The 53,625-nt window shown below is 38.1% G+C and carries 48 protein-coding genes and 1 pseudogene; 16 read left to right on the top strand and 33 right to left on the bottom strand.

Annotation, left to right across the window (positions count from 1 at the left end; translation table 11 throughout):
* Positions 1-5: 5 nt before the first annotated feature.
* The 18 genes from RE317_RS17945 to RE317_RS17860 form a co-directional block, all read right to left on the bottom strand.
* The gene (locus tag RE317_RS17945; RefSeq protein ID WP_117873893.1) at positions 6-1,427 is read right to left on the bottom strand and encodes an undecaprenyl-phosphate glucose phosphotransferase; all 1,422 of its coding nucleotides are present in this window, start codon (positions 1,425-1,427) and stop codon (positions 6-8) included.
* Between the two features lie 63 nt (positions 1,428-1,490).
* Positions 1,491-2,297: a YjbH domain-containing protein gene (locus RE317_RS17940; protein ID WP_005848399.1), complete on the bottom strand. Its 807-nt coding sequence runs from the start codon at positions 2,295-2,297 to the stop codon at positions 1,491-1,493.
* 7 nt (positions 2,298-2,304) lie between these two features.
* Positions 2,305-3,045 carry a WecB/TagA/CpsF family glycosyltransferase gene (locus tag RE317_RS17935; RefSeq protein ID WP_008673645.1) on the bottom strand — a complete coding sequence of 247 codons (741 nt, stop codon included), beginning with the start codon at positions 3,043-3,045 and terminating at the stop codon, positions 2,305-2,307.
* 47 nt (positions 3,046-3,092) lie between these two features.
* Positions 3,093-4,274, bottom strand: coding sequence for a glycosyltransferase (locus RE317_RS17930; RefSeq protein WP_227212442.1), 1,182 nt, complete (start codon positions 4,272-4,274; stop codon positions 3,093-3,095).
* A complete protein-coding gene (locus tag RE317_RS17925) occupies positions 4,271-5,035 on the bottom strand; it encodes a glycoside hydrolase family 16 protein (RefSeq protein WP_005848408.1) in 765 nt (254 codons plus the stop codon). The genes RE317_RS17930 and RE317_RS17925 overlap by 4 nt, the downstream gene beginning before the upstream one ends.
* Complete coding sequence (locus RE317_RS17920) at positions 5,032-6,219, bottom strand: Coenzyme F420 hydrogenase/dehydrogenase, beta subunit C-terminal domain (protein ID WP_005848410.1); 1,188 nt, start codon at positions 6,217-6,219, stop codon at positions 5,032-5,034. The genes RE317_RS17925 and RE317_RS17920 overlap by 4 nt, the downstream gene beginning before the upstream one ends.
* Positions 6,216-7,391, bottom strand: a complete 1,176-nt coding sequence (locus RE317_RS17915; RefSeq protein ID WP_005848412.1) for a polysaccharide pyruvyl transferase family protein — start codon at positions 7,389-7,391, stop codon at positions 6,216-6,218. The genes RE317_RS17920 and RE317_RS17915 overlap by 4 nt, the downstream gene beginning before the upstream one ends.
* Entirely contained in the window at positions 7,388-8,431 is a 1,044-nt protein-coding gene (locus tag RE317_RS17910; RefSeq protein WP_016270116.1) for a glycosyltransferase, read from the bottom strand. Before RE317_RS17910 ends, RE317_RS17915 begins: the two co-directional genes overlap by 4 nt.
* 228 nt (positions 8,432-8,659) lie before the next feature.
* On the bottom strand, positions 8,660-9,427 hold the full coding sequence (locus RE317_RS17905) for a glycosyltransferase family 32 protein (RefSeq protein ID WP_005848415.1): 768 nt from the start codon (positions 9,425-9,427) through the stop codon (positions 8,660-8,662).
* A 24-nt stretch (positions 9,428-9,451) separates the two neighbouring features.
* Positions 9,452-10,432 (bottom strand): glycosyltransferase, encoded by a 981-nt coding sequence (locus RE317_RS17900; RefSeq protein ID WP_005848417.1) that lies wholly within the window; start codon positions 10,430-10,432, stop codon positions 9,452-9,454.
* Between the two features lie 17 nt (positions 10,433-10,449).
* On the bottom strand, positions 10,450-11,667 hold the full coding sequence (locus RE317_RS17895; protein ID WP_308821666.1) for a hypothetical protein: 1,218 nt from the start codon (positions 11,665-11,667) through the stop codon (positions 10,450-10,452).
* Positions 11,664-13,199 (bottom strand): MATE family efflux transporter, encoded by a 1,536-nt coding sequence (locus RE317_RS17890; protein WP_005848421.1) that lies wholly within the window; start codon positions 13,197-13,199, stop codon positions 11,664-11,666. The genes RE317_RS17895 and RE317_RS17890 overlap by 4 nt, the downstream gene beginning before the upstream one ends.
* 45 nt (positions 13,200-13,244) lie before the next feature.
* Positions 13,245-14,501 (bottom strand): nucleotide sugar dehydrogenase, encoded by a 1,257-nt coding sequence (locus RE317_RS17885; RefSeq protein WP_008652760.1) that lies wholly within the window; start codon positions 14,499-14,501, stop codon positions 13,245-13,247.
* Between the two features lie 14 nt (positions 14,502-14,515).
* Entirely contained in the window at positions 14,516-16,933 is a 2,418-nt protein-coding gene (locus tag RE317_RS17880) for a polysaccharide biosynthesis tyrosine autokinase (protein ID WP_303266225.1), read from the bottom strand.
* A 37-nt stretch (positions 16,934-16,970) separates the two neighbouring features.
* Positions 16,971-17,771 (bottom strand): polysaccharide biosynthesis/export family protein, encoded by an 801-nt coding sequence (locus RE317_RS17875; protein WP_005840559.1) that lies wholly within the window; start codon positions 17,769-17,771, stop codon positions 16,971-16,973.
* A gap of 25 nt (positions 17,772-17,796) precedes the next feature.
* Positions 17,797-18,231, bottom strand: a complete 435-nt coding sequence (locus tag RE317_RS17870) for a BT0820 family HAD-type phosphatase (RefSeq protein ID WP_005840562.1) — start codon at positions 18,229-18,231, stop codon at positions 17,797-17,799.
* Between the two features lie 17 nt (positions 18,232-18,248).
* The gene (locus RE317_RS17865; protein WP_005840564.1) at positions 18,249-18,899 is read right to left on the bottom strand and encodes a UpxY family transcription antiterminator; all 651 of its coding nucleotides are present in this window, start codon (positions 18,897-18,899) and stop codon (positions 18,249-18,251) included.
* 296 nt (positions 18,900-19,195) lie between these two features.
* Positions 19,196-20,131, bottom strand: a complete 936-nt coding sequence (locus RE317_RS17860) for a site-specific integrase (RefSeq protein ID WP_005842489.1) — start codon at positions 20,129-20,131, stop codon at positions 19,196-19,198.
* A gap of 487 nt (positions 20,132-20,618) precedes the next feature.
* Between RE317_RS17860 and RE317_RS17855 the strand changes: the two genes are divergently transcribed.
* Together RE317_RS17855 and RE317_RS17850 are read left to right on the top strand one after the other, a co-directional pair.
* Complete coding sequence (locus RE317_RS17855; RefSeq protein WP_117873200.1) at positions 20,619-22,160, top strand: RNA-binding domain-containing protein; 1,542 nt, start codon at positions 20,619-20,621, stop codon at positions 22,158-22,160.
* A 16-nt stretch (positions 22,161-22,176) separates the two neighbouring features.
* A pseudogene (locus tag RE317_RS17850) lies at positions 22,177-22,895 on the top strand (hypothetical protein).
* Positions 22,896-23,054: 159 nt separating this feature from the next.
* On the opposite strand, the gene RE317_RS17845 reads toward RE317_RS17850, so the two are convergent.
* Positions 23,055-24,161 (bottom strand): haloacid dehalogenase-like hydrolase, encoded by a 1,107-nt coding sequence (locus tag RE317_RS17845; RefSeq protein ID WP_117873194.1) that lies wholly within the window; start codon positions 24,159-24,161, stop codon positions 23,055-23,057.
* 425 nt (positions 24,162-24,586) lie between these two features.
* On the opposite strand from RE317_RS17845, the gene RE317_RS17840 reads away from it, so the two are divergent.
* From RE317_RS17840 to RE317_RS17800, 9 genes are all read left to right on the top strand, one after another.
* Complete coding sequence (locus tag RE317_RS17840; RefSeq protein WP_022331791.1) at positions 24,587-25,330, top strand: hypothetical protein; 744 nt, start codon at positions 24,587-24,589, stop codon at positions 25,328-25,330.
* Positions 25,331-25,428: 98 nt separating this feature from the next.
* The gene (locus RE317_RS17835) at positions 25,429-25,635 is read left to right on the top strand and encodes a helix-turn-helix transcriptional regulator (protein ID WP_303266224.1); all 207 of its coding nucleotides are present in this window, start codon (positions 25,429-25,431) and stop codon (positions 25,633-25,635) included.
* Between the two features lie 14 nt (positions 25,636-25,649).
* Complete coding sequence (hsdR, locus tag RE317_RS17830) at positions 25,650-27,965, top strand: EcoAI/FtnUII family type I restriction enzme subunit R (RefSeq protein WP_303266223.1); 2,316 nt, start codon at positions 25,650-25,652, stop codon at positions 27,963-27,965.
* Between the two features lie 2 nt (positions 27,966-27,967).
* Positions 27,968-29,476, top strand: coding sequence for a class I SAM-dependent DNA methyltransferase (locus RE317_RS17825; protein ID WP_009038143.1), 1,509 nt, complete (start codon positions 27,968-27,970; stop codon positions 29,474-29,476).
* 15 nt (positions 29,477-29,491) lie between these two features.
* Positions 29,492-30,508 (top strand): hypothetical protein, encoded by a 1,017-nt coding sequence (locus RE317_RS17820; protein WP_007563582.1) that lies wholly within the window; start codon positions 29,492-29,494, stop codon positions 30,506-30,508.
* Entirely contained in the window at positions 30,501-30,980 is a 480-nt protein-coding gene (locus RE317_RS17815; protein ID WP_117878453.1) for a Fic family protein, read from the top strand. Before RE317_RS17820 ends, RE317_RS17815 begins: the two co-directional genes overlap by 8 nt.
* Before the next feature lie 2 nt (positions 30,981-30,982).
* On the top strand, positions 30,983-31,480 hold the full coding sequence (locus RE317_RS17810) for a hypothetical protein (RefSeq protein ID WP_237473918.1): 498 nt from the start codon (positions 30,983-30,985) through the stop codon (positions 31,478-31,480).
* Positions 31,481-31,495: 15 nt separating this feature from the next.
* Entirely contained in the window at positions 31,496-33,067 is a 1,572-nt protein-coding gene (locus RE317_RS17805) for a restriction endonuclease subunit S (protein ID WP_308821665.1), read from the top strand.
* Positions 33,068-33,078: 11 nt separating this feature from the next.
* A complete protein-coding gene (locus RE317_RS17800) occupies positions 33,079-33,609 on the top strand; it encodes a restriction endonuclease subunit S (RefSeq protein WP_250726663.1) in 531 nt (176 codons plus the stop codon).
* Here RE317_RS17800 and RE317_RS17795 read toward each other — a convergent pair.
* A complete protein-coding gene (locus RE317_RS17795; protein WP_308821664.1) occupies positions 33,589-34,740 on the bottom strand; it encodes a restriction endonuclease subunit S in 1,152 nt (383 codons plus the stop codon). The two genes, RE317_RS17800 and RE317_RS17795, sit on opposite strands and share 21 nt — an antisense overlap.
* Positions 34,741-34,971: 231 nt before the next feature.
* Here RE317_RS17795 and RE317_RS17790 point away from each other — a divergent pair, with 231 nt between their 5' ends.
* Complete coding sequence (locus tag RE317_RS17790) at positions 34,972-35,778, top strand: tyrosine-type recombinase/integrase (protein ID WP_250883794.1); 807 nt, start codon at positions 34,972-34,974, stop codon at positions 35,776-35,778.
* A 40-nt stretch (positions 35,779-35,818) separates the two neighbouring features.
* Here RE317_RS17790 and RE317_RS17785 read toward each other — a convergent pair whose 3' ends face one another.
* From RE317_RS17785 to RE317_RS17740, 10 genes are all read right to left on the bottom strand, one after another.
* Entirely contained in the window at positions 35,819-36,397 is a 579-nt protein-coding gene (locus tag RE317_RS17785) for a hypothetical protein (RefSeq protein WP_237473910.1), read from the bottom strand.
* Between the two features lie 26 nt (positions 36,398-36,423).
* Entirely contained in the window at positions 36,424-37,623 is a 1,200-nt protein-coding gene (locus RE317_RS17780) for a relaxase/mobilization nuclease domain-containing protein (protein ID WP_303266220.1), read from the bottom strand.
* A gap of 4 nt (positions 37,624-37,627) precedes the next feature.
* Positions 37,628-38,002 carry a hypothetical protein gene (locus RE317_RS17775; RefSeq protein WP_007563566.1) on the bottom strand — a complete coding sequence of 125 codons (375 nt, stop codon included), beginning with the start codon at positions 38,000-38,002 and terminating at the stop codon, positions 37,628-37,630.
* A 293-nt stretch (positions 38,003-38,295) separates the two neighbouring features.
* Positions 38,296-39,315, bottom strand: coding sequence for a DUF6371 domain-containing protein (locus RE317_RS17770; RefSeq protein WP_303266219.1), 1,020 nt, complete (start codon positions 39,313-39,315; stop codon positions 38,296-38,298).
* 115 nt (positions 39,316-39,430) lie between these two features.
* Positions 39,431-40,804 carry a DUF3987 domain-containing protein gene (locus RE317_RS17765; protein ID WP_303266218.1) on the bottom strand — a complete coding sequence of 458 codons (1,374 nt, stop codon included), beginning with the start codon at positions 40,802-40,804 and terminating at the stop codon, positions 39,431-39,433.
* On the bottom strand, positions 40,804-41,163 hold the full coding sequence (locus RE317_RS17760; RefSeq protein WP_032945184.1) for a helix-turn-helix domain-containing protein: 360 nt from the start codon (positions 41,161-41,163) through the stop codon (positions 40,804-40,806). Before RE317_RS17760 ends, RE317_RS17765 begins: the two co-directional genes overlap by 1 nt.
* Before the next feature lie 287 nt (positions 41,164-41,450).
* The gene (locus tag RE317_RS17755; RefSeq protein ID WP_117713736.1) at positions 41,451-42,707 is read right to left on the bottom strand and encodes a site-specific integrase; all 1,257 of its coding nucleotides are present in this window, start codon (positions 42,705-42,707) and stop codon (positions 41,451-41,453) included.
* On the bottom strand, positions 42,704-43,264 hold the full coding sequence (locus tag RE317_RS17750) for an AlpA family transcriptional regulator (protein ID WP_009038133.1): 561 nt from the start codon (positions 43,262-43,264) through the stop codon (positions 42,704-42,706). The genes RE317_RS17755 and RE317_RS17750 overlap by 4 nt, the downstream gene beginning before the upstream one ends.
* A 216-nt stretch (positions 43,265-43,480) precedes the next feature.
* Positions 43,481-45,391, bottom strand: a complete 1,911-nt coding sequence (dnaK, locus tag RE317_RS17745) for a molecular chaperone DnaK (protein WP_117873191.1) — start codon at positions 45,389-45,391, stop codon at positions 43,481-43,483.
* A 328-nt stretch (positions 45,392-45,719) separates the two neighbouring features.
* On the bottom strand, positions 45,720-46,511 hold the full coding sequence (locus RE317_RS17740) for an META domain-containing protein (RefSeq protein ID WP_005846378.1): 792 nt from the start codon (positions 46,509-46,511) through the stop codon (positions 45,720-45,722).
* Positions 46,512-46,635: 124 nt separating this feature from the next.
* Between RE317_RS17740 and RE317_RS17735 the strand changes: the two genes are divergently transcribed.
* The 4 genes from RE317_RS17735 (at position 46,636) to recA (ending at position 50,736) form a co-directional block, all read left to right on the top strand.
* A complete protein-coding gene (locus RE317_RS17735; RefSeq protein WP_008671130.1) occupies positions 46,636-47,889 on the top strand; it encodes a hypothetical protein in 1,254 nt (417 codons plus the stop codon).
* 83 nt (positions 47,890-47,972) lie between these two features.
* Complete coding sequence (locus RE317_RS17730; RefSeq protein ID WP_005846376.1) at positions 47,973-49,166, top strand: saccharopine dehydrogenase family protein; 1,194 nt, start codon at positions 47,973-47,975, stop codon at positions 49,164-49,166.
* A gap of 67 nt (positions 49,167-49,233) precedes the next feature.
* Positions 49,234-49,680, top strand: coding sequence for a thioredoxin-dependent thiol peroxidase (gene bcp, locus RE317_RS17725; protein ID WP_005846375.1), 447 nt, complete (start codon positions 49,234-49,236; stop codon positions 49,678-49,680).
* A gap of 12 nt (positions 49,681-49,692) precedes the next feature.
* Positions 49,693-50,736, top strand: coding sequence for a recombinase RecA (gene recA / locus RE317_RS17720; protein WP_005846374.1), 1,044 nt, complete (start codon positions 49,693-49,695; stop codon positions 50,734-50,736).
* A gap of 73 nt (positions 50,737-50,809) precedes the next feature.
* On the opposite strand, the gene RE317_RS17715 is transcribed toward recA, so the two are convergent.
* The 3 genes from RE317_RS17715 to RE317_RS17705 form a co-directional block, all read right to left on the bottom strand.
* Positions 50,810-51,406: a DUF4923 family protein gene (locus tag RE317_RS17715; protein WP_008671129.1), complete on the bottom strand. Its 597-nt coding sequence runs from the start codon at positions 51,404-51,406 to the stop codon at positions 50,810-50,812.
* A 205-nt stretch (positions 51,407-51,611) separates the two neighbouring features.
* Positions 51,612-53,327: a RagB/SusD family nutrient uptake outer membrane protein gene (locus tag RE317_RS17710; protein WP_008671127.1), complete on the bottom strand. Its 1,716-nt coding sequence runs from the start codon at positions 53,325-53,327 to the stop codon at positions 51,612-51,614.
* Between the two features lie 13 nt (positions 53,328-53,340).
* Positions 53,341-53,625, bottom strand: a 285-nt coding sequence (locus RE317_RS17705; RefSeq protein ID WP_308821663.1) for a TonB-dependent receptor, incomplete at its 5' end; no start/stop codon positions are given.

The raw sequence follows: 53,625 nt of genomic DNA, 5'->3' as shown, positions 1-53,625 counted from the left end.
TTTTACTAATAGGCATTCTTCTCGCCACGGAAGACATTCGCCACCGTCCTGTACATGATGTAAAGGTCCAGACCGAAGCTCCAGTGCTCCAAATACCAGATATCACCACGGATACGGCCCTCCATGTCTTTTAGTTCCTTCGTTTCCCCACGGAAACCCGTAACCTGGCTCCATCCCGTTATACCCGGTTTCACAAAATGCCGCACCATATATTTATTGATCAGCCTTGAATATTCCTGCGTATGGAGAAGCATGTGAGGACGAGGCCCCACGATACTCATATCCCCCAACAGCACATTGATAAACTGGGGCAGCTCATCTATATTCGTCTTACGCATTATATTGCCCCAGCGCGTCTTGCGGGGATCATGCTCCGTGGCCTGTATCCTGTCGGCATCTGCATTTACTTTCATACTGCGGAACTTGTAACAATAAAACTCCCTGCCGTTCAGCCCGTTCCGTTTCTGGCGGAAGAACAGCGGGCCGGGCATGGTCAATCCGGTCACTATCGCCACCACAATCAGAATAACCGGAAAAAACGTACAAAGGAACACCGATGAGACTACTATGTCAAAGGTTCTTTTCAGCAGGCGGTTCCCCGGCCAACTTAAGGGATCGGGGCGAAGGCCCAGGTAAGGGACGTTCCCCATGATGTTGAACGACATACGGTGGTGGAGATAATTGCGCACATTGGGCACACTGAAGAAATGTACCAGATGGTTCTCGCAGTAATCAATCAGAGAAACGATGACCTCTCTGTCTTTTGAGGGCAGGCAGCAGAACAGGTAATGTACATAATCATGTTTCTCCAGATATTCCTGTACCTGCGCCGGCTGGCCCAAATACGGACATTCTACCGGAAAAGCAGGATTCGCCTGACCGTCAAAATAGCCCACGACCGAATAACCTGTATCTTCACTGCCCGACATCTCATGGTAGATTTCCAGGTTGTTGTCCGTACTTCCTACCAGTACTACAAAACGCGTATGTTTCTTGCTCATACGGTAAAGCCTGATGAGAAGACGAAGAGTGAAACGGAACGAAACAAGACACAGAAACAGGAGGAAAAGGTACTCCAGCATGAACAGGGAGGCTATATCCGCATAGTTTCCTACAGAAAGGACCAGACCGCCCAGGAGGACAAACAGGAACATATTCTCGAACACACGTTTCCATATCTGAAGGGAATGCACTTTCCTCCGGTGAAGCACTACTCCTGAATGGATGGCGCAAAGGGCGTAACATAACATCAGTGTAAGCATGACTTGCAGAACGGTGGTTCCACCAACCTGCAGGCTATCCCACTGCATCTCATTGGACAGCTTGCTGAAAAGCAGGAATAGCAGACCGCAAAGAAAGGTCTCGGTGACAATCACAAAGGTCTCGATCAAGTGGTTGTAGGATGCTAATTTGTCTTTCATAGTCATAGTAGTATGATTTTAAAAATTATGATCATATATGTGGCTATCATTATCAACTCTCATGCCTGTTTACTTCAAACAGATTTTGAAATAAAGTCCCGCACTCAGATATTTACCATCATTCAATTCTGCTATCAGATTAAAACGATCTTTCCAAACAGCATAGTTAAAACCTATATTAATGGTTCGTGCATCATATTCCGCCATCAAATTCAGTCCATTCAATATCTTATTTCCCAAAGAAGTATCAGGCAAACAACACCGAAAATTAACACCTAATGCAGGTCCTTCATAATTCAAGCCAGTAGCCCTGCTATAAATATAAGCCATATGAAGCCCTAATTCCCCCACATTCTGAAAATACAAATGTTTCGTTGCAGCCAGAAAAAAACGATTGAAATAATTATGAGTACCAGCTTCTTGATTAAAATTGATATTACCACCACCATTATTATCAAAACTTCCGGGATCATTGGCTCCCAATACAAGTTGAGGAGTCCATTCTTTCCACCAGCCTTCCTTCCATAAACGGAGCCTTCCTGAAAAATTACGGTCCTGATTACGAAATTTTCCCCAAGTCTGTTCAGGCCAATAATTACCTTTAACTCCCTTTACCAAGGTACAGGTATATGCTACTTCCAGCCAAGGAAAAATAGTCACATTTATATAGTAATTATATGTGTAGGTGTAATTTTTATTATTCCAATAAGTAGAAAGCGGATGCTTATCCAGCACATTACCGCCCAGCATAACAGTTTTGTCCTTCTGCATATCAGCAGTAGGCATATGCAATAGTCCACTAGTACCATATAATGCCTGTCCCTTCAATACAGTACAGAAACATAAACATAGAAAAGCTAAAAAAGAATTATGCATTGCGAAATTATAAGGGTTTGCTATCTTTGTACCATGAAAAGATTAGTTTCTCCCACAAAAAGCGTGCAGGAAAAAGTAAGGCAGCTTGTACATAACGTTTACGGGTATGCTTCTCTTTATACATACGATAGACAAAACGCAGATTCATACGATCTATCCATAGAGGGTAGTATTCAATCTCATTATTAGCAGTTTGGTGAATAAAACCACCACAGGTAAAACCAATACCCTGGAATCCGGCATTACGCACCTTTAGCAAAAAACGTTCTTGCATCAACGCCCCCATTCCTACAATAAGAAAATCAGGATTAACTTGTGTAATATGTTTCGCTTCCGCATCCATTTCTTGTTCCGAAACAAAATACCCATTACGACAACCCATAAACTTCAACTTTGGATACCGTTCCTTAAATATTTCAACAGCTTTTTCTACCTGTTCTTGTTTTGACGCAACAATGTATAACATCTTTCCATTATTTTCGGCAAAACGGAATAATTCCGGTGCCATAGAAGTCATATCAAAGCTTCGCCTTTTCACTGTTATTCCATATAATAATCTTATGGCAGCCACTAAGATGGAACCATCGGCAAAAATACCATCAAACTGTCCAAACAAATCTTTACGATCTAATGCCATCAAATAAGAAACAGGATTTAGAAATGTATATATTTTACCTTTATCCATGAAAAGATTATCAAGACCTCGTAGATTTGTTCGTAAGATATGACTAATTAAAATAGGTATCATAACACTTTCCTGTAAAGAATAAATAGTGTAACTTTTAAAATAGAGCACTATATTTTAGTGCTTACTTTCCTACACATTGCATCATAAAATAAGAATTGCATACTTTTATCATTGTTTTCTTCCCATATTTTGGTATGATTCAATATTTTTTTCCTAAAATCATCATCATCTATACCACGCTCTATTAACTTTGCTAAATGTTTCTCATCATCATGAATAATTGTTGTGAAATCTTTCTCTAGTATTAAATTGTCAACAATACATTCCTCCCAAAACAACCTGTTGTCAAACATTTCTTCTGGTATAGCTTTTCTTGTACCTACAAAAGGTATTCTCAACGATGACACCTCTGCAAGAACGATAGGAAATCCTTCAAATATACTAGATAAAACAAACAAATCAGCGTGAGCCATATATTTATAAGGATTCAAATTAAAAGGCAAGAATATAGTTCGTGAATAAACTCCCAAATCTTTAGCTAATTGTTTTAGTTCTTCCATATACTCTCCCTCCCCCATTAATACAAGATACACATTCCACCCACCTTTATTCAAATAAAGCGAAAATGCCTTCAGTAGTTTCCATTGCGCTTTCTGTTCTGAAAACCTCCCTATATTCATTATATATTTTTTATCTGGGCAGAAAACAAAATCATCAATTCCACATTGAGATTTAATCTTAATATCTTTGCTATTAACATAATTATTAATGACATTTATATTTTCACTCCGAACCCCAAAAGAAACGATCAAATCATCTTTCACTTGTTTTGAAACAGCTACTACGTTATTACACTTGTTATACATCCACCTTATCATACAATAAGTTAACTTCTGTACTATGCCCAACTTAATTTTCGTATATTGAAGAGAAAGTACATTATGCACCGAAACAACCTTTACAGCAGAAGTAGGCACAAGAATCGTCAGTAGATTACTTTTTTCAAGAAAAGAAAAAATGACATCCGGTTTTATATCTGCAACAATTTTTTTTAGTCTAAAAAATAGATTAAATTGTTGTAACGTTTTCTTTATCAAATTATTTTCGTCATTACAAGACCCATAAAATACATCTACATTCTCTGTCCACTTGCTTTGTCCACTATAACCTGAAAGCACAAAAACATAAGGCACATGTCCATTCTGTTTCAAATAGTGGTAGTAATCAATCAAAATACGTTCCGCGCCTCCAGTAGCTATATGATCTATTACTAAAATGTATTTCATCATTCTTTGAGTTTATAGTATCTTATCCAATCAACTTTCATTTCACAAGGAAAAGCAGAATCATCCATTCCACAAGATCCACCCCATCCACCGTAAGCAACATTTAAAATTAAGTAATATGGCTTATCAAAAGGCCAAGCTTCTCCTTCCTTTTTATCAAATTGATAACATAAATTACCATCAAGTAAAAATACAAGTTTATCCTTGTACCATTCTAATGTATAAATATGAAATTTAGAAACATCAGCTTTCACTAATTGAGGATTCATTTTTTTTATACGATTCCCATTTTTTTTATCCGTCACATGGACATTGATCTGATACTCCTTAGAACTCCAACAGTCAATATATTCCATTATGTCAATTTCACCAAAAGGTAAACCTTCTTCTGCCGGCAACATCCAAAAAGCAGGCCAAATACCTTTTCCTGTAGGACATTTTGCCTTAATTTCCAACCTGCCATATAAAAACGAAACCTTACCTAAGGTATGTATTCGACCAGAAGTGCATAAAGCCTTATCTTTTTTCTCATCTAAAGTCCTAATGATTAATTTACCATTATTTACACATACATTATTTGAACTATTTGTATAATATTCACTTTCCTGCCCTCTCATTCCCACTATATAACTCCAATACATAGAACTAGGAACATTATCTCGGTTAAATTCATCTCGCCAAATAGGATCATTTTCAAATAAACCTTGAGCAAACAATACAAAAGAAGACAATAATAAATATATGCTTAATAAAATCTTTATCATAGCATTTTTTTTAATTTCATATAAATACTGAATATCCCTATATGATAAAAAAATGGTTTCATTTTAATGATAATCTTTCTCATCAATGTAAGAGGAAAATACTTTGCTTGTAATCTGTCAAAAGGCAAGTTATTCAAATCTCTAAAAAAGTCTGCCCTTCTCGTACTGGGAATTGCCGATTGTAACATCATACAACCATCTTGTTCTACAACCTTTTGAACATTTGATTTCTGATATACAAAATAAGATTTTAAATATTCAAAATAATCAAATCCTTTTTGAGAATGAATAAAAACATGAGTAGCGCCTGCTTTATCCATGATTTTATTGTAAAATTTAGCATTCCAACAATCAAAAATAGTAAAATCACTAACCCGCTCAATACTCTTAAATACACACTGATGACATGCTGGTTTTGAACACAGCCCTTTAAAAAAGAACTTTAACATTAAATCTGCCTCCATCCCATAATGATATTGAATTCTCTCATCTTCAAAATCTAAAGTCATAGTAGAATAATTATAACCATAATACTTATCCCTAAACTTAACTCCTGTTACTTTATTTTTATACTTTATTTGCTGGTATTCAAGATACTTTCTAAATAAAAGCGGTGAAGGATTACCACGACATACCAAATCTACTGTGATAAGATTTGCATAGTCTTTCTTAAGATAATTCTTCAATCCGGCTATTTGACAAGGAGTTCCACTAAAACATACAAGACAACCAGTTTGCAAAAGTTTCTTTGCTTCTTGATACGTATGTCCTATTTTACTCTGTACATACTTCGAGCCTCTAAATAATTGAATTTCTTCTTTCTTATTAGTTCCATAATGTACCACCTCCATCTTTTTATTATAAATAGCACCAAAAACATATCCATTTTGGTTCAAAACATAATCACTGATAGCACTAAAAAATCCCCCAGATGTACTATCTCTTCGTATATTATTATCTTTATGCTGAATAACATAACCAATTGTTTCTTCATGTTCTTTAATCGGTTTATGAAGAATGGGACATACTGCTTCACACAAACCACATTCTATACAAACTTCAACATCTACTTCAGGATAACGAAACCCCTCATTATCCTCTTTCATCACCACACAATGCTTTGGACAAATATTTTCACATGCCCAACAACCACAACACGTGACCTTATCAGTAATTACAATCATAATTCTATTCCTTTTAAAGCTTGCTCAAGATAAGCTAGAGAAGACTTTCTCAATATTTCTAATCTCTCATCTACATCCACATAATCAAGCGGCATAGAAAGAAGATTATCGATATTCTTTTTTGTATCTATTTTCCGTTGAGAGAGATTAGTCAAACTCAATAAATTATCTATGCGCGTGTTAGTGTTTTGCATAGCATTTTCACTAAATCTACTAAATACAAAAAAGTTCTTTTTATAGAGAATAGAAAACACAGAGCAGTGAAAAGAATCCGTAAAGATATATTCCGAATTTCTCACATAATTCAAAAACTCGGCAGGACCTACATCATAAGGAGTTTCATTAGCAAATCCTTCATCCGATGGTATATATTCATCCAAATGCTGAAGCGCCACTATCTTCAGACCTGTTCGTTTTTGCACTTCGCTTATAAATAACCTTTGTTGAGGATTATTCCCTAATAAGTAACAAAAAATATATTTACCATTAGTTAGAGGCTTTTCCTGCTGTATATGCATCCATTGCTCACCTGTAAACAAAAGAGTAGGATCAAGTACGACTTGAATCTCACGCCCAATTAATTTATAAACCAAATCACAAGCGCTTTTTTCTCGTAATGCCATATAATTAAAACGTTTCATAAACCATCTGTTCTTCTTCCTCTGAAACCAAGGTACTTTTTTAATCCCAAGACTAGTAGAGTAAGCTATTTTACAGATATTGTCTGGCACCCATTCTAAAGTATAATACCCATGCTCTACGCTGTCGGTACGCCACAATTGATCACTTCCCACCACAAAAGCAGAATAATTGTTAGCCATAGCTTTCAATTCTTCTCTATTTTTACAATAAGGTGATAAATGAAAGTATTCTTGCGAAAACCTATCAAAACAAGCATTTCGTAAATCTACATTTCTGCCAAATGAATCTGGATATTTCTTTTTATAATACTCTATTTTTATCTTACCTATCCTCATTTTCCAATCAGCTATCAAAATCTTTTTGATAATATAAAGCAATTTATTCCCTTGCATATAAACAATAGGAGATTTACACGAAATAGTCTGATAAGGTAAATTCATTTTCTGAAAAATCATTTCCGTAGCATATGCCTGAAGCATACTACCATAGTTATGATGAAAATAGCAAGTTACGAGGCCTATAGGTTTCATTTTTTGTTTAATTTATATACCAACAACAGCAATAAAGTAGCTCTATATTTTACCAATAAATAAAAAAGGCGATGCTTCATTGGCAACAATTGATACGGATAATTATTTAAGTAATGATAAAAAAATGCATCTTTGCATATTTGTTTTAATTCATAATTCTGAATTGAAAAAGATTTTTTCTTTACAATTTGATATTTAATATAAAGAGAATTACGTAAATAATGCAGAGCTTTGCGTTGTAACCTAACCCAATAATCCTCTTCTGCAAAATACTCTGCAAATACTGAATGCATCTCTTGAATAAACCTCTTTAACCGTTCTATTTTATCCTCTGTATAAGTATGGGTAATTGAACACTCATTTTGAAAATAATTATAAAAATATTCCGGTATAAAACCTACATTTTCTGCTAATTTCAAATATCTCACATGAAAAAACATATCTTCAGAAGCTACCACTTTTTCAGATACAAATCGCAATTGATTATCTTCTATTATTTTTCTAAGATAAATAGCCTTACAAACTGAAACCATATATTTCACATCAGAACGATAACTAGGCAAAGGAGCTAACATATCTAATAAAAATGAATCAACACTTTTTCGTCCACGAAAAAAGACTTCCTGACCTACCTCTTCAAAAGGTATTATCTTATCTTTTGAATAATAATATTGCAAACTACAATATACAGTATCACATTTCATTTTTTCAGCTACACGATAAAGAGTCTCATACATCGCAGGAGCAACCCAATCATCAGAATCAAGAAATGAAACAAATTTTCCAGATGCAAGATTTAACCCTGCATTACGAGCAAAACCTAATCCTTCATTTTTTTTATGAATAACTTTAATGCGCGCATCTTTTTGAGCATATTCATCACACAAAGCTGGACAATTATCAGGTGACCCATCATCCACCAATATGATTTCCAGTTCCTTTAATGTCTGATTCAATATCGACTGTATGCACCTATCTAGATATTTTTCCACGTTATAAACAGGTACAATCACACTTATTTTGGGAATATCGTTTTCCATTATATTTTATTGTAGTTATAATTAGTAAGTAGTCTTTTTCAGCTCTTTAAAATCAATAAGGCAAAAAGTTGAATATTTTAAATTTCACTTAACTATAGTTACATTGGCAAATACTAAAAGAATAAACTTTTTATAGTTCATTACAAATGAAAATCTATTTTGAATACTTACAAAACATAGCTCCCCCTTACAAAATAATACAATTTTAGAATTACAAGTATCAACTATTTACTTTTTCAGATGCACTTTTTTCAAAAGCTGTCCAATAAAATGCAATATTCTAAAATTAGGCAACCGCAGCAGATGCCAAAATTTAATTTCCCAACGCGTATAAAAAGGGAGCCAAGATGCAGCAAAATGATGGATAGAATATGTATTAGTGGTAGTTCTTATTACTCCATCAGTAAAAGATTTCGGACTAAAAAATGTTGCAGGGAAAATTGCTATTTTCATGGAAGCTTCATCTATCTTCATCGCATCTTCAAGAGAAGTAACAGAAATCAAGTCATAACCATTATTTAATAATGTTTTTTCAACCTGCAAAGGCAATGGTTGCAGTATATCAAAACTACCATCCGGAAGAACAAATGGACGTTTATCATAACTGTCCAAACAAAGTTTTACCCACGAAGAATGCCGTTCAACACCAAACGCTGCAACTTCCAGCCCCTTTCCTTTACCATACTGCCACCCCATCATCGTTTGAAGTGACAAAAAAGGATTAAATGATTTTAAAACCTCCACATCCATATCCAAATAAATTCCCCCGTAATGATACAGAGCATAAAGCCTGATATAATCAGCAGCAAAAGCATATTTTTTGTTATCAAAAGCTTCGCTCACCCAACGAGATGATGATTTATCAAACTTATCAAAATTCCAATGAATAAACTCATAATCAGGCAAATATTTCTTCCATGAATCCATATAATGTTGGATATTGGAAGGAATGGGATCGTTACTTAACCAGCAATAATGAATAATTTTAGGAATCATATCAAGTGAATCAATTTTATTAAATTATTTTTTTAAAAAGAAACGAAGCAGAAATAAAAACATACGAGACATAACATTGATTATTTTATAAGCATTGGGATATTTAATATATAACCCATAAGTGCTAGAACATAAAAATCTAGCATCGTCATAACCTATTACAGTACAAAAAGGATTGAAGGCTGATTTAGAATTTCTAATCATCAATTTTATTTCATCACTCAGAAACCCTTCGTATTTAATACGACAGAATATTTTTTTATCAAGGAATTTATAAGGTACATAACTTTTTGCTCCCATCCCTGATGCGAAATAATGTATTATTTTTGCTTTAGACAAGAATGGTAACCCGTTAGCATTAATTTGGCAATTCCAAATATCATCTAACTTACAAATTTTACAACCCATTAATTCATTAGCTTTAGCCAAAGAAGGTTGATCATAATTAATACCTTTCAATACATTTTTCCTCCACAAAGAATGCCAATACTCATAAAATTGATGAGTATCATCTGTATCTTTAACAAACAACACTCCACTATTAAAATAAAAATCATTCTCTGAATATTTCCATCCCAATACAGAAGACCATTTCTTAATATTAGTTTTCATCCAACTATATTTAATTGAAAGATGACAATCTGGTACAGCTGCTATTTCGCAAGACAAATTATCTATATCTTTCAACTCTTCATTTATAATTGTATCACAATCAATAAATAAAAAATCCCCAATTACCTGACTTCTTAATGATGTTTTTATGTACCTAGATTTTTGTTGTTTTGAATAATGAAACGGAACATCAACGATGACTAATTTTGAAACATAATTAAGTATCAATTTACGAATGCCATTTTCCAACGTTCTACTTGTTTCTTCATCAACAAGTAAAAGCAAATTTGCATCTGGATTATATAAACGCAATGAATAAATAGAAACCAATGCCTGCTCTAAATAACAATCATTTTCATTACTAACAAGCACATAAATAATCTTTGTTTTCATATGATGAAAGACTTTTTCTATTTTTTAAAAAGGAAGAAAATATTTTTTATTTTCATGCCACAATGATTTTCTGTATTTAAGAATATATTTGCCAATAAAAAGAATGATAACAGCATAATATATGTCATGTTATTATTTAAGCTTGCTACACCCCAAATGGCAAGCATAATGATAATTTTATCATTAAATGAGTAAAAAGACAAACAGTTATAAGTCAAATAAATTTCCGCAAATGACTTGATGCTACCTACAATCCATCCCCAATAAGATAAATTTAAAAGAAAACCATTTTCCAATCGTATTTCTGTAAATGGATAATAAATCCAATCACCTAATCCATAAACAATATCCTCAGTTTTCCATGGGTATATAAAAAATAATTCAAAGGCTGTTAGTCGCGTTTCGGAAGATGAATCGCTAAAATCAAAATTAAATCTTCCCAATAATCCTGACTGTTGTACAAGAACAATAACATTTGGAATTATCATATATAGAAAAAACAGTGCAATTAAGACTTTCCACACATTCTGTTTATAAAAGAATAGCCTATAAGTCAATATCAACAACCAAACAGCTATACATCCTCTTGAATTACAAGACCATACAGCAAACAATCCCAACAACAGCAATATTATTTGAAAATATCTTTTTAAACGACTGGAAACTAATATATAACCCATAAAAATAGATATTACATTCGCATTATAAAGTGGATGTAACAATAATCCTCTGCTTCTGAAATCCATAAAAGTATACTGATATGCCTTTGCATTCGTAGCTTGCATCGAATCTGCCATAGAATAATCTATAACATAAAACTTACCTAGTTTTTCAATAATACATATTCCGCATTCGGTTATGTAAAATACAAACGCAAAATATAACAGCCACCTCGTATTTAAGTTTAAGTTCTTATACAGAAGTATCCACAAGAAAATATTAAGCCATCTTACGGAACTCATAAATGTATTTTCAACTGTCACCATATCAGTATGAACAATTGAAATAACCAATAATGAAATACAATATACCCAGCCTACTTTATCCAACAAAGAATGATACCTACAAAAAAAGATAGAACAAGTACAAAAACCTATTAATGCTAAGATTCGTTCAGAAAGTCTAACAGAAAGAATTTCTTGGAAAACAGGTAGAACACAAAGAATAGAACATATAACAAGGATTTGCAATATATAAGAGATCAAAGAATTTATTTTAAAGTCTATTCTATTCATCTTTTTCTAATTTTATTTTTGATAAAATTCAATAAAGCATTACGCTCTTCAGGTGAAAATCCTATAACATAAATAATAAGGCATGACACAATAAAAGCAATAAAACTCGTCAACAAAAATGAAATAAAATCGCAAAAGAAGAAGCTGGTTTTAATTTTAAAAGAAATATAGTAACATACAATAGCAATCAATATATTTCTACAAAAAACATTAAACGTAAAATGACGTAGTTTATAAAATGGGCTTATTTTTTTTAAAATGAGAAAACGAGCGAACAAACCGATTGATATCACAAAAATACTAGGATACATTACCATATAAGGTTTGCCCCCTGTATACAAAATAAAATAACTAAAAGGCAATTCACATAACATAATAATGCATATCACTATTTGAAAAACTTTAATATTCCCTGTTGCTTGTAAAGCCGTTGTTAATGGAGGAGACATAACATTTATTAATGCTGTAATTAAAGCCAACAATAAGAATTGAGATGTATATTTAGGAATAGTTCCCAACCATAATTGTAACAAATAATCGACATTAATCATAACTGGGATTGCAATCAATAGTAGCAAATAAAATGAATAACGACATCCTGTATATACCAATCTTCCAGATTCATTCATATTACCTGCCGCATATTGTTTTGTTATTTGAGGGTTTAAAGCCATCGTAAAATTATAAGAAAAATTACTAATAATTCCATTAACTTGCATTGCTATTCCACGTGCAGCATTAACTGTTGTTCCTCCAAATAGATTTAGAATGATATTAGAGCCTTGGTCTTTTAATGAAAAACCTAAATTGCCAATAACACTCCAACCTGCAAAAGCAAACATTTCTTTAAATAGTTTTCTATCAAATAGAAAATGATAAGTACACTCTTCAAAATTCTGTTTACAATAAATACCATATATTATTCGAATAATAAAAGCAACTACAGCTATCAATATAGCATATAATATCAACTTATCAAAGTCACCAATTAATAACAGATAGACTATCGCTAGTTTTAGAATTACCTCAACAATACTAACATAAGCAAAAGCTCTCATATGCTCATGTGCAACAATACATGAATTATAAGGTACACTTATTATTGTCAAAATCAATGTAAGGACTGAACATTGATAAACCCAGTTAGCCGCTTCCATCCTGTCTAGAGGAATATTCAAATAAGCATTGACAAACCATAAGCCAATTGTTTCTGCAACAATTAATATAAGAATGGCTAAAGTTATATGTATGGATACTGATGTACAAAAAACCTTTTTCAGCTTTTCCAAATCACCAGTACCCAATTCAAATGAAATAAAGCGTTGGGAAGCTGCTACCATTGCTGAATTCAAAAAAGCAAGCATGGTCACAACACCACCAACAATATTATAAACACCATAATCGCTTATTCCCAGTGTATTGAGCACTACACGGCTAGTATAAAGCCCTACTAAAATGGTCAACAGCATTCGAAAATAAAGCAACAATGTATTTTTAGCAATACGTTTATTACCAGAAGGATTATTCTCCATCTTGTTTATAAATCAGAATCAATATTTAATCTAAAAAATACTTATTTAATCTCTGCTAAAAATATCCCTTGTATAAACTTTCTCCTTCATTTCATCCAAACAACTATCATATCGATTCGCTATAATCACCTGACTTTGTTCCATAAACTTCGTAAAGTCATTCACCACCTTACTACTCAAAAATGTGCTACCATCCTCTAAGGTCGGCTCATAGATTATCACTTCTGCTCCTTTTGCTTTGATACGCTTCATTACACCTTGGATGCTAGATTGACGAAAGTTATCTGAATTCGATTTCATCGTTAAACGATAAACACCCACTACGCAACGTTTCTCTTCTACAGAATTATAGTCATCCCGATTATAATAATCATAGTAGCCAGCTTTATGAAGCACCTGATCGGCAATGAAGTCCTTGCGAGTACGGTTGCTTTCCACAATGGCTTGTATTAAATTCTCAGGTACATTAGTATAATTAACAAGCAACTGTTTAGTATCTTTTGGTAAACAATAGCCACCATAGCCAAAACTCGGATTGTTATAATGTGTACCGATACGCGGATCTAAACAAACACCATTGATGATAGCTTGAGTATCCAACCCTTTCATTTCGGCATATGTGTCCAATTCGTTAAAATAAGACACACGCAAAGCCAAATAAGCATTAGCAAAAAGTTTTACAGCTTCTGCTTCAGTAAGCCCCATAAACAACGTATCAATATTTTTCCGAATCGCCCCTTCTTGAAGCAACTCTGCGAATATGTGAGCAGCCTCTTCCAAGCGAGCATCACCTTCCGGCCTGCCTACAATAATGCGACTGGGATAAAGATTATCATATAAAGCCTTGCTTTCGCGCAAGAATTCCGGTGAGAAAATCACATTCTCCGTATCCAACTTCTGACGAACACTTTCGGTATATCCTACAGGAATAGTACTTTTAATCACCATAACGGCATTAGGGTTGACATTTCTTACTAACTTAATCACTTCCTCCACATGAGAAGTATCAAAATAATTCTTCAAAGGATCATAATTTGTAGGTGCAGCAATAACCACAAAATCTACCTCACTATATGCTTTTGTCGCATCTAAAGTCGCAATAAGATTCAATTCCTTTTCCGCCAAATACTTTTCAATATAATCATCCTGGATTGGGGATTTACGTTGGTTTATCAAATCAACCTTTTCAGGAATAACATCCACTGCAATCACCTGATGATGCTGTGCCAACAAGATAGCAATGCTTAACCCAACATAACCAGTACCAGCCACCGCTATTTTAAGTTTTTCAAAACTTCTCATATCCTATATTTTTATCAATCTTTTTTGCTATTGTCCATACCATAGCCATACCCATATTTGTGCCCATATCCATAGCCATATTTATGACCATACCCATAGCCACTCTTTCTTGAATTCAAATCAATGCTATTAATAACCGTAGCCAATTTATCGAATTTCTTCTGATCCCGCAGCACATTAATATACTGATACCCCAACTTCGGAGTTACATCTGCACGACACACATACACGCACATATCAGCCACACGACTGGCAATAGCAGTATCGGTCACAATAGCAATAGGAGCCGTATCAAGAATAATGTAATCGTAACGCTCTTTCAATTTCTCTATTGCATCTTCCAGTACCGTACGCGCCATCAACTCTGTAGGATTGGGAGGAATAGGACCACCCGGAAGAATATCAAGATTAGGACTTACATCCGAATGTTGTATCATATCAAAAAGATTGGTATGCTCGGGGTCAGCCAGATAATTGGTAATACCTTCCGTGCGATGGGACGGATTAAAGACCTTATTCAGCCCCGGCTTGCGGATATCCAAACCCACAATAACAACTTTCTTACCCATATAGGCCAGACTGACTGCCGTATTTCCAGCAATAAAAGACTTACCTTCACCCGGCTGTGTGGATGTAAAAAGCACCACTTTCTGACTGGCACCAAGCATGAACAACATATTGGTACGCAGACCACGAAAAGCCTCCTCCATCATACCATTCTGATTCTCCTGAACCACAATGGCACCTTTTTCGGGCTTCTTACTTAAAGGAAGCTCACCCAAAATAGGAACATCCGTTATCTTCTCCACATCCTCGGCATTCTCTATCTTATATTTTAATAAATCCTTCAAATAAATAAGACCTACAGGAATACCCATACCCAATACAAAGGCAGCCAGCAGAACTATCTTCTTCTTAGGAGAAACCGGCTTTTTACTAGGAAGAGCAGCTTTGATGATACGTCCGTTATTAGCAGTGGATGCCAGGGTTATTGCGTTTTCCTCACGCTTCTGAAGCAACATAATGTAAAGGGTCGCCTTGATTTCCTGCTGGCGGGAGATAGTAAGAAATTCTTTCTCCTGCTGCGGCGCACTGCTGATCCTGCCTTCAAACTTCCGTGCCTGACGTTCAAGGTTGGACTGCGCTATCTGCAACCCTCTCAGTACACTGTTCACGGTAGTCTGCACATTGTGCCGCATGGACTCGATGCCCGTATTGATATTGATTACCGCAGGATTGTTTTCGGAAGAGGTACGGAGCAAACGCTTGCGTTCGATCAGCATCGTGTTATATTGGTTGATGATAGAACCCAAATTCTGGTCCTGCAACCCTACATTAGCGGGAATCACCTCGTTTGCATTCTTCGGATTGTTCACATAGTTACGCAAGGACTCCACCAGTCTCAACTGGGTGGCATTCTCGGTCAGCTGCTGTTCATATTTCGAACTCTCTTCCAAAGCCAGACGGGCATCGCTGGTCAAATCGGTCAATCCGGAGCGTTGCTTGAAATCGGCAAGTTCCGTTTCGGCAGTACCTAACTCCCGATTGATAATGCCAATACGCTCGTCTATAAACTCTGCGGATTTTTGAGCCACTTCATTCTTCTCGTCATTCGCGTCCAGATTATAAAAGTCAACCAAACAATTGATGAAATCGATACCGCGCTGCTTTACCGTATTCTGCAAGCTGATGGCAGCAATTGTGGTAGTCTTCGAAGTGGGTTCCACTGACAAATTCTCTACATAACTTTCCGTCACATCTGTAGGAGAATTAACGTATGCCACTAGATTCATATCTTCTTCCAAAGGTGGGACCGAGTCGTTCTTTGTAAAACTGAAAACTCCTACTGGAGTGGGGAAAACAGCCGGAATACTGTCAAAACTTACCTCAGTCTCCTGCTTCTCCTCGTCAAACATATATTCCACTTTTACATCCAATTTTCCATTCATGGTGTATTTTAGATGAAGCTTGGCTCCTTCTTCCAGATTGTCTGCCTCTTCAGGAGTCATATAAACTTTTACCGGAGTGGACTTATATAAAGGAGTGTTATAGCCGAACATACGTTCCTCGGCCACTGAAATATACAAATTCAAATGATTCACCACCTTTTTAATCAAGGTTCTTGACTTCAGGATTTCCACCTCATTGTCAAAATTGTTAGTCATGGAGAACATACCCAGATCCTGAAGGGCTCCCATAGGATTATTACTGCTTCCACCTTTCTTGTCACCTTCTTTGATGAGTACGGCCGCATCAACATTATAGACAGGAGCTTGATAACGGAGATAGATGAAAGCAGATATAATACAAACCAGCACACTGGCTACAAACCACGGCCAATAGGCAAAGTATTTAAAAAACAAGGCATAAAGATCAACGTTCTCCTCACGTTGCTCGGTACCCGAAGGGGTGTTCTTCTGTTCGTCAGTCATATCAACAGTTTGTAATCAACAATTATATTTATGAGTTTTATTTCAAGATGGTTGCCAGAAGGCTTGCAAGAGATACCAAAATGGATGTAGCACTGATCCATATGCTGGTGCTGCTGCCAATGTCCGAGTTCTTGGCTTTTGTCTTATTGGGCGTTACATAGATGATATCGTTCTGGCGCAGGTAGTAATAGGGAGATACAACCAGCTCTGCATTATTAAGATTCAAATTGATAATCTCACGCTTGCCTTTTGCATCTTCACGAATCAGTTTCACATTGTCACGGACGCCATAAACAGTCATATCTCCCGCCATGGCAAGGGCTTCAAGGATATTTACCTTTTCATTTCCTACGGTAAAAGTACCCGGACGGTTCACCTCTCCCAATACCGAAATTTTGTAATTTGCCATACGGACTGTAACGATAGGACTCTCTTTCAGATAGGGCTGCAATTGCTCACGGATCAAATCTTCCGCCTCGTTTTTCGTAAGGCCGCCTACCTTCAGACGACCGATAACGGGGAAATCTATCTCACCCTTGTTATTTACCAGGTATTGCTGGAGAGTGGGTTGTGTGGTAGTATTAATATTGGTCAGGGCTGCATTCAGAGGAGTCTGTACTGTCAGGTTAAAAGGAGCGGCAGCCTGAGGATCACTCGTGTTCACAGTTATACTCAGCAAATCTTTCGGCATAATCTTTGCATCATAAAGGGGAAGATCTTCCCTGTAACTGTTCACTACCTCGGGATTCTGCATGTAAGGTACATTTTTATAGGAGGTGCAGCCTGCCAACAAGGCGGATGCCACAACAAACAATAATAGTTTCTTTAAAGTCTTCATATCAGTTTTTTCATTTATTATTCAATCATCTGCCAAACAGGCGCGAAAAAAGACCTCTGCCGTGATTCTCCGAAACAGGAGATTCACCGGCATTACGTATCAAATCCGAAAAAGTGGTTCCGTCATGAATCATTCCATAAATAGTACCCCAATCGGGAAGGCCTCCCAAGTTGCGGTCATCTATAAAAAGATCGGCTTTGAGCTTGCGTGAGTAATGATTGTTACGCCCTTTCTCCTCCTCCGGATAGTCGCGGTTCACGGCATAAAATTCAAGACCGCGATCACGGCAAAAGGCAAGAGCTTCGTCAAGCAGACGCCCTTCACGCACTGTCCATAGAATCAACCTGTGATGTTCGTCACGCAATTTTTTCAATGTCTCAATGGCAAACGGCAACTCCCTGCCGATTGCCGGATACTTGTGCTCAACAATAGTACCGTCAAAGTCTACTGCTATGGTCATTGTATGTCAATATATAATTATATGTTAACTGAGTTTTTTTCCGCTATAGGTTCCAGCAATTCTCTAGCAATGGTAACTTTAGCACATCCAAGGATATCAATTTTTACAACCAGACTAGTAGAACCATCTATTTCACGACATATATTCCCTTCCAACCCTACCAGTTTGCCACCGTTTACACGGACACGATCGCCCAAATGCAGAGGGCATGACTCAATAGTGACGTGTTCTTCGGCATCATTGACCATACGCATCAAGCTGTACATCTGATGATCTGGAATAATAGCTACGGGACGGCAAGTATTTCGGGAAGAACCGGCTATGTTAACCATGAAACGTTTTATATAAGGAAGGCAGACTATTTCTTTCCGTCTTACTGAATCTGTGCAGCGAATGAACACAAGAGCAGGGAAAACAATACGGTCCACTTTTTTACGTTTACCATCATGACGAATACTCATCTCCTGTTGGATAGGGACATAAACTTCATAAGCTTTCTCACTATCAGTTTCGTTTTTCAAACGTTTTCGTAATCTATCCTGACAGGCTTTTTCACTTCTGTTATTTACAACAGCCACATACCAATGCTTTTTTTCCTGATCATTTCGGAATATGCCTACGGCGTCGTCGGTCTTTTGAACCGTCGTTCCCAAAATTTGTTGTGGCATGTCTTTGCCCTTGTTATTTACAATACTCATAGTGGAATAATCCGACTAAAAACAGACGCACTCTTATATAGAGAGCGTCCGATTTCTTAAATTTCTGATTTCCATTTATGTAGTAAGTTGTATGAATAAAATCAGCCCATAAGTTTATTATATATATAGAGAGAAAAAACTTTTTTTTATCAGTTTACAGTCTGTAAATGCTAGAAAATGAAAATAAATCTATACCTTTGCAGCCGATAGACGCTCTCTATATAAGAGTGCGTCCTAATTTCAAAATAATTCAAATATTCCCCTTCTTATAGATCTTTTAAAATATTTCTATTTGCATTATCTATCTGATTAGTCTGTATAGACGAAAGATAGATTTGTGTAGTAGTTTCTGAATCATGCCCCATCGCTTCGCTGATAATACCAATCGAGATGTTTTTCGTCTTAGCTATACTTGCCCAGGAATGGCGCGCCACATACATAGTAAGTGGTGTGGTCAATCCTGCCCGGGCTGCAATCTTCTTCAGCTTACGGTTCACCAGCAACATTTTATTCCGGTATTGTCTGCGCTCCGTGCCATCTTCTCGTTCTATAATAGGTAAAAGATATTGTGTTTCCGAATCTCCGTATCTGTCAATAATCTCCTGCATCTGTTTTTCCCACCGTATAATGAGTTTCTTACCTGTTTTACGACGGCTATAACTCACAAAGCCACTATTGAGATCTTTTTTACGCAAATAGGCAAGATCTATAAAAGACATTCCTCGCATATAGAAAGAAAAGAGAAAGATATCTCGTGCAAATTCCAATGATTTATGATCGGAAAGATCCAACTGCTTGATGTGTTTGATATCTGTCAGGGTGGCAGCTCTCTTTGAGGTCTTGTCCACACCAGTATATACATTCTCAAAAGGATCTGCAGGAAGGGCCAGTCCCTCACCCACTGCCTTACGATACACACAACGCAAAATACGCATATAAAAAGAGGTGGTATTACGACTTAAATGGTGAGTGGAGCGCATCTCCGTTTCATAATGTTCCATCAAATCTGCATCCATCTCATCAAAACATAAGTCTATGCCGTCACGGAACTTCATGAAGCTGTTCAATGCGGACTGATATGTTTCGACTGTCCGTTCTTTTCCTTGCCCTCTAAGACGCTCTATCTGCTCCTGCATGTATTCAAAAACGAAAACGCCCTTACTCGGACGGTTCTTTAATTTTACTAATCTCATATTTGCCATTACCTAGGTTAATTAAATAAATCATCAAAGAAAAATATAATATCATGATTTATATTTTAATGAGGACTTAAATACTTGTAATGGCAAATAGATTCTTTAGAATTAAAGAGAAAGAACTCAGTGTTCTTATATCGACAAGTATATAACAATAAAAAATACAAAAGCGCGCAGCTCTGATAAACTGCACGCTTTTGCTTATTATTTATTATCTGTATCCTTATCGGAATTACTTCACTTCCTCAAAATCAACATGATATACCTATCAGCAACTTGCGTACACGTGTTGCAAATATAACACAAACCCGAAAATAAGCATCCATAAGCAACACACGCTCTTGCTCACAAAAGTACGATTTTTATTCATAAACAACGAGACATAAACGCATAAAAATCAAAAGAAAGCGATGTTTTTAACAGATTCTTCGGTTTTATCCTTACCTTTGTGTATGATATTGGGATGTTATACCCAAACAACAATAAGGAAACGATGCAAATTCAAAACAATACATTGATAGCGGAATGCTCGGCTTACGATTTCAAGGAAATGCTGGAACGTAAGAAGGTGAAGTCATGGCTTAAATCTGTATCGGCTTTTGCCAATACGGATGGTGGCAGTTTGTTCTATGGAGTGAACGATAATGGAGTGATTGTAGGTTTAGAGAATCCACAAGCCGATGCCGACTTTATCAGCGAAATGATAAAGGCAAGACTTGACCCTGTTCCGGAAGTTCAACTTATTCCGATAGAACACGAAGGGCATACCTTGCTTAAAGTGAAAGTAAAGGCAGGAACGCTTACACCTTATTACTATTATCAGGATGGGACACGTACCGCATATGTACGAGTTGGCAATGAAAGCGTGGAGTGTAATTCGCAACAGCTTCTTTCATTGGTATTGAAAGGTACGCACATGACTTGGGATTCACTGCCTACCCAAGTGGATGCCAGCAAACATTCTTTCATCATTCTCGCCAATACTTTCCGTGAGCAAACCCATCAGGAATGGAATGACAAGTATCTGGAATCATTCGGACTAGTAACTCCTGACGGCAAACTGACCAATGCCGGATTGCTGTTTGTGGATAATTGTACCGTATTCCAATCACGTATTTTCTGTACCCGTTGGACTGGACTCTATAAAGATGATGCCATCAGTTCCGTGGAACATCGGGCTAACCTTGTATTGCTATTGAAATACGGCATGGACTTCATCAAGAACTATACCATGAGTGGTTGGGTGAAGATGCCGAACTATCGTCTAAACCTCCCCGACTATTCAGACCGTGCTATCTTCGAAGGATTGGTAAACCATCTTATCCATAGAGATTATACGGTAATGGGTGGCGAAGTACATATTGACATTTACGATGACCGAGTGGAACTGGTATCACCGGGCGCAATGCTTGACGGAACACAGATTCAAGACCGTGACATATACAAAGTGCCGTCCATGCGCCGTAACCCTGTCATTGCAGACATGTTCACACAGTTGGATTATATGGAGAAACGTGGTTCCGGTTTACGCAAAATGCGAGAGCTTACAGAGAAGCTACCCAATTTCCTGCAAGGTAAAGAGCCGCAATATCAAACGGAAGCGACTTCTTTCTACACCACATTCTATAATTTGAACTGGGGTGACAACGGAAGAATGCCTGTTGAAGAAGTAGCCAACAGGGTAAATAGTACCCTCGAAAAGTATCCTGTAAACAAAGAAAGTTCGGTCGAAAAGTTCGGTGTAAACACAAAAGAGTTCGGTGTAAATGAAGAAAGTTCGGTCGAAAAGTTCGGTGTAAATGCGGATAAGTTCGGAGATACATCGGAAACACAGAAGAAAGTCAGTAAAACTGCACAAAAGATAATCGACCTCGTTATTTCAGATCCTTCAATCACAGCTGATAATATGGCCAACAAGATTGGTGTAACTAAACGCGCTATAGAGAAAAATATCAAGAGCCTTAGGGGTATGGGAATTTTGGTTCACGAAGGTTCAGACAAGGCTGGTTATTGGCGCATTATTGTTAAACCATAAACAGAACAACAAACCTATGGAGACCTCTTTCATACCACTCTTTGCAATCATAGCCGTTTTGATTATCGCCTTTTTGCTTGCCTCTTTGCCACAGGTAAACCATAAAACGCGATACCGAGTGCTTTATGCAATAGCCATTATCATGCTATTAGCTGTTATCCCTATTAGTGAATATATGGCTGGTGGCATACAAAACTCAAGTAACAATTATCTGCTTGTCCTAATATTCGATATTGCAGTAGGATATTTCTGTATGTACATTGCTGCTTTGCTAAAATTCAATGTTCTTAAACGAAAGAACCAAGCATTGGAAAACGCCTTGACAGAAAAGCAACAAGAAAATGTGGCAATCCTATTGGAACATCAAAACGAAAAGCAACAAGCACTTCAGCAAGGAGAGCTTGAATGGTTAACAGAAAAAATCAAGGTATTTACTGAAGAAGAACAGGAAGCTATACTTGCCAGTGCTCTATCATTTGCTGAACATGACTTGATAGTTGCTCCCTCAATAAACATACAGCCCAAAGAAACATGTAGTCAGCAAGAACTAATGTACTTTGTCTGCTCTGCTTTTTACAATATGGATAAAAGCCGTAGTAAAATTGTGAGTTTTTTGATGAAAATTTTTCCTCTCTATTTTCCTGCTGGAGAAAGTGTATTGGCAAAAAGATGCCGGGATTAGAAAAGGTTAGGGAGAGAAGAGAAAAAGAAACAACAGCGCTAGTGTCACATTAAAACCGGAACACTAGCGTTTGGCAATTAATTTAATTTCCCCATTCAAGGCATATGTTTACTCAATTGGATTATATGGAGAAACGTGGTTCTCCGTCAGGTACGACTTTTTGCCGTCAGCTATTTTGAATCAGGAGGACAGTTGATAGAAAAATCTTAAGTCTATTCAAGAGATGAGTAGAAAGAGGCAACATCACCATCCTTCATTATATAAGAAATCTGCTTATTCTTCTCCGCTATAATCTTTAATTGCTTCTTTTCTTCTAAAGTCCAGTTCTTGATTTTCTTAAGTTCTGAAATTATTGAATGAATTTGTTTAAAACTGTTGCTATTTTCCAAATCCATAATAAGTTTCTCTTTTTCTTTGTCTTCCTTATTATCTATCTGTCCATTATGGCTTACCTGCTCTTGCTTATTTATATAATGGACAGCCATCAATTTTTCATTCGATGCAGTTGTATCAATAATGGTTTTGACTAATTTGTCCAATTCAGATCCTTCTGTATAGTCTGCAGGAGTATAATATTTTATGCGCTTATCTTCCATCATTTTATAGACTTTTCGTTTATCTTTTGTTTTTGGATTATAAACTCCAATAGAATGACCTGAATAAGAATTAATGAGTTTCATACAAGGTATATCCGTATCACTATCACCTATATATACCATATTTCTGAAAGGAATACGAATGTCCTCTGGTTTAAAATAGTCATTGACACCTGAATCATTCACATCTAATGTCCCTTTTTCTATTCTAAAAAGGAATTGAGTCTTGCTCGTGTAATTAATAACTTGTGCTGGCCATTGAGCAACACCATCTTTATCATAATAGAAGGAACTGGCATAAATTTTTTCAAATTCATTAGCGACTTTTGTACCTTCTATCATTTCTTTAAGACCTGATGAAATGATATAATGCTCTACAATAACTCCTCTTTCCATGCCATAGTCTCTAATGCGCTTAAACCAAGTCTCAACACCGGGGAATAATTGTACTTTCGCCCCATAATCCATTAATGCCTTTTTATTAAATATGACTTTTCCATGCGCTTTCTGAATCATGGTAAACATGTAAGCCAAATTTTGATCCATGTCATTCTCTTCAGCTAACCCATTGGACTCTTTCCAAAAAGATTCGACTTCATCCCCAACAGATTGTATATACCCTTGCGCTTGCATGTCATCTGGTGATAATGTCTTATCAAAGTCATAACATATTGCAACAACTGGTTTACTTTCCTTTGTTTTTCTAATAAATTCTTTACTCATATGCTATAATAAAAAAATGAGACACAATTACTATTAATTATGCCTCATTTATGATTTATCTATTCAGTAATTTCTTACTTTACTACTTTGAATTACTTATTATTTGACTTCCTCAAAGACAATTACTGCTGTATATCAGTGTATTATATATAACTTGGTACAAATATGATTACTTTACTTCGTTTACTCTATATTTCAGCCTTAGCGAGAATAGAAAAGCTACCGCAAAAAACTTTAACTTAGTTTAACTATACTATTTTTGGCGATTTCTATTTTCTCTTGTTTTCAGATAGTCTTCGATATTTTCTCTTATTATGCTTTTCTTTTCATAAGCTATTGATTTGCAAAACGGTATCTATTTTTTTTCTTTCGTTTTTTATGAAAAAGTGTTATACCTTTGCATTGAGAAATAAAAAACAATAGGCATGAAGCAAAAACAATATATACTCCATTCTTTGACAATAGAGGTCATTGCGGTGTTGCTGGCTTCAATGATTGCATTTCAAATATGCAATATGCTTAGCATACGAATGAGTTTGCTTCCGTTCGTTATGGCTGTCGGATATGTGATACTGAAACTTCTATATCATCTTTGCATCTCTATAGCAAGATACATTATAGAAACTCCTTTGTCACATTTGGCATTAGCCGATGAAGTGACAGATAAAAAGACTTCGGCTGTTGCATCCTTACATACCCAAGATTGTGTAGAAGTACAAAAAAGGCGTATGGAATTATTCCATTATGAATACCAGCATGAGCAACAACAATACAAGCAACAAAAAGAAAGAGAAGAAGACGAGAAATTAAATGCTATCCTGAAATATACACGAGACACATTCAAGCGTTTTGATTTGGACGAAACAGAGATTTTCCAAATTTGCGAATCTGTCCGCTATTTTGTGACTAATCGTCAAGTGCTTTCCATGACCGAGATTCATATTAAGAAACATAGTTCGCTCACACAAATCTCTTTAAAGAACTTTGCTTGGAACATCGCTTTCCAATATAATATAGGTGGAGATGTAACTACATCATTTGTGATGGCGACATTTGCCGAATGGTTCACTAACTCCACGTTTGACACCGTAAGAAAGAATCTGCGAACTACAACAGGTCGGCATAAAATTGAAATTGACGAAAATATCCTGTCGAAATACGGTATCTAAGCCATTTTTTCGCTTCCAAATAATAATTATTATCGGAAGTTGCTTATGTTATCAGAGTATTTATATAAATTTGCTCTTGAATTAAAACGTTTTACCTCATGGCTAATTTGAACAGACTAAAAGTCGTACTTGCAGAACAACAAAAAACAGGAAAATGGCTTGCAGAACAGATTGGTAAATCCAATTGCACTGTGAGTAAATGGTGTAGTAATTCTGTTCAACCAGACCTCAAAATCCTTAATGATATAGCTAATGTTCTTGATATTGATGTGAAAGATTTGATTGTTAGCAGTAATAAATCTTAAAACAATTTATTATCATGGAAGTAAACAAGAAAGAACTCAAAGAACAAGAGATACGCACCTTGTTCATTACCCCTGCACTCCAACAAAAGGGCTGGGCTGTAAGCGTAAATATGCGTGAAGAGTATTATTTCACGGATGGTCGAGTACTTGTTGTTGGCAACCAACATTCAGTAGCAGAGGGCAAAAAGGCTGATTATCTATTATACCATAATGGTAAGCCCATTGCAGTGGTAGAAGCTAAAGATAACAAACATGCCGTTGGGGGTGGTATTCAACAAGCTATGGATTATGCCCAAATCCTTGACTTGAAATTTGCGTACTCCAGTAATGGTGATGCTTTCTTGGAACATGACTTTATCACAGGGAAAGAAACCGAAATCAAATTAGAGAATTTCCCGACAGAAGAGGAATTATACAATCGTTATCTTGCATCCAAGAACTATACATCGGATGAACTTAACATAATAGAAACACCGTTTTATTATGATGCCCATAGCCATGAGCCAAGATATTACCAACGTATAGCGGTTGACCGTACAGTGGAAGCCATTGCAAGAGGACAACAGCGTGTACTTGTCGTAATGGCTACCGGTACTGGTAAGACTTTCACTGCTTTCCAGATTATCCATTGTCTCCATAAAAGCGGAGCAAAGAAAAAGATTCTTTATCTTGCAGACCGAAATATCCTCATTGACCAAACAATGGTGCAAGACTTCAAACCTTTCAAGAAGTTTATGACTAAGATAACTTCTGTTGGGGAAGGCGAAGAGAAAATTGACTCCTCATACGAGGTATATATGGCGTTATACCACCAACTGGTTGGAAAAGAGGGCAAGCCAGATCCGTTTTTGGAGGTGCAGCCAAACTTCTTTGATTTGATTATCGTTGACGAGTGCCATCGTGGTAGCGCAAAGGACGATTCTGCATGGCGCAAAGTATTGGAGTATTTCAGCTCGGCTACCCAAATCGGTATGACTGCTACCCCGAAAGCTGATGAAGGAGCAAACAACTTGGATTATTTCGGAGAGCCGGTATATACCTATTCCCTTCTTCAAGGAATCCAAGATGGTTTCTTGGCTCCATATCGGGTTACTGCCGACTTCATCAACGTTGATTTGCAGGGCTGGACTCCCGATGAAGGTGAAATAGATTTGTTAGGAAAGGAGATTGAACAGAAATTATATCAAAGACAGAATATAGGTCGTGACCTTGCCATTAAGTTAAGGCGTAAAGTAGTAGCACACAGGATTACCCAAATGTTATACGACATCGGTCGTATGACAAAGACAATCGTGTTCTGTTCAGATATTGAGGAAGCCGCCGAAATGCGAACACTGCTTATCAACATAAATAGCGATTTATGTAAAAAATCTCCTTACTACGTAACACGCATTGTCGGAGAGGACAAAGAGGGGAAGAAGCAGTTAGACAACTTTATCAGTGTTGACGAACCTTATCCGGTAATTGTTACTACCTCCGAACTTCTATCTACAGGAGTGGACTGCAAAACTTGTGGCTTAATCGTCATTGATAAAGAAATTGGCTCTATGACGGAATTTAAGCAAATCATCGGGCGTGGCACACGACTTAGAAAAGACAAAGGCAAGTGGCATCTGGAAATCCTCGACTTCCGCAATGCTACCGCAAAATTCAAAGACCCGTCATTTGACGGCGACCCTGAACCACCCAAAGGCGGTGAAAAAAAGCCGAAGCCATATCCGCCTGTTCCCTCAAATCCTCCAACAGCTCACGAACCTCGTGAAAAGTATCTTATCAATGGAAAGGATATTCGTATTGCTCATGAGATAGTATCTGTTTTGGGAGAGGATGGCAAAACCATGAGAACGGAAAGCGTTCAGTCCTTTGCGAGAAAGCAACTGTTGCGACACTATCAAAGTTTGGATGATTTCGTACAAACGTGGACTGAAGCAGAACGCAAACAGGCGGTTATGGATGAGTTAAAGGAATATGCCATCTTGATAGACGCAGTACGTGAAGCAAATCCGGCATTGAAAGATGCCGATATCTTCGATGTGATATGTCACGTTGCATTTGACCAATCACCATTGACGAGGAAAGAAAGGGCTAACAATGTAAAGAAACGTAACTACTTCGGAAAGTACGAAGGCAAGGCTCGTGAAGTATTGGAGGCTCTTCTTGACAAATATGCGGAGAATGGTATTCTTGACTTTGAAAAGGCAAATATTTTGGAGATTCCTCCATTCAACAGCATAGGGAAACCAACTAAAATCATAAAACTATTTGGTGGCAAAGTCGCTTTTGAACAAGCCATCAAAGAATTGGAATATCAAATATATAAATCAGCTTAAAAATGGCAGTAAATAATATCATAAAGCGAATCCAGAATATCATGCGTCAAGACGCAGGTATCAATGGTGACGCACAAAGAATTGAACAGATGACTTGGATGTTCTTCTTGAAAGTCTATGACACACAAGAAGAAACATGGGAATGGAAAGATGAGAAATACAAGTCCATTATCCCCGAGGATTTGCGTTGGCGTAACTGGGCAATAGATAAAAAAGACGGTGAAGCATTGACTGGAGAAGCCCTACTCTCTTTCGTCAATGAGAAACTGTTTCCTACCTTGAAGAATCTCCCGATAGATGCCAATACCCCAAGAGCTAAAAGCATTGTTCAAGAAACATTTGCAGACTTGAACCAGTATATGAAGAATGGAACGCTTCTGCGCCAAGTGGTCAACATTGTAAACGAAATCGAATTTGACGATGCTGACGACCGTCACACATTCGGAGATATTTATGAGGGAATTTTGAAAGATCTGCAATCGGCAGGAAATGCCGGAGAGTTCTACACACCACGTGCATTGACTGATTTTATTGTGATGATGCTCGACCCGAAATTGGGCGAAACCTTTGGCGACTTCACCAGTGGAACGGGAGGCTTCCTCACCTCGGCACTTAAATATATGGGCAGGAATATTGGCTCTGCGGCAGATGGAGAAAAACTGCAAAATGCCGTTGTAGGTCAGGAATGGAAACCGTTGCCCTACCTTTTGAGCATCACAAACCTGCTGCTCCATGATATTGAAGCTCCCAACATAACCAACTGTGATTCGCTTGGAACGAATGTTACTGATTTCAAGGAAAGCGACAAGGTTGATGTTATCGGCATGAATCCTCCGTATGGTGGTAGCACGGAAGACAGCGTAAAAAGCAACTTCCCAGTACAGTACCGTTCAAGTGAAACTGCGGATTTGTTTATCGCCCTTATCATGTATCGCCTCAAAGCTGGTGGACGGTGCGGTGTGATTATCCCTGATGGTTTCTTATTTGGTACGGATGGAGCAAAACTTGCACTTAAAGAAAATCTCCTTCGCAAGTTCAATCTACATACAATCATCCGTTTGCCGGGTTCTATATTCTCTCCATACACATCTATTGCAACCAACATCCTTTTCTTTAATAATGAAGAAGCCGAAGGTTGCGAAGAAGGATTCAAGACCAAAGAAACATGGTTCTATCGTCTTGATATGCCGGAAGGGTACAAACACTTCTCAAAGACCAAACCAATGAAGGTGGAGCATACCCTACCTATTCAGGAATGGTGGAAAGACAGGAAAGAAATTATCAGTGACGAAGTGGGTGAAAAGAGCCGTGTGTTCACTGCCCAACAATTGATAGACTTGGATTGCAATTTTGATCAATGTAAGTTCCCGAAAGAGGAAGAAGAAATACTCCCTCCAGCAGAACTGCTCAAACAGTATTTTGAAAAACGTGCTGCGCTCGACCATGAAATAGACAAAACGCTTTCCGAAATTCAAAAGATTCTCGGCATTGACATAAAATCGTGTAACTGATAATTGTGAAGTGATATGAAAGATTTGACCATCTCAAACATAGAAAGACAAAATGTACTTAACAACCGTTTTGCGGTCAGCAAAGTACAGGAGCATCTTGACATTGAAGGAATGCTCTTTGAGGGAGAGTATCGCTTTACAAAAAAAATGGTTGCCGATTTCTACGAAGTAGAAGAACGAACCATAGAACGCTATTTGGAAAAACATTCAGATGAATTAGCAGCTAACGGTTATGTTTTATGTAAAGGTAAACATCTGAAAGAGTTAAAGTTACAATTTGCTCCCGTCATAAATGTCGGGAGCAAAACGACCCAACTTGGATTGTTTAATTTCCGCTCATTCTTGGATATGGGTATGTTGCTTACAGAGAGTGAGAAAGCAAAAAAAGTACGTAGCCTTATCTTGGATTTCGTGATTACCACCATCAATGAAAAGACGGGTGGCGGAACAAAATACATAAACCGCAGGGATGTACATTATCTTCCTGCTGCAATCACAGAAGAAAACTATCGCAAGAATCTCACTTCTGCCATCAATCAATATGTGGACGGACATCCCACATACAAATATCCTCAAATTACAGACTTTATATATAAGGCTGTATTCAAGGAGAATGCTAAGGAGTATCGGGAAGTATTGAAGTTGGATTCCAAAGACAATGTTCGACACACGCTGTATTCAGAGGTTTTATTGGTTATTTCTTCTTTTGAAAACGGTGTGGGGGCAGCTCTCAGTGAACGGTTTAAAGAAAATGGTGGCAGGTTACTTACCATTGACGAGGTAGAGCGCATTGTGAATGAACTTGCCGAACATCCGATGCAGAAACCTTATTTAAATGATGCCAGAACCAAAATGGCTTCAAGGGATTTCAGTTTCCGGGATGCGTATCATGGTAATATAGCAGATTATCTGCAAGCTGTTACTCCTGAAGAGTTTGAACGATTCATCGGTGACCAGTCTATTGATTTTGACCGTATCTTAGCTGATAACAAAGATGTGCTTAAACGCTTAAAGCAGGCAGAAGATGAGTAAGGAAATTATTTACATAGATTACGATGAAGCCTTAAACATCTATGGCAAAATGATTGATGCCAGCGATGGTGGTTTTGAAGGAGTGCGTGATGAAGGTGGTATTCGTGCAACATTGGATTTTGTGCAAAATGATTTATACTATCCAACCTTTGCAGACAAACTAACCTATCTGATGTATAGATTCTGTTCCGGGCATTTCTTCAATGATGGGAATAAGCGTATTGCATTGACTTTAGGCGCATACTTCTTACACAAGAACAACTACTACTGGCACGCCTGCATCTGTATGCGTACATTGGAATCTATCATTTACCATGTGGCAGCATCGAATATCGACCAAGATTTGTTGCTGCGTATCGTCAATAGCTTTTTGACAAGTAAAGACTATGACGAGGAACTGAAAATAGATATTGCCAATGCCATGAGTAAGGGCGAATTAGGAATACAAGGCGAAGATTACGAACAAGATTAAATATGAAAACTATAAAAATTATATTATTACTGTTTTGTATTATTTTAGGACTCAACGCTAAAGCACAAACAGTAGGTTATACTTATAAAGCACTTGCAGCCGAAGGTTGCAATATGAAGTACAGTGTAGCTAAGCAAGACACCATTTATTCGATAGTAGCAACAGTGCGTTCAGACAGAATGAATTTTCTCGCTGAACCAACTATGAAAATTCGGACATTCACAGGTAAATATCTTGAATTAAGAGGAACTGTGATTGGGAATGGAAGTCAATCTGCTGGTGTTATAAGTGGAAATATTGTAATCCCCGTTACAGAAATAAGTTCTACTGCTCAATTCAGAATTACTCCACAGCAGTTTGAAATCTTGAATGAAGGTGTGGCAAAAATTCGGTTGTCTATGACACCTATGAATCATGAACGTACCTTCAAAAAAGACAAGATAGGAAAAAAGTTATATCAGTTCTATCTGAAGGAAAAACAAAAAGACGAAAACTTCTAAGTCAATTAGAATAAAATGAACGGTAAGCAATTAAAAAACAGCATACTCCAGTGGGCGATACAGGGGAAACTTGTACCGCAAGATCCTAATGACGAACCAGCATCTGTGCTTCTTGAACGCATCAGGGTAGAAAAAGCTAAGTTTGTCAAGGAAAAGAAAATCAAGAAAGACAAAAACGAATCAATCATTTACCGTGGTGACTACAATTCCTATTATGAGAAGTTTCTCGCTACTGGAGAGGTGAAATGCATTGACGAGGAGATTCCGTTTGAGATACCGCAGGGGTGGGAATGGACACGCATTGGCAACATCTTCAATCATACAAGTGGAAAGCAGCAAAGTGGTAGTAATAAGAATGGCGGAACACCACAGAAATTTATTACAACATCCAATCTATATTGGGGATATTTCATCCTTGATAATGTAAAAGTTATGAATTTTACAGAGGAAGAAATAAAAACATGTTCTGCTACAAAAGGCGATTTGCTTGTTTGTGAAGGTGGTGCAGGTTACGGTCGTTCTGCAATTTGGAACTATGATTATGATATTTGTCTTCAAAATCATGTCCATAGATTACGCCCATGTGTAAATGGCATTTGCGAATATGTATATCACTTTATCTACCTATTAAAAGAAAGCAATAACTTAGCTTCAGTAGGAACTGCAATGCCTGGACTTTCAGCGAATCGTTTAAAAGGATTATTATTACCGTTTCCCCCTCTTCCCGAACAAAAGAGAATTGTTGCCAAATTAGAAGAACTCTTGCCACTTATAAAAAAATATAGCGAAGTACAGGACTGCTTGGAAGAGTTGAATATTTCAATCAATGATAAGCTAAAGAAGTCTATTCTCCAAGAGGCAATACAGGGAAAACTTGTTCCACAGATTGCAGACGAAGGTACAGCACAAGAATTACTCGAACAAATACGGCAAGAGAAATTGCAACTTGTCAAAGACGGTAAACTAAAGAAGTCTGCCTTAACCGATTCTATTATATTCAAAGGTGACGATAACAAGTATTGGGAGAAGAATGGTAAAAACGAAAAAGATATTACTGACGAGATACCATTTGAAATACCTGATTCTTGGGCATGGGTAAGATTAAGTAGTATCTCTGATATAACAGGAGGTTATGCTTTTCAAAGCAGCTCATTAAAAGAAGAATTAGGTAAACGTGTGATACGCATTTCTGACATCAGTGAACAAGGTTTTGTTAATACGAAGATTGTTAGATACAATGGAACTCCAATATCAGATATATATAGAATCCAAAAATTTGATATTATTATGGCTATGACTGGAGGCACTGTTGGCAAAAGTTTGTTTGTTAGAGAATTACCAGAAGATGAGTTTTTGTTGAATCAACGTGTTGCCAGAATACGAAATTTATGGATTAGTGTTGATTATCTTAATTTTGTTATAATAGCTCCACATATCAAAGAGTTTATTAGCAAACAAAAAAACTCAACTAATGATAATATTTCAATGGCAGATATTAGTAACTTTTTAATCCCTCTGCCTTCGATTAAAGAGCAATTACGAATTGTTGAAAAGTTATATAACTTAGCAAGTATTATGAGCAGGTAAACAAAAAATGCTTGGATATAACAGAACAGATACCTTTTGAAATTCCTGAGAATTGGGTTTGGGTAAGGATGGGGCAAATTGGAAATTGGGGTGCTGGCTCAACTCCCCAACGAGGTGATGCGAATTATTATAATGGCAAAATTCTATGGCTTAAAACTGGAGAACTGAATAATGGGATAGTGTATGATACTGAGGAAAAAGTTACGCAGAAGGCTTTTCAGGATTGCTCTTTACGTATGAATAAAATTGGGGATGTCCTTATTGCAATGTATGGTGCTACTATTGGAAAATTAGCAATCGTAGGTAAGGAACTCACTACAAATCAAGCCTGTTGTGGTTGTACTCCTTATTTGATTTATAATTGGTATCTATTTTATTTCCTTATGGCAAGCCGAGATTCTTTCATAAAGAAAGGAGAAGGTGGTGCCCAACCTAATATTTCTCGTGTGAAACTGGTTGAGCACTTAATACCTTTGCCTCCACTAAAAGAGCAATATCGCATTGTTACCCAAATAGAAAAACTATTTGAGCAACTGCGATAATTCATTTACCCGTTCTGTTATACGTTGCTGTTCTGCTAATGGTGGAATGCCAATAGGCAAATTATAAAATAACTCTTTATTGAGGTGCGGAATTGCCGCACCTCTTTTTGAATTTCTCAACTCCTCTTTGTAGAATAGGATGAAAGCCAATACATAAGGCTTCCACATGACTGAAGAAAGCCATAGTTGTTTGAACGTACTCCCCATATATCCATCCTGTGGAACCAAGAAAACTTCACCGGAATTTTCACCATCTACAAGAATGATGTTATCCCCAGCATAGACAAATTTTCCTTTCTCTACGATGGCTGATGATGATTTTCCACGTAAGTATTTTGCATCCAAACAAACGCCCTTTCCGTTTCTCTTTTCACCGTCTATTAGTTGGCATATATCTTTCAAACGTAATACAGTCCAGCTATTGGGATATTCAAAAGAAAGCTCAATTTCAATGATTTGCCCGTTTATCCTCTCATAATACTTGTTATCGTCACTTTTGTAGATAACAGAATCAATCAAAGCAGACTTCTTTAGCTTACCCTTTTTGACTAAGTGTAGTTTCTCCTGCTTTATCTGTTCTAGTAACTCTCCGGCAGTTCCTTCTTCTGCAATCTGTGGCACAAGCTTACCTTGAATAGCTTCTTGAAGAATAGACTTCTTTAGTTTATCGTCTATACTTTCATTGAGATTGTCCAAATCCTGCTGGGCTTTAGCATACCGCTGAAACATAGGAGTAAGGCTTGTTAATTTTTGCACAAGACGAGACTGCTCTGCTTTCGGAGGAATTGGTAAAAGCATCCTTCCTAATGTTTTTCCATTACAATTGGGTTGTGCGGTAGCAATGGTTCCTGACTTCAATTGTTCCCAATACAATTGGCTTTCCATAAACACTTTAAGATATTGTGGACACAACTCTTGTGAATATCTTGTTCTTATGAGATAGCCAGCATATATGGCTGGTTCAGGAACAGACTGAACTAAAAATGATTTACCCACGGTTCCACCAGTTCTTGCAAAAAGAATGTCATTCTCTTTGAGTAGATAAGCATCAATATCACAAGCTTCTATATTGCAAAATGGAACATTTTCCCATTGAACTACATTATCATGAATATCACTGATTCTGACCATCTTTATATCACCTCGTTCAAGGGCAGGGGCATTATATCCATATTGGATTGACAATGCAATATTACCCCATCTTTCCCATTCCCACCCCTGTGGAATCTCAAACGGAATCTCGTCATCAATGCACTTCACCTCCCCAGTAGCGAGAAACTTCTCATAATAGGAACTCAATGAATTTGTGGATGCTATACATTATTAATGATAGCGAATTGTTTAACTAATAATGTATCAGACATGAGCATTGAAAATTTTGAAACGTATCTTCGTCAAGGGAATATGGCGGAGAATACGGTCGCGGCTTACCTCTATGCCGTAAGAGAATACTATTCCCAACACAAGGAACTGAACAAGCGCAATCTGCTTGTTTATAAAACTTATCTCATTGAGAAGTTCAAGCCTAAAACTGTAAATCTTCGTATTCAGGCAATGAACAAGTATCTTGATTGCATGGGGAAATCTCGTCTGAGACTTAAATCCGTCAAGGTACAACAGCGTAGCTACTTGGAAAATGTAATCAGCAATGCCGACTATGTTTTCCTAAAGAACAAACTTAAGAAAGAGGAAAATCAAGAATGGTATTTCGTGGTTCGTTTCCTTGCTGCCACCGGAGCAAGAGTCAGCGAACTAATACAAATGAAGGTGGAGCATGTGCAGATAGGCTATTTCGACATCTACACCAAAGGTGGAAAGATACGCCGTATCTACATTCCGAAAGCTTTACGCAAGGAGGCAACAGAATGGTTAAACAAGGCAAATCGTACCACGGGCTATCTTTTCCTCAATCGCTTCGGTGAACGTATCACTACCAGAGGTATTGCTCAACAGTTGAAAAACTATGCTTCAAAATACGGTTTGAATGAAAAAGTAGTTTACCCTCACTCGTTCCGTCATCGCTTTGCCAAGAATTTCTTGGAGAAGTTCAACGATATTTCTTTGCTTGCCGATCTGATGGGGCATGAAAGCATAGAAACCACTCGCATTTATTTGAGACGCAGTAGTGCCGAACAACAAGAGATTGTTGATAAGGTCATAACTTGGTGAGACATTAGGAAGGGTGGTTCGTCCATCCTTCCTAATTCCGCTAAACACACATCGAATATATTATCCATCCTCCCAATGTCAAACAGAAATATGCATATAATATCCAAAATCCAATAACGGAGATTTTTGCTATCCAGCCATTAAGAGAAAACGAAGTATAAGATTTCGCAAATCTATTAACTTCTTTCCAATGTTTTTCATGAGTAGCTTTCAACTCAGCCATTTGTTTTTCAAATAGGCATTTTTCTTCCTCAATCAATTTGTGGCGATATTCAGCGAGGATGGATTTATCCGTTTCGCTAAGTTTTACAGTTATAACAGTATTCTCTACTTGAATAAAAGTGCGACAAATAGCATTGGCTATATTATCGGACTTTTTTATAGCTGCATTGAGAGTTTGTGTTGATTTTTCAAGGGCTTCCATTGAAGAATCTACACAGGCTTTTATCTGTTCCAATTCTTGAATAGCGGCTTTGATGTCCTCTATCTGATTTGTAAGATTGACAAATTCGGTGTCAAATTCTACACGATTTTCTATTTCACTAATATTGTCATCCTGATTCATGTACTTACTATCCTGCACAGGCAAAGGAGATTGGTCAAATTTACTTTTACGCATAGTGTTGTATGGTTATAAATGAAATGCTATCTGCTTCTGTTACGCTTAATGGGCTTACAGAGCCATTTTGCCATTTTTGCACAACGGATTGCCCAGTTATGTTCATCCTCGTCTTTGTCTTTACCCCATCCACTACCGGGACTGCCACCACCTCCGCATGAAGATGACATAGAAGTGGCTGCATCCAAATATCCGGCAAATAGTAAGGCGGCAACTTTGAATAAATTGGTCTGTTTCACTTCTTCATCAAGGCTTCCAAACTCTTCGTCAAAGACAGACTTAACCATATCTGGTATATCAACCTCGAGTTGTTCTCCATCCACTGTTATGGAATAGTGGTAAATAGAAGGCTTTGATTGTGGCATCACCTCTTTATTATTATGCGCCATCATTTGAGTACATACTTCCTTTGACTGAATTGCAGTTTGTTTATCAGAAGCATGTAATCCCACCCAAGTCGCTTCAATTTTTGATGGCATCAATTTTCGACTTTTACCCAATATCGAGGATTTATAAATAGAGTTCCCTTTTCGTATAGCGTACCCTTTGACCACTTCCTTATCGTCCTTTATCAACTTAATATCGTACCCCTTAGCGTTTAACATTTGGCTATAAGTTTCCCAATCAAATTCTGGCATAGCTTTCAATATTGCGATGCAGTCTTCACTGATTTGCTGAATATTCTCATCACGACGTTGCACGGATTGCACCCAGCCACGTCTCTCATTGATGATGTTGGCAGCATGAACGGCACGTTCACCAATATAATGCGCATCGTTTGTCTTGCCCATATTGTCTATGCGGTTAGCTACAATATGCAAGTGAGGGATGCCACTTTTGCTGTCGGTGTGTAACGAAACAACATACTGGCTATTTTTGATATTGGTCGGTTTAAGATGACTATCTGGTTTGCCACATCTTCGGTCAATGCCGTCAAGTACTGCAATAAACTCATCCGCCAAATTCTGCCAATCCGTCATTGTCCATCCTGCCGATTCTTCTTTGGCTGGAGATATTTCAAAGCGCAGTGCGTTCAGCTTTATGGGCTTCGGATTATATCTGTCTTTCATACATTGATGCTGGTGTTGCATCATCCGTGACCACATAGCCAAAGGTTCTATATTTTCTGGCAAGTCATGCACCTTAACGAACTGGGCTTTATCTTTTTCCATAGAATACTCAATGGCTCTTGCTCCATGAGAAATTGCCTTTCCTTGTGCTATCATAATTTCAAATTTGATTTATACTGTCTCGTATTTGTCCCCATCGGACAATAAGCCTATTTACTGCCTCTATCCAAGCACGCATATAATTCTCATCTCGGAAATATCGTTTTTTAATCTCATCAGGTTTACCTTTGAGTACATTCTGAATGCGGATAAGGTCGGCTCGTGCATCCGATAAAGAGTTCAATCCTTGTACTTCCTCGTCTGAAAGTCGTTTGTTTGGATGGTGATTTTGCAATAATTTTCGTCCGTAGTTACTAAGTGTCAGTCCACATTCGGCAGCTTTTTCTACTATCATTTCATACTCATTTTCAGTCAGACGAATGTCTATATGACGAGTACGAACACCCTGTTTTCCATTGTTTTGTTGTATATCCATAAGCGTTTATAACTGGAATTTATTAATAAAATGTTCTATCCATTGCGAGCCTGCGAGTAATGCAAGAAGCCTCCAAGACGACAAATGAGTGAAACCATTTTGTCGGACGGTGGTACTTCTTGCATAGAATACCCATTAAAAATGGGGCATTACATACCTTAATGCAAGCATTGTCTTTGTCCGAACTATGCCATTTGTCTGTCAACTTTAAGAGTGGCTATTGTCACCTATATCCATTTGGATAATCAATAGTTTTACTTTCCCCTTAGTTTGGCTTCTCCAAAAACACATCACTAACCGGAATCCACCAGTTCCAAATGCAAGCAGTCAATCAAAGTTTGTAGGTTTGGATTTCGCTTTATCATCTTTTGAAGTATCATCGCAGGTGTTTCAGTCATCAATAAGAAATCCGCAATATCAAGTCCGTTCTTGCGCTGTTCGTCTGTGGCGCATTGTTCCAAACTATCACTCAATACAACTTTAGAACATACGGAAGTGAGTAAAGCCATCTTGGTTTGCCAAACCTCTCTTGCACCCAAATCCGGGCATAGCATAACCGACCGACCTTTCAATACACTTACCACGTCAGACTTGAAGCATCCATGCATTCCACCTGTTGCCAACCATATAAATTCCGGCATATAATGGGTAGCTATCAATGCGGATTTTTCGCTTTCCACAATAGCAACAGGTTTGGTCGGATTCTCAGATAACAGATGTTCGCCAAACAAACATTGCTTCAAATTGTAGTTTGGGAGATTCAGTTCTGTATGTACCCAACTAACATAACTTCTTGGCTCTTTTGTCCGATGTCCTGTTTCTGCATCATACAACATTATCTTCCCTGTTCGTACATTACCTTGCCAATCAATTTGCCAATAGACAGTAGAACCGCCCCACTTCTTTGATGTGCCAACATGATATAGTTGGAATATCTGAGAAGTCTCATCTTTACCCAACACCCCAGACAGGTAGATGTACAATGGATTCATACCATAGTTAGTAAGAGTACGTTTCATTAGTTCATTGTCAACAAAAGAGGTTGGAGGCAGTAAATTGGGCTTAGGCTTATCGGCTTCAATGAAGTTATCCTTGTTGTAATCCACTACCATTGGGTTATCATGAAAATAATCCGATGGAGTGTAATGGTATTGGCAAGATTGCTCATGGTCACATCTGCCTACATAATCAGGAAAAGTTATTTCTCCTTGGCTATCTATGTACTTGACAAAACATTGTTTCTTTCCACACTTCGGGCATGAAAGTTTTGACCCACGCTTATATTTTTGAAGAGAAAATCTATATTCAGCCATACTTCTTCATTTTGTTATTGCAGTCCGTGCAGTTTGCACTTATTGCAGTTTTGCAGAAATCCTATGTCAGCGCAAAGTGCAAACTGCAACAACTGCAAACTGCAAAAGGTGTCGTTTATTGCAGCTTCTCATATTCACCTCGCTTTACTTTCTTGATAACCTTATTCGTAGCAAGGCTAACCAAAGAATACATTACCGACCTTTCCGACAACCCTACTTCTTTTCCGGCTTGAATGGCATCGGCAGTAGTGAAAGTTGCGGAAAGGCAATCAAGCAATTCTCTTTTTTGCGGTTCAACGCTCTCTCGCAACATATATTTCTGAATGTTGGTATAACAGTTCTCAAAGTATTCACTCAATGCAATAGCAGATTTGGTTGAGTCAATATCCACAAAATCCTTGTGTTCTTCACCGCAAGCCCAACGAAGGATTTGCAAGACTAAAGCTAAACGAGCCGTAATCATGGGAGCTTTAATCACTCTGCTATCCACCAATCCATCATCTTGGATTTGATTAACAGCCCGAACTGCATTATTGCGCCAGTTTGTAAAATAGGCTTTGGCTTCCGAAGAAAATTCCAATACATTATGTATGGCTCTGTCATCTTCATTCTCTATAAATGGCAAACTAATTACCTTATTTATAATAGAATCCCACATTGATGAGTATTTACCAAAAGTTGATACGGAAGATTCTTCATCCAGCCCCCAATCTGAAATTTCCTGAGACGATGGATAAACAAAAATTATTCTGTCTATCAGCCCATTGTCTTTATATCCTTTCTCTATCAGTTCGTGCATACGTGTCGTTTGCATCGTGCCGACAATATTTATAAAAGGATGCTCTATATGAATAGGTACAGGGATGCTACATCTTGAAATATCCAATGGTTTTCCGCTAAAGGCTGTCAATAGCTGCTCAATGAGTTGTCCTTTGCTATATTGATTCACGGCATTAAACATTCCCATAATTTCATCCACATATACCACGACACCTCGCTGATTGTCATCCAACGCACGCATTAAAGCTTCCGGTGTAAAATCGGATATGATGGTTCTTCGTAAAATTGGTTTGTCCGGCAATGAAGAGGACTTGTCTTTTTTAGCCTTATTGTTTTCAACCAAGCTATTATAATGCTCCATATCCAATTTAAATTGTTTGATGATTTTGGCATCATGCTTTCGGATAGGACGGAATGCAAAATCCAAAGGTGGGGTTTTGCCCATTCCGGGACGACCTACCAATATCATATAAAGGGCAGGATTACTAATCCATCCACCACGAATACGAATATTGACAGCGTTGCCGATAGCGGTTGACACTGCCACCAAAAGAGAAGCCATCATATATTCTATGGAATAATTCTCTTGTCGGGATAGAGCCAATATCATATCTTGAATTTTGTCAGGAAAAGCATCCAAAGGAATCTTGTTTTCAAAGATCCCTTCAAATTCCATTCTGAGCGCATTGCATAAATTGGTTGAATCCATTAGAATTTGGTATTTCTTTTTGACTTTATGAATTGGGCGGCTTCATCTTCCAAGTTTTTATCAGATTTGATTTTGCCGGCATGGAGCCATTCGTCAATTTCCGATTTTAGAAACATGATACGCTTCCCTCTTTTGTGGAATGGGATTAGATGACAACTCGTCCAGCCATATACAGTTTGCTCTGCCGGGTGACTGGGAATATAATCACACAATTCCTTAAGGTTCATCCATTGTTCGGTTGGAACGCTTTGATTCTGATTGTTTAATCCATCTATTTTAGAATCCAGCTCATTCAATTTATCCATCAACCACGACATTGCTTTGGGCAAATCTTCAAATGTAATGTTCTTCTCACTCATATTGCTACTTGTTTTTTGATTTTTCGGCAAAATAACAGCGATTACGCATACTGATTTCATAGTGTAATACATCACATAAATAAGCAGTAACGAAACATAATCATCATAAGGATTACCCATTGATTATCAACATGAATAGTGGAGAATATCAGTAGTAGATTTTTATGATAATGTCTTCAATCATAAAGGAATCATAAGATGGTCAGAAGAAAAGACCATAGATAAAAACAAAAAGCCACCCACGCAGATTTTACGCAGATGGCTATACTTACAAAGTATAATAATGGTTATTTTGTTTGAGATAAATCCAATTTAATGGTTTCTGTAGCTTTCTCTTTCTTTTCATCAACAACCTTTGCATACACCTGTGTTGTTCGCACATTTGTATGTCCCAACATTTTGCTGACCGTATAAATATCAGTTCCTCCAGCCAGTTGCAGGGTTGCGTAGCTGTGCCTAAAACAATGGAAGGTAATGTGTTTGGTGATTCCGGCAGCTTCAACCCACTTTTTGACAGGACGGTTTATCCAAGAAGGGTCAGGAAGTCCGGCAAAAACCAAAAGTTCACCCTCTTTTTGCTCTCCACAGAGATTATATGCTTGCTCTGATATAGGCATATATTCAACTCCTTTTGTCTTTTGCTGAGTAAAATTCAACCGATAGCCTCCATTGAACATTTCCACTTCCGACCACTTCAACTTCTGAATGTCGCAATGACGGATTCCTGTTAAAGCAGAGAACAAGGCAGCACGTTTCAGTAATGGGTCACAAGGTGTTTGAGCCAGTCGGTTTAATTCCTCTACCGTGAGATATTCTCTCCGGCTTTCCCTTTCTTGAATGCCTTTGACTTTTGCAGAAATATCAATAGTCAGATATCCGTCTATAAAAGCCTGTTTCAATCCGGCTTTGAAGATAGAGAAATAGGTTGCTGCTGTATTTTGAGAAATCGTACCTCGTTTAGTGCCTCCTTGTGGGGCATTCATTATGAATTGCCGGAACGATTCAACCATCTTTAAGTCTATTTGCGAAAAGAGAATGGTGTCACCTTTTGCGAAAATCTTCAATAATTCATGCACTCTCCTCCAGTTGACAATGATAGAATCAGAGCTATGGGCATGCCTTGTTCGCTGCACATGGTCGAAGTACTCAATGAAATTACTTCGGGAGCGTTCCAACTGCTCCGCCTGTTCTGCATCGGTATCGGCATATAAAGCTGCATTGTCGTATTCCTTTTGTCGTAGGCTTCTGACCTTGTCGGCATAGATACATGATTCCTGGTCTAATTGCGACTTACATTGAATGACACCGTTCAAATCTCGCTTCGGCTTATAAGTGGTTTTGCCTTCGGCATTAGTCCTTGCATTGCGTGACTTATCCCAAATAGGTGTTGTAATGGTACGATTGAGATATTCACGCACTCTTTGTGGCGTATCTTTTCCGGATTGAAATACAGGATAAGATTCCACATAAAGATACCATTCATCACGATATTCAGATTTGCGGAGCTTTACCGACACTCGTGTATTGACTAATGCTTTCTTCATCGCTTCACACCTTTATATAAGTTATCAATTTCTTTCTTGGGTACATACACAAAGTTCCCAATCTGCCGGGTAGGGATAGAGTATTTGCGTATATGGAGATAAACTGTACTTTCATTCACAAGAAACTTCTCTGTGATTTCTCCAATGGTATAACAATCTTTCGGCTCCAGACTATATAGTTTGGCAACAGGTTTCGGCTTTGTGAGAGCTTTCTTGCGTGGAGGATAGAGTTTCATCAGTTCTGCTTTTGATAGTAATGTCTGTCTTTCTCCTGCATTTACACTGGGAATTGTACCCTTACGAATCAAACGATAAAGAGTTTCCTTGCTTATGCCAAACAATGCGTATGCTTCAGGAACCGTGATGTACTCTTTGGACTTGGGTATCTTCTTAACCACTTCGTCCAACCTTTGCAATCTTTGTTCTTCATCCTTACGTCGCTTCCATGCAATTTTGGAACATTTGGGAGAGCAATACCAAGATTCTATTGTTTTGGCTAAAAACTCTTCTCCACAAATCTGGCACTTCCGTTTTATTTCAAATTTTGCTGCTGGCATAATCTACTTTTTACTTATATTCCTCATTCTCAATACCGGCATTCTTGTAAGTGTCACATTATCTACTTTTAAGTGTCGGTACAATTATGGTACAAATATACGATAAAAATCCGAGAAATAAGCAAAGCCAAAGAAAAGTCTACAAAAAGATATAGGGCGTAACTTGTTGAGTTACACCCTATATTCCTATTTATTGTTATCGTTATTTATCGATACTTACTTCACTTCCTCGAAGTCAGCATCCTGAATATCTTCTTTATTATTAGAAGAACCCTGATTAGCCTGTTGTCCTGCACCCGGACCAGCCTGAGCGCCACCTTGTGCACCACTCTGAGCATACATTTCAGCGCTGGCAGCCTGGAATGCTGTATTCAGTTCAGCCATGGCAGTATCAATAGCAGACAAATCCTGTGCTTTATGAGCATCTTTCAGTTTCTGAAGAGCAGCTTCAATCGGAGCTTTCTTATCAGCCGGCAACTTGTCGCCTAATTCCTTCAACTGATTTTCAGTAGAGAAAATCATGGAGTCAGCTTGATTCAATTTGTCAATCTTTTCACGTTCCTTCTTGTCTGCTTCTGCATTAGCTTCAGCTTCGGCTTTCATCTTTTCGATTTCTTCCTTGCTCAAACCAGAGGAGGCTTCGATACGGATAGCTTGTTCCTTGCCGGTAGCTTTATCCTTGGCAGATACTTTCAAGATACCGTTGGCATCGATATCGAATGTCACCTCAATCTGAGGAACACCACGACGAGCCGGAGCAATACCAGTCAAATTGAACTGACCGATTGACTTGTTTTGTGCAGCCATCGGACGTTCACCTTGAAGTACGTGGATAGTCACTTCAGTCTGGTTATCGGCAGCTGTAGAGAAGGTCTCACTCTTGCGGGCCGGGATAGTAGTGTTTGCATCAATCAACTTAGTCATTACACCACCCAATGTTTCGATACCCATTGACAACGGAGTAACATCCAGCAATACCACACCTTTGATTTCATCTGTCAAAACAGCACCCTGAACGGCAGCACCTACAGCAACCACTTCGTCAGGATTAACACCCTTGGAAGGAGTCTTACCGAAGAATTTTTCTACCAATTCCTGAACAGCCGGAATACGTGAAGAACCACCAACAAGGATTACCTCATCGATATCAGAGTTGCTCAAGCCTGCATCGCTCATAGCCTTCTTGCAAGGTTCAAGACAAGCCTGAATCAAATTGTGAGCCAAAGCTTCAAATTTAGCACGTGTCAAAGTCTTAACCAAGTGCTTAGGCATACCATCTACGGGCATGATGTATGGCAGATTGATTTCTGTTGAAGTAGAAGAAGACAATTCAATCTTAGCTTTTTCAGCAGCTTCTTTCAGACGTTGCATAGCCATCGGATCTTTTGTCAAATCGGCACCTTCGTCATTCTTGAATTCCTGTACCAACCAGTCAATGATTACCTGGTCGAAGTCATCACCACCCAAGTGAGTATCACCGTTAGTAGAAAGTACTTCGAATACACCACCACCAAACTCAAGGATAGAGATATCGAATGTACCACCACCAAGGTCGAATACAGCAATCTTCATATCTTTGTGAGCCTTATCAAGACCATAAGCCAAAGCAGCAGCTGTCGGTTCGTTCACAATACGTTTCACTTCCAGACCTGCAATCTGACCAGCTTCTTTAGTAGCCTGACGTTGTGAGTCCGAGAAGTATGCCGGAACGGTGATAACGGCTTCTGTAACTTCTTGTCCCAGATAATCCTCAGCAGTTTTCTTCATCTTCTGCAGAATCATAGCTGAAATTTCCTGCGGAGTATAAAGACGTCCGTCAATATCTACACGCGGAGTATTATTGTCACCTTTCACTACTTTATAAGGAACACGAGCAGTTTCCTTCTGTACCTGATCCCAGGTTTCACCCATGAAACGCTTGATAGAGAAAATAGTACGTTGCGGATTAGTGATTGCCTGACGTTTTGCAGGATCACCTACTTTACGTTCGCCACCGTCAACAAATGCAACGATAGACGGAGTGGTACGTTTACCTTCGCTGTTTGCGATTACTACCGGTTCATTACCTTCAAATACTGAAACACATGAATTTGTGGTTCCTAAGTCAATACCAATAATCTTTCCCATAATTATATATCTTTATTTATTTGTTTTCAATTAAACTGATTTCTTGGCGAATGGTTCACGAAGGACTTCTTTTTTCTTTGGTGCACCAACCGCACGCCCTTCATAAAACAAACGGTATGCCAAAAATAAGAATGTGACAAAGGCTGACAAAATGACTGATTTATTTGCTATATGATACTTTTAAATGGATTCATATAAGGCAAGAATGTCAGAACTCCACCAAATAAAAAACCTGTCAGCATCCTAGCATAATGCCATAAATGCAATCGGCCTGTTTTCTCGTTTATGAGAAAACAGGCCGACCCATATCAATTCGAATGTAGATGGATTATTGTTTCTTCAACACCAACAATTCATTTCCATTTTCACCTAACAAATATACTTTATCATCTTTCATGCTGAAACTTTTTGTTTCATTCAAAGCATTCAGCACGATAGTTTCAGTTTCCATATCAGGACACATCATCATGGTAGTAGCAACATTGTCAAATCTCAAAGAATTGGGTTTTCCATCTTCCTGCATTAACGCACCATTTATGGTATTACAGCCCACATTACCGTAAATGCGGCTTTCATCCAAATTAAAACCGATAAAAGGGGTCACCTCAGCCGTACCTACAATCTTCTTTCCATTCACCAATTCAATAACCCATTCTCCTGAAAGATCAGACAGTGACACTTCCGGAGCCGCCTTCTTTTCCAAAGTCATCAACGGCTGACCATCTTGATTACATAGAGTTATCACGTCGGGCTTGTCAGAAACCGTCTGGAAAGAAGTCACTTTATCCAATGCACCCAATACCATCTGCTCAGTCTTCATATCAGGGCACATCATGCGGGTACTTCCTATCTGTCCAAACTTCAATGTACCTGGCTTCAGAGAGTCGGCTTCAAAACTTCCCATCATACGGTTACATCCGCTATTGCCATAAATACGTTTCTGAGCTACATCAAAACCAATGAAAGGCATTCTCTCTGTAGATATCTTCTGTCCATCCACCTCTGTAATATTCCATTCCCCATCCAGAGAAGAAACAGACAACATATTCTTTCCACTACCACAAGATACAATCAATGCTCCGGCACAAACAGCCATCATTTTCAATACTAGTTTTTTCATATTATTTTTTTGTTAAATCTGTTAGTTTAGTGTGCAAAACTAACCATTTTATTTTTCACTATAGCAATTATACACAAAAATTTTATACCTTTGTATCAATTTATATATACTAACACTTAAAGCAATGAAAAGGTTTTTAGCCATTTTAATTGGGGCAACAAGCTGTAGCCTATGCACTTATGCACAAAACGGATATATAGTCACGACTACTTCACAACAAACAAGTATTTCCGTAGAATCTTTGGAAAAACAGTTTATAAACGATCATTTCAAGTATTACAACCTGTGTGACTGGACACCAGGCATGAAATTCATGGTGATGCCGGAACGTAAAGACATCATTATTCCTCCTTTTAAATCGGCGGAAACCAACAAGGAGGTGGATACAGGAGAGTTAAAACATAAGATTTTTGAATATCTGGGTTCGGAAATTACCGAACGGGGCTTTGTACATTTTAACTTTGAATGTGAAGGGCAACAATATTATCACGAACTTAAAAACACCACTCTGGAACAATATTGCCTGAAGCCCAAAGCCGGTATTCCTACCCTTGCCTACCTGGGTGATGTGGACATAGCCAAAGAACTGCTGGAAGGACAAACCCTATATATGCGTACCAATAAAGTACGTATAGATGATCCCAACAGCATATCGGGCTATAAAGAGGTCCCGATTGGTATAAATGAAGAAGTAACAGTAACAGCTGTCGGAGTGGGCAGCCGCGCATACCCTGTAAAAATCGTATTCCAAGACAAGAAAGGAAACACCTACTATCAGCCGGTAGCTATATCAAAGACTAATTGTGGCATGGCAGACAGTGATTTTATTATGGAAAATAAAAATAAATATTTTCCAAATTCATTTAGCTTCAGTAATGCAAATACAAAAAAATCAAAGAATCTGATGAGTAAATATGGGAAAAAACCTGTCTATCTGAAAGCGGAAACGGAATGTCTGGATGAAACAGACACTCCGGTGAGACTTCCCCGATATACACAATTCACCATCAAAAATATAATCTCACAAAACAACTCTCCTTACGTCTTTTTAGAACTGGAAGACATAGATGGAAAGAATTATAAGATAAAAGCTGCATTCACCCATACGAGTGTAGTTGATGTGATTTTACAATCAGACAATTATTTTACGGATCTATTCGGCATAGGCAACTTACGAACCAAGTATCCGAATATCACAGAAGAAGTTTGGAACATGATAAGCCGCGGTAAGGTACGAAAAGGAATGACAACCGACGAATGTCGTCTGGCATTGGGTAATCCCATGCGCATTCATATAGTCACGGGGGGCTATGAAACATGGTCCTACGAAAGAAAAACCTTAGATTTCACCAATAAGAAACTAGACCGTATCCACTAATACCCAAAATATTTTGTTATCTTTGCCCTGTGAACGGTAATGTCTGCCGGGCATTTTATTTTAACAAGAATAAAAAACAGCAAATGGGTAAAGTATTAATTATCGGTGCAGGCGGTGTAGGTACTGTCGTAGCACACAAAGTGGCTCAGAATCCGGATGTATTCACTGACATCATGATCGCCAGCCGTACAAAATCAAAATGTGATGCAATCGTAAAAGCTATCGGCAATCCAGCTATTAAGACTGCACAGGTAGATGCGGACAATGTAGACGAACTGGTAGCCCTGTTTAATAGTTTCAAACCCGAAATCGTCATCAATGTAGCTCTGCCTTATCAAGATCTGACCATCATGGAAGCTTGTCTGAAAGCCGGGGTGAATTATCTGGATACAGCAAACTATGAACCAAAGGATGAAGCTCATTTCGAATACAGCTGGCAATGGGCTTATAAAAAACGTTTTGAAGACGCAGGACTGACAGCGATACTGGGTTGTGGGTTCGACCCGGGAGTAAGTGGCATTTATACAGCCTACGCAGCAAAACATCATTTTGACGAGATGCACTACTTGGATATTGTGGACTGTAATGCCGGCAACCATCACAAAGCGTTCGCTACCAATTTTAATCCTGAAATCAATATCCGCGAAATTACTCAGAACGGACGTTATTATGAAGAAGGCAAATGGGTGACCACCAAGCCATTGGAATACCACAAGGATCTGACTTATCCCAATATCGGTCCTCGTGATTCCTACTTGCTGTATCATGAAGAGCTGGAATCATTAGTTAAGAATTTCCCGACCATCAAACGTGCTCGCTTTTGGATGACTTTCGGTCAGGAATACCTGACTCATCTGCGTGTCATTCAGAATATCGGTATGGCCCGCATTGACGAAATAGATTATAACGGAGTGAAAATTGTTCCGTTACAATTCCTAAAAGCCGTACTCCCCAATCCACAGGATCTAGGAGAAAATTATGAAGGCGAAACTTCTATCGGATGCCGCATCCGAGGCGTAAAGGATGGCAAAGAACGTACTTACTATGTTTACAACAACTGTAGCCATCAAGAAGCTTACAAAGAAACTGGAATGCAGGGAGTAAGCTATACAACTGGAGTTCCAGCCATGATTGGAGCCATGATGTTCCTGCAAGGATTGTGGAAACGTCCGGGAGTATGGAATGTGGAAGAGTTTGATCCCGATCCATTTATGGAACAACTGAACAAACAAGGTTTGCCTTGGCATGAAGTATTCGATGGTGATCTAGAACTTTAAAATAGTGATTAATGGCCCATAATTCATACTTGGGCCACACTACCCATTAATCATTAACCACTAAAAAATGAACATAGGAGATAAAGCCCCGGAAATATTAGGCTTAAACGAAAAAGGAGAAGAAATTCGTTTAAGTAATTATAAAGGAAAAAAGATAGTACTCTATTTTTATCCTAAGGATATGACATCGGGTTGTACTGCCCAGGCATGTAATTTGCGTGATAATTATGCGGAACTGCGCGCCCATGGTTATGAAGTAATCGGTGTCAGTGTGAATGATGCCAAATCGCATCAGAAATTTATAGAAAAGAATGAGCTACCCTTTACTCTTATTGCCGATACCGACAAGAAGTTGGTAGAACAATTCGGAGTATGGGGAGAAAAAAGTATGTACGGACGTAAATATATGGGTACATTCCGTACAACTTTCATCATTAACGAAGAAGGCGTGATTGAACGTATCATCTCTCCCAAAGAGGTGAAAACAAAAGAGCACGCACAACAAATTTTATAAACCAACAGATTTATGGCAAAAAAAGATAACGAAGAAATTCCATTCTCAGCAAGTCCGAGTGCCGGAAATAGTGAAAAACTGAAAGCGCTGCAAGCTGCAATGGATAAGATAGAGAAAACTTTTGGTAAAGGCTCTATCATGAAAATGGGTGATGACAACGTACAGGAAGTGGAAGTGATTCCTACCGGGTCTATCGCCTTGAACGCCGCATTAGGGGTAGGCGGCTATCCCAAAGGTAGAATCATAGAAATTTATGGTCCCGAATCATCCGGTAAGACTACATTGGCTATCCATGCCATTGCTGAAGCTCAGAAGGCAGGCGGCATTGCCGCTTTCATTGATGCCGAGCATGCTTTCGATCGTTTCTATGCGGCCAAACTGGGAGTGGATGTAGATAACTTATGGATATCACAACCCGATAATGGTGAACAGGCACTTGAAATTGCTGAGCAATTGATACGCTCATCCGCCATTGATATCATTGTTATCGACTCTGTCGCGGCATTGACTCCGAAAGCTGAAATTGAAGGAGATATGGGTGATAACAAAGTAGGTTTACAGGCACGTTTGATGTCTCAGGCTTTGCGCAAGCTTACGTCAGCCATCAGCAAGACCAATACAACTTGTATTTTTATCAACCAGTTGCGTGAAAAAATCGGTATCATGTTTGGTAACCCTGAAACAACTACCGGTGGTAATGCTCTGAAATTCTACGCTTCCGTACGTTTGGATATCCGTCGCTCCACTCAACTGAAAGATGGTGAAGAAGTAATCGGCAACCAGACTAAAGTAAAAGTGGTGAAAAACAAAGTGGCACCTCCTTTCCGTAAAGCCGAATTCGATATCATGTTTGGTGAAGGGATCTCAAGAGCTGGTGAAATCATTGATTTAGGTGCTGATTTAGGCATTATCAAGAAAAGCGGTTCATGGTACAGCTACAACGAAACCAAACTGGGACAAGGACGTGACGCCTCCAAACAAGTGATTCAGGACAACCCCGAACTGGCGGAAGAACTGGAAGGTCTGATTTTCGCAGCACTGAAAGAACAAGAATAATTTGATTTTTACTATAAAAAAGGAAGCCATCTTAATGACTTCCTTTTATTATAACCTAGCTCCTATTCTATAATTACTTCTTCAAATCGAATCCCAACATCAAACCGTCATAAGATCCGGCTACACTATTAATGGTGGCAGCAGTAGAATTCACTTTAGAAACAGTACCTGTAATCGTTTTCAATACTGACATTAATTTATCCGCATTAAAGACCAGACTCATATCACTTCCGGTCACAGTGACATGAGCAACAGTTTTTACTCCCAATTTTCCCTTCATAGTAATGGTCTTTTCCTTATCATCGAACGTGTAAGTGCCACTCATTGTACGTTTTTTCAATGTGTATGAATAAGTTCCATCTTCATTAAAAGTATACTCACAGCCACTCATCCCTATTCTGTCATAGACAGTCTGCATCTTCTCCTCCACTTCTTTCGCAGCTACTTCTCCACCGGCTTTAGCCAGTAAATTTTCACTTTCGAACTGGCATTGCGGACCTACATATTTCCAAGTACCTATAATAGAAGATGAAGTTGTTGCTTTATCACCTACTACCGCTTTTGCTACGCCAGTCAATATAGATTTCAAATCTTGAGCATTGGCATTAACCAAAATGGCAAACATAGCCAAACACATACATAAACATTTCAACAAAGTTTTACTATTCATGTTTTATTGATTTTAATTGTTTGCAAAGATAAACAATAAACATTACAACCAAAGCAAATAATCGACCAATTGGCTTATTTTACCTTCTAATAAAAGAGACGTACCGAAAGTTTTCCAGTACGCCTCAAACAATCTTTACCAAGGTATAACAAATACTTATTCCAACTTTTCAAGTATAATTTAAAATCAACAGCTAATCGTTATATCAACGTTTCAGATTCGGATTCTTCTCAACTTCCTTCGGAGGATAATTATGATAAATGGAAGCCTCACCATTCCAAGGAACAGTTACAGACATATTCTCTTCCATTTTCAAATCTTCCTGAAGAGCATAGGTAAAAGTCGTCTTAGTTTCTTCGTCGTAGCTATAAGTCAATGTACCGGCAGGAACCAATACTTCATCCTGAGAACCACTACGGTAGTCATAACTTTCTTTGAGACGGTTCATGCGGAACTCATCAGAACGACGGGTTACCATAGCCAATACATAACCAGCCACTTCATAACCGTGTTCTTCATATGCTGCTTCTGCCAGTTGTTCAGCACTCATAGCATCCACAGCAGCTACAAATGATTCATCGGAACAAGCACGTGCACGTACCTGCTTTAGAGCAGATTTAGCCAAGCTGAGATCCTTTCCTGCGCGTGCCGCAGATTCGGCATACCAAAGAAGAACTTCTGAATAGCGGATTAGTTGATGTCGTTTGTTAATACACATACCTCCCCAAATAGGTTTGGTGTAATCGAAAGCAGCCGATGCAGGAAGTCCTGTCACAGGGTCTTTATTGACGGTAAACGCCACAAACATCGGGCGATAATCGGCAAATACTGCATTCGTACCATTATAGGGCTTTCCATCCGTAGTTGCCCACCAGTCAACCAACACTCCATTGTTTAATAGAATTTGTTTTGAATAAACAGCATCTTTACGAGGACCATCAGGAAAGTTTTTCCAATAACGGCGCTCTGCCAAAAAATCCCCCCAGCCACTCCAAAGTTTTCCTGATTGATGACAAGATGAAAGTTGTGAATCCCATTCCTGCCAACCGCCAAAATTAGAATTGTAATCTATTCCAAGGAGCGTCTCATTATGATGGTTTTTACCATAAGAGAAAACATCCTTCCATTCAGAAAGCAAAGAGTGGTCATAGGTACCCTTATTCACGCCATCCATTACTTCCTTAGCCTTGTCAGCCGCATTTGCATAATACTCGGTCTTATTCAAAGGGTAACCTGCCATCGCCATATAAACAGCTGCCAAAGTCGCCTTTACTGTCTGATCTGAAACGTAAATATTCTGTCCTTCAATGGAACGGTTAGCTTCCGTATATTTAGCCGGCAGGTTACAGGCTTCGGCAGCGTTCAAGTCTGACACGATTTGCTCATATACTTCTGCAACCGTCGATAGAGGTGTCAAATTGTTGTCTGGCAAATTATGAAGATTCATAGGCAACGGACCAAAAACACGCACCAAATTAAAATAAGCGAATGCACGCCAGTAGTAACCCTGACCAAGAGCAATATTGATTTCCTCTTGAGAAGTCATAGCCTTTCCAGCATTATCAATGATTAAATTTGCTGCCTTGATGATCGTATAAAAACGACTCCAAGTTCCTTCAAGACCTTTTGTGTCAGAAGGAGATTCAAAGGCATCTGCAGAAAGATAAGCACCCTTGTTTGATCCCGTAGTTGAGGTTACGTCATCTCCCTGGCATTGCACAATCATCGGATTAGAGTTACATTGGGATGCCTGTACTTTGGCATATAGGGCATAAACACTCATATCCAGTTCGTTTTGATTGGAAAAGAAATTTTCAGGGGTTAATTTTCCTTTCGGGTTTTCAGTCAGAAAATCACTGCAAGAAGGCATTGCCAACATAGATGCTGCAATAAAGCAGCCTAATACTATTTTATTTTTCATAATTGTCAATCATTTAGAAGTTCATACGTACACCAAAAGTAAAAGTTCTAGGAGTAGGATAAGTACCCGTATCAATACCATTTGCACGATCACCATAGTCACTTGAAAAAGAGTAACCAGCAGGATTGGATCCCTTGTAACTGGAAATAGTGAAGAGATTCTGAATACTGAAACTGAGTCGCAGGTCGGCTATTTTGGTCATGCTTTTCGGAAAATCGTAAGCTAAAGTCACATTCTCGCAACGGAAATAATCTGCATTCTCCACCCATTTGGTCGAATTGCCCAGATATTGATTGTT

It is taken from the genome of Phocaeicola sp. GP0067, from assembly GCF_031119655.1.
In the GTDB taxonomy this organism is placed as follows: Bacteria; Bacteroidota; Bacteroidia; order Bacteroidales; family Bacteroidaceae; genus Phocaeicola; species Phocaeicola vulgatus.
Note: the sequence above shows the minus strand (reverse complement) of the source record. Positions and strands in the feature narration are given on the sequence as shown.

Excerpts from the sequence above, each read along its gene's own strand:
- RE317_RS17860 (WP_005842489.1), bottom strand. The coding sequence starts at position 20,131 with ATGGCAAATATGAGATTAGTAAAATTAAAGAACCGTCCGAGTAAGGGC.
- RE317_RS17895 (WP_308821666.1), bottom strand. The coding sequence starts at position 11,667 with ATGAATAGAATAGACTTTAAAATAAATTCTTTGATCTCTTATATATTG.
- RE317_RS17805 (WP_308821665.1), top strand. The coding sequence starts at position 31,496 with ATGAACGGTAAGCAATTAAAAAACAGCATACTCCAGTGGGCGATACAG.
- RE317_RS17915 (WP_005848412.1), bottom strand. The coding sequence starts at position 7,391 with ATGAAACCTATAGGCCTCGTAACTTGCTATTTTCATCATAACTATGGT.
- RE317_RS17770 (WP_303266219.1), bottom strand. The coding sequence starts at position 39,315 with ATGGCTGAATATAGATTTTCTCTTCAAAAATATAAGCGTGGGTCAAAA.
- RE317_RS17845 (WP_117873194.1), bottom strand. The coding sequence starts at position 24,161 with ATGAGTAAAGAATTTATTAGAAAAACAAAGGAAAGTAAACCAGTTGTT.
- RE317_RS17940 (WP_005848399.1), bottom strand. The coding sequence starts at position 2,297 with ATGCATAATTCTTTTTTAGCTTTTCTATGTTTATGTTTCTGTACTGTA.
- RE317_RS17790 (WP_250883794.1), top strand. The coding sequence starts at position 34,972 with ATGAGCATTGAAAATTTTGAAACGTATCTTCGTCAAGGGAATATGGCG.
- RE317_RS17925 (WP_005848408.1), bottom strand. The coding sequence starts at position 5,035 with ATGATAAAGATTTTATTAAGCATATATTTATTATTGTCTTCTTTTGTA.
- RE317_RS17930 (WP_227212442.1), bottom strand. The coding sequence starts at position 4,274 with ATGATGAAATACATTTTAGTAATAGATCATATAGCTACTGGAGGCGCG.
- RE317_RS17755 (WP_117713736.1), bottom strand. The coding sequence starts at position 42,707 with ATGAAGAAAGCATTAGTCAATACACGAGTGTCGGTAAAGCTCCGCAAA.
- RE317_RS17810 (WP_237473918.1), top strand. The coding sequence starts at position 30,983 with ATGAAAACTATAAAAATTATATTATTACTGTTTTGTATTATTTTAGGA.
- bcp (WP_005846375.1), top strand. The coding sequence starts at position 49,234 with ATGAACATAGGAGATAAAGCCCCGGAAATATTAGGCTTAAACGAAAAA.
- RE317_RS17870 (WP_005840562.1), bottom strand. The coding sequence starts at position 18,231 with ATGACCATAGCAGTAGACTTTGACGGTACTATTGTTGAGCACAAGTAT.
- RE317_RS17715 (WP_008671129.1), bottom strand. The coding sequence starts at position 51,406 with ATGAATAGTAAAACTTTGTTGAAATGTTTATGTATGTGTTTGGCTATG.
- RE317_RS17840 (WP_022331791.1), top strand. The coding sequence starts at position 24,587 with ATGAAGCAAAAACAATATATACTCCATTCTTTGACAATAGAGGTCATT.
- hsdR (WP_303266223.1), top strand. The coding sequence starts at position 25,650 with ATGGAAGTAAACAAGAAAGAACTCAAAGAACAAGAGATACGCACCTTG.
- RE317_RS17775 (WP_007563566.1), bottom strand. The coding sequence starts at position 38,002 with ATGGATATACAACAAAACAATGGAAAACAGGGTGTTCGTACTCGTCAT.
- RE317_RS17750 (WP_009038133.1), bottom strand. The coding sequence starts at position 43,264 with ATGCCAGCAGCAAAATTTGAAATAAAACGGAAGTGCCAGATTTGTGGA.
- RE317_RS17935 (WP_008673645.1), bottom strand. The coding sequence starts at position 3,045 with ATGATACCTATTTTAATTAGTCATATCTTACGAACAAATCTACGAGGT.
- RE317_RS17865 (WP_005840564.1), bottom strand. The coding sequence starts at position 18,899 with ATGCCACAACAAATTTTGGGAACGACGGTTCAAAAGACCGACGACGCC.
- RE317_RS17815 (WP_117878453.1), top strand. The coding sequence starts at position 30,501 with ATGAGTAAGGAAATTATTTACATAGATTACGATGAAGCCTTAAACATC.
- RE317_RS17900 (WP_005848417.1), bottom strand. The coding sequence starts at position 10,432 with ATGAAAACAAAGATTATTTATGTGCTTGTTAGTAATGAAAATGATTGT.
- recA (WP_005846374.1), top strand. The coding sequence starts at position 49,693 with ATGGCAAAAAAAGATAACGAAGAAATTCCATTCTCAGCAAGTCCGAGT.
- dnaK (WP_117873191.1), bottom strand. The coding sequence starts at position 45,391 with ATGGGAAAGATTATTGGTATTGACTTAGGAACCACAAATTCATGTGTT.
- RE317_RS17885 (WP_008652760.1), bottom strand. The coding sequence starts at position 14,501 with ATGAGAAGTTTTGAAAAACTTAAAATAGCGGTGGCTGGTACTGGTTAT.
- RE317_RS17910 (WP_016270116.1), bottom strand. The coding sequence starts at position 8,431 with ATGGAAAACGATATTCCCAAAATAAGTGTGATTGTACCTGTTTATAAC.
- RE317_RS17905 (WP_005848415.1), bottom strand. The coding sequence starts at position 9,427 with ATGATTCCTAAAATTATTCATTATTGCTGGTTAAGTAACGATCCCATT.
- RE317_RS17785 (WP_237473910.1), bottom strand. The coding sequence starts at position 36,397 with ATGCGTAAAAGTAAATTTGACCAATCTCCTTTGCCTGTGCAGGATAGT.
- RE317_RS17795 (WP_308821664.1), bottom strand. The coding sequence starts at position 34,740 with ATGGTCAGAATCAGTGATATTCATGATAATGTAGTTCAATGGGAAAAT.
- RE317_RS17710 (WP_008671127.1), bottom strand. The coding sequence starts at position 53,327 with ATGAAAAATAAAATAGTATTAGGCTGCTTTATTGCAGCATCTATGTTG.
- RE317_RS17920 (WP_005848410.1), bottom strand. The coding sequence starts at position 6,219 with ATGATTGTAATTACTGATAAGGTCACGTGTTGTGGTTGTTGGGCATGT.
- RE317_RS17835 (WP_303266224.1), top strand. The coding sequence starts at position 25,429 with ATGGCTAATTTGAACAGACTAAAAGTCGTACTTGCAGAACAACAAAAA.
- RE317_RS17825 (WP_009038143.1), top strand. The coding sequence starts at position 27,968 with ATGGCAGTAAATAATATCATAAAGCGAATCCAGAATATCATGCGTCAA.
- RE317_RS17880 (WP_303266225.1), bottom strand. The coding sequence starts at position 16,933 with ATGACTGACGAACAGAAGAACACCCCTTCGGGTACCGAGCAACGTGAG.
- RE317_RS17780 (WP_303266220.1), bottom strand. The coding sequence starts at position 37,623 with ATGATAGCACAAGGAAAGGCAATTTCTCATGGAGCAAGAGCCATTGAG.
- RE317_RS17875 (WP_005840559.1), bottom strand. The coding sequence starts at position 17,771 with ATGAAGACTTTAAAGAAACTATTATTGTTTGTTGTGGCATCCGCCTTG.
- RE317_RS17945 (WP_117873893.1), bottom strand. The coding sequence starts at position 1,427 with ATGACTATGAAAGACAAATTAGCATCCTACAACCACTTGATCGAGACC.
- RE317_RS17855 (WP_117873200.1), top strand. The coding sequence starts at position 20,619 with ATGCAAATTCAAAACAATACATTGATAGCGGAATGCTCGGCTTACGAT.
- RE317_RS17735 (WP_008671130.1), top strand. The coding sequence starts at position 46,636 with ATGAAAAGGTTTTTAGCCATTTTAATTGGGGCAACAAGCTGTAGCCTA.
- RE317_RS17765 (WP_303266218.1), bottom strand. The coding sequence starts at position 40,804 with ATGGATTCAACCAATTTATGCAATGCGCTCAGAATGGAATTTGAAGGG.
- RE317_RS17820 (WP_007563582.1), top strand. The coding sequence starts at position 29,492 with ATGAAAGATTTGACCATCTCAAACATAGAAAGACAAAATGTACTTAAC.
- RE317_RS17760 (WP_032945184.1), bottom strand. The coding sequence starts at position 41,163 with ATGAGTGAGAAGAACATTACATTTGAAGATTTGCCCAAAGCAATGTCG.
- RE317_RS17890 (WP_005848421.1), bottom strand. The coding sequence starts at position 13,199 with ATGGAGAATAATCCTTCTGGTAATAAACGTATTGCTAAAAATACATTG.
- RE317_RS17730 (WP_005846376.1), top strand. The coding sequence starts at position 47,973 with ATGGGTAAAGTATTAATTATCGGTGCAGGCGGTGTAGGTACTGTCGTA.
- RE317_RS17740 (WP_005846378.1), bottom strand. The coding sequence starts at position 46,511 with ATGAAAAAACTAGTATTGAAAATGATGGCTGTTTGTGCCGGAGCATTG.